Origin of the sequence: Mycobacterium sp. SM3041, from assembly GCF_039668335.1 — a bacterium.
Taxonomy (GTDB): domain Bacteria; phylum Actinomycetota; class Actinomycetes; order Mycobacteriales; family Mycobacteriaceae; genus Mycobacterium.
In genome coordinates this window covers 57,672-115,134 of record NZ_JAYXBQ010000074.1, presented here as the reverse complement: position 1 = coordinate 115,134, position 57,463 = coordinate 57,672, and the positions used below count along the sequence as shown (strand labels likewise).

Annotated in this window: 58 protein-coding genes (2 of these 58 only partly in view); 34 read left to right on the top strand and 24 right to left on the bottom strand. The window is 64.1% G+C overall.

What is annotated here, in order from left to right; translation table 11 throughout:
- Positions 1–1,576, top strand: partial view of a hypothetical protein gene (locus VXD91_RS25045; RefSeq protein WP_346416687.1) — the 3' portion only. The gene continues 158 nt to the left of window position 1, outside the view; only the last 1,576 of its 1,734 coding nucleotides appear in the window; its start codon lies beyond the left edge, outside the window; its stop codon occupies positions 1,574–1,576.
- Positions 1,577–1,665: 89 nt separating this feature from the next.
- Here the strand turns inward: VXD91_RS25045 and VXD91_RS25040 are convergent, their stop codons facing one another.
- From VXD91_RS25040 to VXD91_RS25020, 5 genes are all read right to left on the bottom strand, one after another.
- Entirely contained in the window at positions 1,666–1,953 is a 288-nt protein-coding gene (locus VXD91_RS25040) for a hypothetical protein (protein WP_141245035.1), read from the bottom strand.
- A 74-nt stretch (positions 1,954–2,027) separates the two neighbouring features.
- Positions 2,028–2,723 carry a hypothetical protein gene (locus VXD91_RS25035; RefSeq protein WP_095795307.1) on the bottom strand — a complete coding sequence of 232 codons (696 nt, stop codon included), beginning with the start codon at positions 2,721–2,723 and terminating at the stop codon, positions 2,028–2,030.
- 433 nt (positions 2,724–3,156) lie between these two features.
- Positions 3,157–3,714, bottom strand: a complete 558-nt coding sequence (locus VXD91_RS25030; protein ID WP_095795306.1) for a hypothetical protein — start codon at positions 3,712–3,714, stop codon at positions 3,157–3,159.
- A gap of 17 nt (positions 3,715–3,731) precedes the next feature.
- Positions 3,732–4,148, bottom strand: a complete 417-nt coding sequence (locus VXD91_RS25025; protein WP_095795305.1) for a hypothetical protein — start codon at positions 4,146–4,148, stop codon at positions 3,732–3,734.
- Entirely contained in the window at positions 4,149–4,616 is a 468-nt protein-coding gene (locus tag VXD91_RS25020) for a hypothetical protein (protein WP_095795304.1), read from the bottom strand.
- Positions 4,617–4,932: 316 nt separating this feature from the next.
- On the opposite strand from VXD91_RS25020, the gene VXD91_RS25015 reads away from it, so the two are divergent.
- From VXD91_RS25015 to VXD91_RS25005, 3 genes are all read left to right on the top strand, one after another.
- Positions 4,933–5,262, top strand: coding sequence for a hypothetical protein (locus VXD91_RS25015; protein WP_095795303.1), 330 nt, complete (start codon positions 4,933–4,935; stop codon positions 5,260–5,262).
- A 151-nt stretch (positions 5,263–5,413) separates the two neighbouring features.
- On the top strand, positions 5,414–5,830 hold the full coding sequence (gene umuD / locus VXD91_RS25010) for a translesion error-prone DNA polymerase V autoproteolytic subunit (protein ID WP_217989843.1): 417 nt from the start codon (positions 5,414–5,416) through the stop codon (positions 5,828–5,830).
- Positions 5,806–7,101, top strand: coding sequence for a Y-family DNA polymerase (locus tag VXD91_RS25005; RefSeq protein ID WP_176470795.1), 1,296 nt, complete (start codon positions 5,806–5,808; stop codon positions 7,099–7,101). The genes umuD and VXD91_RS25005 overlap by 25 nt, the downstream gene beginning before the upstream one ends.
- A 3-nt stretch (positions 7,102–7,104) precedes the next feature.
- On the opposite strand, the gene VXD91_RS25000 is transcribed toward VXD91_RS25005, so the two are convergent.
- On the bottom strand, positions 7,105–7,305 hold the full coding sequence (locus VXD91_RS25000; protein ID WP_095795300.1) for a hypothetical protein: 201 nt from the start codon (positions 7,303–7,305) through the stop codon (positions 7,105–7,107).
- Between the two features lie 272 nt (positions 7,306–7,577).
- On the opposite strand from VXD91_RS25000, the gene VXD91_RS24995 reads away from it, so the two are divergent.
- Entirely contained in the window at positions 7,578–8,135 is a 558-nt protein-coding gene (locus tag VXD91_RS24995; RefSeq protein ID WP_095795299.1) for a MerR family transcriptional regulator, read from the top strand.
- A gap of 487 nt (positions 8,136–8,622) precedes the next feature.
- Here the strand turns inward: VXD91_RS24995 and VXD91_RS24990 are convergent, their stop codons facing one another.
- From VXD91_RS24990 to VXD91_RS24980, 3 genes are all read right to left on the bottom strand, one after another.
- On the bottom strand, positions 8,623–8,952 hold the full coding sequence (locus VXD91_RS24990) for a DUF732 domain-containing protein (RefSeq protein WP_095795298.1): 330 nt from the start codon (positions 8,950–8,952) through the stop codon (positions 8,623–8,625).
- A 422-nt stretch (positions 8,953–9,374) separates the two neighbouring features.
- The gene (locus VXD91_RS24985) at positions 9,375–9,872 is read right to left on the bottom strand and encodes a hypothetical protein (protein ID WP_095795297.1); all 498 of its coding nucleotides are present in this window, start codon (positions 9,870–9,872) and stop codon (positions 9,375–9,377) included.
- A gap of 303 nt (positions 9,873–10,175) precedes the next feature.
- Positions 10,176–10,961, bottom strand: coding sequence for a DUF6602 domain-containing protein (locus VXD91_RS24980; RefSeq protein ID WP_079630835.1), 786 nt, complete (start codon positions 10,959–10,961; stop codon positions 10,176–10,178).
- Between the two features lie 406 nt (positions 10,962–11,367).
- On the opposite strand from VXD91_RS24980, the gene VXD91_RS24975 reads away from it, so the two are divergent.
- The 7 genes from VXD91_RS24975 (at position 11,368) to VXD91_RS24945 (ending at position 19,365) form a co-directional block, all read left to right on the top strand.
- Positions 11,368–12,447, top strand: a complete 1,080-nt coding sequence (locus VXD91_RS24975; protein ID WP_079630836.1) for a nucleotidyltransferase — start codon at positions 11,368–11,370, stop codon at positions 12,445–12,447.
- A 9-nt stretch (positions 12,448–12,456) separates the two neighbouring features.
- Positions 12,457–14,034, top strand: coding sequence for a ThiF family adenylyltransferase (locus VXD91_RS24970; RefSeq protein ID WP_095795388.1), 1,578 nt, complete (start codon positions 12,457–12,459; stop codon positions 14,032–14,034).
- Positions 14,031–14,576, top strand: coding sequence for a Mov34/MPN/PAD-1 family protein (locus tag VXD91_RS24965; RefSeq protein WP_095795389.1), 546 nt, complete (start codon positions 14,031–14,033; stop codon positions 14,574–14,576). Before VXD91_RS24970 ends, VXD91_RS24965 begins: the two co-directional genes overlap by 4 nt.
- Positions 14,573–15,124: a hypothetical protein gene (locus VXD91_RS24960; RefSeq protein ID WP_207554471.1), complete on the top strand. Its 552-nt coding sequence runs from the start codon at positions 14,573–14,575 to the stop codon at positions 15,122–15,124. Before VXD91_RS24965 ends, VXD91_RS24960 begins: the two co-directional genes overlap by 4 nt.
- Positions 15,084–16,028, top strand: a complete 945-nt coding sequence (locus VXD91_RS24955) for an SAVED domain-containing protein (RefSeq protein ID WP_293024075.1) — start codon at positions 15,084–15,086, stop codon at positions 16,026–16,028. Before VXD91_RS24960 ends, VXD91_RS24955 begins: the two co-directional genes overlap by 41 nt.
- A gap of 215 nt (positions 16,029–16,243) precedes the next feature.
- Positions 16,244–16,645 (top strand): hypothetical protein, encoded by a 402-nt coding sequence (locus tag VXD91_RS24950; RefSeq protein WP_079630839.1) that lies wholly within the window; start codon positions 16,244–16,246, stop codon positions 16,643–16,645.
- Between the two features lie 158 nt (positions 16,646–16,803).
- The gene (locus tag VXD91_RS24945) at positions 16,804–19,365 is read left to right on the top strand and encodes a hypothetical protein (RefSeq protein ID WP_346416686.1); all 2,562 of its coding nucleotides are present in this window, start codon (positions 16,804–16,806) and stop codon (positions 19,363–19,365) included.
- Positions 19,366–19,457: 92 nt separating this feature from the next.
- Here the strand turns inward: VXD91_RS24945 and VXD91_RS24940 are convergent, their stop codons facing one another.
- Positions 19,458–19,625, bottom strand: a complete 168-nt coding sequence (locus tag VXD91_RS24940; RefSeq protein WP_293021918.1) for a hypothetical protein — start codon at positions 19,623–19,625, stop codon at positions 19,458–19,460.
- Positions 19,626–19,654: 29 nt separating this feature from the next.
- Positions 19,655–20,368, bottom strand: coding sequence for a TetR/AcrR family transcriptional regulator (locus tag VXD91_RS24935; RefSeq protein ID WP_095795392.1), 714 nt, complete (start codon positions 20,366–20,368; stop codon positions 19,655–19,657).
- Positions 20,369–20,615: 247 nt separating this feature from the next.
- On the opposite strand from VXD91_RS24935, the gene VXD91_RS24930 reads away from it, so the two are divergent.
- A complete protein-coding gene (locus VXD91_RS24930; protein ID WP_079630308.1) occupies positions 20,616–21,038 on the top strand; it encodes a hypothetical protein in 423 nt (140 codons plus the stop codon).
- 444 nt (positions 21,039–21,482) lie between these two features.
- Positions 21,483–22,994, top strand: coding sequence for a carboxylesterase/lipase family protein (locus VXD91_RS24925; RefSeq protein WP_302277877.1), 1,512 nt, complete (start codon positions 21,483–21,485; stop codon positions 22,992–22,994).
- Between the two features lie 284 nt (positions 22,995–23,278).
- On the opposite strand, the gene VXD91_RS24920 is transcribed toward VXD91_RS24925, so the two are convergent.
- Positions 23,279–24,040, bottom strand: a complete 762-nt coding sequence (locus tag VXD91_RS24920; protein ID WP_302277876.1) for a hypothetical protein — start codon at positions 24,038–24,040, stop codon at positions 23,279–23,281.
- A gap of 244 nt (positions 24,041–24,284) precedes the next feature.
- Between VXD91_RS24920 and VXD91_RS24915 the strand changes: the two genes are divergently transcribed.
- The 7 genes from VXD91_RS24915 to VXD91_RS24885 all read left to right on the top strand — a co-directional run bounded on the left by VXD91_RS24915 (position 24,285) and on the right by VXD91_RS24885 (position 32,723).
- Complete coding sequence (locus VXD91_RS24915) at positions 24,285–25,487, top strand: MCE family protein (RefSeq protein WP_346416685.1); 1,203 nt, start codon at positions 24,285–24,287, stop codon at positions 25,485–25,487.
- Complete coding sequence (locus tag VXD91_RS24910) at positions 25,487–26,518, top strand: MCE family protein (protein ID WP_346416684.1); 1,032 nt, start codon at positions 25,487–25,489, stop codon at positions 26,516–26,518. Before VXD91_RS24915 ends, VXD91_RS24910 begins: the two co-directional genes overlap by 1 nt.
- Positions 26,519–26,576: 58 nt before the next feature.
- A complete protein-coding gene (locus tag VXD91_RS24905; RefSeq protein WP_346416683.1) occupies positions 26,577–27,575 on the top strand; it encodes an MCE family protein in 999 nt (332 codons plus the stop codon).
- Between the two features lie 86 nt (positions 27,576–27,661).
- Positions 27,662–28,975, top strand: coding sequence for an MCE family protein (locus VXD91_RS24900; protein ID WP_346416692.1), 1,314 nt, complete (start codon positions 27,662–27,664; stop codon positions 28,973–28,975).
- Complete coding sequence (locus VXD91_RS24895) at positions 28,972–30,156, top strand: MCE family protein (RefSeq protein WP_346416682.1); 1,185 nt, start codon at positions 28,972–28,974, stop codon at positions 30,154–30,156. Before VXD91_RS24900 ends, VXD91_RS24895 begins: the two co-directional genes overlap by 4 nt.
- Positions 30,156–31,871 (top strand): MCE family protein, encoded by a 1,716-nt coding sequence (locus VXD91_RS24890; protein ID WP_346416681.1) that lies wholly within the window; start codon positions 30,156–30,158, stop codon positions 31,869–31,871. Before VXD91_RS24895 ends, VXD91_RS24890 begins: the two co-directional genes overlap by 1 nt.
- Positions 31,872–32,051: 180 nt before the next feature.
- Positions 32,052–32,723 (top strand): TetR/AcrR family transcriptional regulator, encoded by a 672-nt coding sequence (locus VXD91_RS24885; protein WP_095795055.1) that lies wholly within the window; start codon positions 32,052–32,054, stop codon positions 32,721–32,723.
- A 23-nt stretch (positions 32,724–32,746) separates the two neighbouring features.
- Here VXD91_RS24885 and VXD91_RS24880 read toward each other — a convergent pair whose 3' ends face one another.
- Positions 32,747–33,937: a helix-turn-helix domain-containing protein gene (locus VXD91_RS24880; protein WP_346416680.1), complete on the bottom strand. Its 1,191-nt coding sequence runs from the start codon at positions 33,935–33,937 to the stop codon at positions 32,747–32,749.
- Between the two features lie 244 nt (positions 33,938–34,181).
- Here VXD91_RS24880 and VXD91_RS24875 point away from each other — a divergent pair, with 244 nt between their 5' ends.
- From VXD91_RS24875 to VXD91_RS24865, 3 genes are all read left to right on the top strand, one after another.
- Positions 34,182–35,075 (top strand): alpha/beta fold hydrolase, encoded by an 894-nt coding sequence (locus tag VXD91_RS24875; protein ID WP_346416679.1) that lies wholly within the window; start codon positions 34,182–34,184, stop codon positions 35,073–35,075.
- A 25-nt stretch (positions 35,076–35,100) separates the two neighbouring features.
- Positions 35,101–36,030, top strand: a complete 930-nt coding sequence (locus VXD91_RS24870; protein WP_346416678.1) for an SDR family NAD(P)-dependent oxidoreductase — start codon at positions 35,101–35,103, stop codon at positions 36,028–36,030.
- A 113-nt stretch (positions 36,031–36,143) separates the two neighbouring features.
- Entirely contained in the window at positions 36,144–37,001 is an 858-nt protein-coding gene (locus VXD91_RS24865; protein WP_346416677.1) for an SDR family NAD(P)-dependent oxidoreductase, read from the top strand.
- 96 nt (positions 37,002–37,097) lie between these two features.
- On the opposite strand, the gene VXD91_RS24860 is transcribed toward VXD91_RS24865, so the two are convergent.
- Both VXD91_RS24860 and VXD91_RS24855 read right to left on the bottom strand, forming a co-directional pair.
- On the bottom strand, positions 37,098–37,763 hold the full coding sequence (locus VXD91_RS24860) for a TetR/AcrR family transcriptional regulator (protein WP_165694934.1): 666 nt from the start codon (positions 37,761–37,763) through the stop codon (positions 37,098–37,100).
- Positions 37,764–37,837: 74 nt separating this feature from the next.
- Complete coding sequence (locus tag VXD91_RS24855) at positions 37,838–38,497, bottom strand: XRE family transcriptional regulator (RefSeq protein WP_346416676.1); 660 nt, start codon at positions 38,495–38,497, stop codon at positions 37,838–37,840.
- A gap of 67 nt (positions 38,498–38,564) precedes the next feature.
- Between VXD91_RS24855 and VXD91_RS24850 the strand changes: the two genes are divergently transcribed.
- Positions 38,565–39,341 (top strand): IclR family transcriptional regulator, encoded by a 777-nt coding sequence (locus VXD91_RS24850; RefSeq protein WP_095795050.1) that lies wholly within the window; start codon positions 38,565–38,567, stop codon positions 39,339–39,341.
- Here the strand turns inward: VXD91_RS24850 and VXD91_RS24845 are convergent, their stop codons facing one another.
- From VXD91_RS24845 to VXD91_RS24815, 7 genes are all read right to left on the bottom strand, one after another.
- Positions 39,342–39,788, bottom strand: a complete 447-nt coding sequence (locus tag VXD91_RS24845; RefSeq protein ID WP_095795049.1) for a hypothetical protein — start codon at positions 39,786–39,788, stop codon at positions 39,342–39,344.
- The gene (locus VXD91_RS24840; RefSeq protein WP_016894992.1) at positions 39,785–40,618 is read right to left on the bottom strand and encodes an SDR family NAD(P)-dependent oxidoreductase; all 834 of its coding nucleotides are present in this window, start codon (positions 40,616–40,618) and stop codon (positions 39,785–39,787) included. Before VXD91_RS24840 ends, VXD91_RS24845 begins: the two co-directional genes overlap by 4 nt.
- Positions 40,615–41,466, bottom strand: a complete 852-nt coding sequence (locus VXD91_RS24835; RefSeq protein WP_095795068.1) for an alpha/beta fold hydrolase — start codon at positions 41,464–41,466, stop codon at positions 40,615–40,617. Before VXD91_RS24835 ends, VXD91_RS24840 begins: the two co-directional genes overlap by 4 nt.
- 79 nt (positions 41,467–41,545) lie before the next feature.
- Positions 41,546–42,115, bottom strand: coding sequence for a 3-phenylpropionate/cinnamic acid dioxygenase subunit beta (locus VXD91_RS24830; protein ID WP_079630323.1), 570 nt, complete (start codon positions 42,113–42,115; stop codon positions 41,546–41,548).
- A 22-nt stretch (positions 42,116–42,137) separates the two neighbouring features.
- On the bottom strand, positions 42,138–43,349 hold the full coding sequence (locus tag VXD91_RS24825) for an FAD-dependent oxidoreductase (protein WP_293021413.1): 1,212 nt from the start codon (positions 43,347–43,349) through the stop codon (positions 42,138–42,140).
- A complete protein-coding gene (locus tag VXD91_RS24820) occupies positions 43,349–43,684 on the bottom strand; it encodes a non-heme iron oxygenase ferredoxin subunit (protein WP_016894996.1) in 336 nt (111 codons plus the stop codon). Before VXD91_RS24820 ends, VXD91_RS24825 begins: the two co-directional genes overlap by 1 nt.
- Complete coding sequence (locus VXD91_RS24815; protein ID WP_207554451.1) at positions 43,677–44,855, bottom strand: aromatic ring-hydroxylating dioxygenase subunit alpha; 1,179 nt, start codon at positions 44,853–44,855, stop codon at positions 43,677–43,679. The genes VXD91_RS24820 and VXD91_RS24815 overlap by 8 nt, the downstream gene beginning before the upstream one ends.
- 287 nt (positions 44,856–45,142) lie before the next feature.
- Between VXD91_RS24815 and VXD91_RS24810 the strand changes: the two genes are divergently transcribed.
- The 5 genes from VXD91_RS24810 to dmpG are packed head-to-tail and all read left to right on the top strand — an operon-like array spanning position 45,143 to position 49,876.
- Entirely contained in the window at positions 45,143–46,123 is a 981-nt protein-coding gene (locus VXD91_RS24810) for a zinc-binding dehydrogenase (RefSeq protein WP_095795048.1), read from the top strand.
- Positions 46,124–46,132: 9 nt separating this feature from the next.
- Entirely contained in the window at positions 46,133–47,083 is a 951-nt protein-coding gene (locus VXD91_RS24805) for a 3-carboxyethylcatechol 2,3-dioxygenase (protein ID WP_016894999.1), read from the top strand.
- A complete protein-coding gene (locus VXD91_RS24800; RefSeq protein WP_346416675.1) occupies positions 47,080–47,889 on the top strand; it encodes a fumarylacetoacetate hydrolase family protein in 810 nt (269 codons plus the stop codon). Before VXD91_RS24805 ends, VXD91_RS24800 begins: the two co-directional genes overlap by 4 nt.
- A complete protein-coding gene (locus tag VXD91_RS24795) occupies positions 47,886–48,851 on the top strand; it encodes an acetaldehyde dehydrogenase (acetylating) (RefSeq protein WP_095795047.1) in 966 nt (321 codons plus the stop codon). The genes VXD91_RS24800 and VXD91_RS24795 overlap by 4 nt, the downstream gene beginning before the upstream one ends.
- On the top strand, positions 48,848–49,876 hold the full coding sequence (dmpG, locus tag VXD91_RS24790) for a 4-hydroxy-2-oxovalerate aldolase (RefSeq protein ID WP_095795046.1): 1,029 nt from the start codon (positions 48,848–48,850) through the stop codon (positions 49,874–49,876). The genes VXD91_RS24795 and dmpG overlap by 4 nt, the downstream gene beginning before the upstream one ends.
- A 107-nt stretch (positions 49,877–49,983) precedes the next feature.
- On the opposite strand, the gene VXD91_RS24785 is transcribed toward dmpG, so the two are convergent.
- Positions 49,984–50,667: a GAP family protein gene (locus tag VXD91_RS24785; RefSeq protein ID WP_079630330.1), complete on the bottom strand. Its 684-nt coding sequence runs from the start codon at positions 50,665–50,667 to the stop codon at positions 49,984–49,986.
- Between the two features lie 373 nt (positions 50,668–51,040).
- Here VXD91_RS24785 and VXD91_RS24780 point away from each other — a divergent pair, with 373 nt between their 5' ends.
- Together VXD91_RS24780 and VXD91_RS24775 are read left to right on the top strand one after the other, a co-directional pair.
- A complete protein-coding gene (locus tag VXD91_RS24780) occupies positions 51,041–53,626 on the top strand; it encodes an alpha/beta hydrolase fold domain-containing protein (RefSeq protein WP_346416674.1) in 2,586 nt (861 codons plus the stop codon).
- 115 nt (positions 53,627–53,741) lie between these two features.
- On the top strand, positions 53,742–54,497 hold the full coding sequence (locus VXD91_RS24775; protein WP_016895005.1) for a glucose 1-dehydrogenase: 756 nt from the start codon (positions 53,742–53,744) through the stop codon (positions 54,495–54,497).
- Here VXD91_RS24775 and VXD91_RS24770 read toward each other — a convergent pair.
- Positions 54,494–56,704, bottom strand: a complete 2,211-nt coding sequence (locus VXD91_RS24770) for a LuxR C-terminal-related transcriptional regulator (RefSeq protein ID WP_255251180.1) — start codon at positions 56,702–56,704, stop codon at positions 54,494–54,496. The two genes, VXD91_RS24775 and VXD91_RS24770, sit on opposite strands and share 4 nt — an antisense overlap.
- Between VXD91_RS24770 and VXD91_RS24765 the strand changes: the two genes are divergently transcribed.
- The gene (locus VXD91_RS24765) at positions 56,624–56,797 is read left to right on the top strand and encodes a hypothetical protein (RefSeq protein ID WP_346416693.1); all 174 of its coding nucleotides are present in this window, start codon (positions 56,624–56,626) and stop codon (positions 56,795–56,797) included. The genes VXD91_RS24770 and VXD91_RS24765 overlap by 81 nt on opposite strands.
- Positions 56,798–56,980: 183 nt before the next feature.
- A protein-coding gene (locus VXD91_RS24760) for an AraC family transcriptional regulator (RefSeq protein WP_095795043.1) crosses the window boundary here: on the top strand, positions 56,981–57,463 show its 5' portion. It continues 441 nt past the right edge of the window; the window shows 483 of its 924 coding nt (coding positions 1–483); the start codon lies at positions 56,981–56,983; the stop codon falls past the right edge of the window.

The following is a 57,463-nucleotide window of genomic DNA, read 5'->3' as shown; positions in this document are numbered from 1 at the left end:
CAACCCGTCACAGCGAGTTCGCCGTCTCACCCCGAAACAGGAAGCGGCGATCTGTAAGAGCTTCCGTCAGGCCTACACGTCCGGCAATCACGACCGGGATGCTCTCGACAAGCTGTATCTGGAATACGAAGCGAAATACCGGGTTCCGCGGCGCATCGTGCGCAACGTCGTCGCCACCGACGGGCGTCTTCACCCCGCCGAGTATCGGACTCCGCAGCGCCCACCGACGGGCACCCGGGGGCCTGCCGCCGAGCCGGCGCCGCCCCGGCCCGCCGACCGGGCGCGGCCGGTACCGCCGACGCCGGCGCCGGCGGGCAAGCCGGTCGAGCGCGGCCGGCCGCGGCCGCGGGCCGGCGATCTCCCGCCCGTGCGCGGCGTTGCCAACCCGGACAGCGTCGCCGACCTGATCATGGCTCTGGACCCCAGCTTGACCGACCGCGACGAGATCATCGCCTGCGTCGACGACTTCACCCCCGATGCCGAGGGAAACTACGGCTACCTTGCCTGGCGGTACTCGGCGGCGCACCGGCGAACGTACCCGACCCTGGCCGGCCGAACTCCGCACCACGATCTCGCGATCGTGGCTCAGGTCGTCGAAGCCGAGACCGATCTGCTCAACCAATTCGTCCGCGCCCCCGGAAACGTTCTGGAGCAACCTGCCCTGGTGCAGCAGGTACTCGACACCAGGTACGCCAGCCTCACTGATGCCGGCGACTTCGGCAGCTCCGCCGCCGACGAGCTGCGGCGAGTGCGGGCCCGTGACAAGTACTTGCGCGAGGCGCTCATGCTCACCGTCGCCGACCCCGGCGGGGATCAGCGCCTGTGGAACCGGTTGCCCCGGCTGCGGCCCCCAGCGTCTGAGAAGCTGGTGGACACCAGCCATCAGCTCGATGCGGCGATCGCTCGCCTGGCTGACTTGTACGCGGACACCGAAAAGCTGCTTGCCGCAGCCGAAGTCCATCTCGACGGCTACTTCGCGGCATCGCAACATCACCTGCACGCGTTGGAGGCTGGCCGGTATGACTTTCTGCGCCAATTCCGCGACATCGAGCCGTCCGCCGCGCGCAAGTCGCGACGAGCGATCGAAGCGCTGCCGTTTGAGGTGCTGCCCCGCGGGGAGAAGCTGCAGGCGTTTCTCGACCGCATCCGCCGCTCGGGCCTGTACCGCGGTTACGTGGCTGACGACAAGCGCATCGCCGTGCTGGAGGATATCGAGAAGCATTTCGGCGCCGATCGCTGCGAGTGGCACGAAGGCACTGAGTCATCCGGCGGCGTCAACAATCAGTACCTGATCCTGACGATCAAGGCCGACAACGGCTTTGGCGAGCACGCCGTGGCTATCAGTCCGCTTGCGGGTTTGCATGCCACGTTCGTCGTACGTGCCGATTGTGTGGATACTCCGTGGAGGGCGGTGTTCGTCAAGTCGAAGTCCGAGGCGGTCGCGCTCGGTGCCCTCAGGTTCAAATTCACCGCCGAGGCGGCGCTTGATCCCTACCGGGCGATGGGCGACAAGGTGATCGCCATCTTGGAAGGCCCGCGCGGCGACTACCTCAAACGGCGCCGTTCCCGCTCCTAGGATGAGGTCGAGTCGGTTTGTCGCTGAAATCGATTCTGGCGGCGAGGAATTAGCTGGAGCCGGGTTTGGCGCACATCACGACGAGGGTGTTAGCCGTTGGTGCCGCACATCCGGCTGGCGGCGTTCTGATCGTCCTGGGTCATGCACTCGCCGGTCTGCGCCACCTGCGCGGTCACTGTGCGCGTGGCCTGGGCGATCCCTTGCATCTGTGCTTCGAGCCTGCCCAGCCACTCCGTACCAGATGGGCTGTCGGGGACCAGGCCTGTCATGCTTTCCAGTAGCTGTGCGCCGCAGTCGTTGATTGCGGCACAGTGGGTTTCGAGTTCAGATAACAGGTGCTGTCCTCCGTCGACATCCCAGGAATTCACATCACTCATACCGTATACGTTATCGGCCAAATTGCCTCCGTGCGGACGACTTTGAAGCCCTGCCGCGACGCCTGGAGTCTCCGTCATGTGATGACTGTGTGCCGGGATTCGACATACCCCCGGGGCTCCTCGATGAGCTGAGAAGTCGGCACGCCGATTTCTACCTTGTCGACCACGCTGAGTAGGGCGCGCGCTTCCTGGAGCGTTGTGTATGCAGTGGACTGGCCCAGGATGTCTGGCTGCGAGTTAATGGGCTCGAGCCCCACGCGCTGCCAATATCGTGACAACGCCGTCGTGCCAGCGAGTTCGGAGGCGCTGTCGGTGCATGGACCAGCCGGGTGAGGGTAGAGCAGCACGAGGGTGTCTGTGGGGCTGGCCATCCGTGCGATTGTCTCGGCTACCAGCCACGCGCCAAGGTCGTGGCCGCGCAGCGGGGCCGCGACGTCGACCATTGTGATGATCATGACGCGATTGAAGGGCATAGCGTCGAACTGGTCCTGGACCATAAAATCCACGGCATCGTCGTCAAACAGATCGGCGAAAAACTCGGCATCCGCTGACAGCGAGTCGAGCAGATCGAAGATCGGGTGCTCGCCGACATTCAAGATGAGGAAATCGGCGTATCCGGCCAGTACATCCGGAGTGTCCTCACCCCAGACGCCGTCGATTTCGAGGTAGGCCAACTCAAGCTCGGCGCGCCAGGTCGCCATCGCGTCGAACTGGCTCTCCCCTGTGCTGGTGTACCGAATCTTGGGGGCGAACAACGTTGCAGTGCTCATATTCGGGGACTCTTCCGGATCGTCGAGATGGTGCGATCACAGCTATGCGGTGGCCAGCGCCGACCCGGTCCCAATCTTCGCGCCAGCGATGCGGTAACCATAAACCAGCAGTACGTGCCAATGGGCCGAAAGTTCACTGGTGTCGGTGATGTGCCGCCGGGGTGCGGACGTGGCCAGGACCGCCCGTCGTGGGACCGAGTGGATTGGGCGAACGCTCGCCGTGTCTGCAACATGCTCAGCCCCAACGGCTGTGGTGGGGTCCTCTTGGCGGGCCGGCGGTGCTCTGCGCCCCGGGTGGTCGTCCGAGCGAAAAGGGTTATCGGGACTTCGTGATGCGTAGCCGGTGTGGTGCGGTGGGGTAAATATTTACCCCGGTACACCACACCGGTTTTCTTGCGAAAGGTGTGAGGTTCCGCCACTGCCTGCGCACCGGTCACCGGTCGAGGTCCTGCACAACGAACCGGGGCGCGCCACGATCCTGTCGGGCGCGCCGAGCGATCTCTCCGTGCAGTATCGCGATCGTCTGATCACGCTCGGCCACTTGAGCTTTCAGCGTTTTGATTTGACGATTCCGGGCGTCGACAAGAGCCCGCAGTGCGGCCTCTTCATCTTCGGTGGATGTACTCGAGACGTGCCGACCGTCTGCTGGAGGGTCTTCGCCGCCGATGATCGCCCCTGCCGGCGCATCGAGATCTACAGCGCCAGTCACTTCTACTGCTGCCGCCCACGCGGTGTCGGGGCGGCTGACCAGCTTCCAGAAGACGCGCACGCTGCCGTTCTGACGTCGTATCCGGATCACCTCGCCGGCGTTTTCCAGCTGACGCAGGTAGGGATAGACGTCCTCGGCGAAGTAGCCGCTGGCTCTGGGTTGGGTTTGACCGCGGCCCACGATTTGTTGGGCGATCTGGGTCGTCGACAGAGGGTGAGGTTGAGCAACCAGCACGGCGGTGATCTCTGCCCGCATCAACGCCGAGATCGACTGTCCACTCATATCGCTCCTCGCCGTATCTAGCTGGGTTGTTCCCAGGGGTAGATGATGTCGACGTATTCGTCGCGGGACAGGATGAGCAGGTCGGTCGGGGTGTGCATGTCGTCGACGTACTGGTGGCACGCGTGGTGGTCTTGCTCCCCCATGCTCGTGAGGTGGTCGATGATTGTCGCTGCGCGCGTTGGGTCGAGTTGCCAGGTGACGTGGGTTGGGTGGAGCTCGATGTCGGCTGCTGCGGGCTGGATGTGGAACTGGTGAACGATGCCGGCGTGCTCTAGTTGCGAGCTGCCGGTGTTTGTCGCGGTGTGTAGTGCGGCCTGGAGCTGGTGGAGGCCGGTGCGGTCCATGGTCAGCAGGACGGCGTCGTCTCCGTGGTGGAATTCGGTGAGGTAGTTGATGCGGATGACGCCGTTTGTGGTCGGGGCGGTGTCGGTCATTTACGTGTTGTCGCAGAGGGCTTGGATCACGCGGCTGGTCGTCTCGCTGACGGTGGCCATGGAGGCGACGTCTTCGCGCTTGGCGTTGTGATTGATGAGGGCGCCGACGTTGGCCAGTGCGTAGGCGTGCGCGTTGAGCGCGGCAGCAAGCGGTGCTGAAAGGCCCTGGCGGTCAAGGGTTTGCAGTGCGCTGGCGTAGCTCATGATGTTGGTGCCGTTGGGTTTGGGGGCGGGGTTTCCGGGGTCGGGTGCTGGGGCGATCGCGTCGTGGGCGAGTCGGTCGATGGCGATGAATGCTCCGCATGCGCGGTCCTGGGCGACGTGGGGTGGCTGCGGTGGGGCGGCGGGTTTGGCGGTGGCCACCGCAGAGGAGGCTGGGTCGGCGGGTGTGGCTTGGTCCGGGTTGGCGCAGCCGGCGGCCAGGGCGGCCGTGGCGGCGAGGACGAGTGCCCGCGCGGTCTTCATCATGTGTTTCCCCTTCGACTTCTCCCCTTGCTGTTGTGAGGCTACGGCCGAAGTCGGACACGATGGCCAATCGCTACTGGTGTTTCGAGGCGGGCCGGTGGGGGTTGGTCGCCGGGTGTTCGGGGGCGAGTTGCAGCGGCGCTGCAACTTTCGCGCCGAGTTGTAGCACCGATGCAGCTCTTGCGGTGCTTGTTGCAGCACCGCTGCAACTGTGAAAGCTGTTGTGCGCGAATCACCTTCGTGTCCGAAGGAGGCGATAGTCTGCGGCTGTCGGCGATGTTCCGCCGAGGTTCCGTAACTCGAAAATGGAGGAAATCACATGATCAAAGATGTTGGCGTATGCGCGGCCGTCGGAGCGGGTCTGCTCGTCATCTATGTCGTCGCCGGCGGTCCGGCGTTCTGGTTTGCGGCCATCGCGGCCGGCATGGTGGCGGTCACGTATCGGAAGACCCGTGAGTTGGTCGATCAGCCCGCCGTCACGCGCGCCCTCCCCTGGGTGTTCAGCGTGGCGCTGATCAGCATGGTCGGCATGGTGATCTCGATGGGGGTCCGGCAGGTGCAGCCGTTGTATCTGCTGATGATGGCCGTGATGGCTCTGGGGTGGTATTCGTCGATGTCCAGCCGCGGCCAGGCGTCTGCGCAGCGATAGCTACAGGGTGGCGGTGGTCCGGGCCCGACGTGCCGGCATAGTCCGATCGGTCGCACAGGGCCGGACCGCCGCCGCCAGCCGCGCTGCACCTGCTCGGTGCGCGGCTGTGCGCGAGGTTGGCTGAATCGAACGCATGTTCTACCCTCGGGGGGTGGTGGAACTGTCGCCGGTGCATGCCGTGCCGCTGTGGATCAGCGAGGCGGTATCGACGGTTGCCGCGGGGTGGCCGTCACCGGCCGACGACTACCTGGAAGGGCCTATCGACCTGTCGGAGCGGCTGATGCCGCGGCCGGCGGCCACGTTCCTGGTGCGGGCCTCGGGGTGGTCGATGAAAGGCGCCGGCATCAGCGACGGCGACATGTTGATCGTCGAGCGCGGCCGCACGGCGGTCGATGGGCAGATCGTGATCGCCGTCGTCGACGGCGAGTTCCTGGTGAAGACGCTGCGGTCGTCGGGGCGGCGGCCGCGGCTGGTGGCTGCGCACCCGGACTTCCCCGACATCCCGTTGCTCGGGCGGGAGGTCGTCATTTGGGGTGTGGTGTGTTGGGTACTGCACAAGACGATCTGATCCGCTCGTCGACGATGACAGTGCCCGCCGGGTACGTGGTGGCGCTGGTCGACGTGCGAAGTATGTATGCGTCGGTGGAGCGGGTGTTTGATCCGTCGCTGTGGTCGAAACCTGTTGTGGTCCTGTCGAATAACGATGGATGTGTGGTTGCGCGGTCGGCAGAGGCCAAGGCGTTGGGGATTCCGATGGGGCAGCCCTGGTTTCAAGTCCGCTACAACCCGCGGCTGCGTGATGTGGTGGCCAAGTCGTCGAATTACGAGTTGTACGGGGATTTTTCAGCGCGCATGGTGGCGCTGCTGCGGGAGTATTCCGAGCACGTCCATGAATACAGCATCGATGAGTCGTTCGTGTTGTGGCCGCGTGAGACGGCGCACGCCCAGGCGGTGGAGGTGCAGGCGGTGATGGCCTCGACACTGGGGCTGCCGGTCACCGTGGGGATCGGGCGCACCAAGACGCTGGCGAAAATCGGATCCCATCATGCGAAGCGCTCGCCGTCAGGGATCGCTGATTTCGGCGGGCACACCGATGCGCAGATGAGCGCGGTGCTCGCCGGCATGCCGGTGGGTGAGGTGTGGGGTGTGGGGGCGCGGCTGCCGGCCAAGCTGGCCCGGCTGGGGATCGAGACGGCGTGCCAGTTGAAAGATGCTGACCCACGCCAGATTCGGGGCTTGTTTTCGGTGGTGTTGGAGCGCACGGTCCGCGAGCTGCGCGGCACCCCGTGCATCGTGTTTCATGACGTGCCGGCCGAGCACCACCAACTCATCTACAGCCGGCTGTTTGGGACGGCGATCAGTGATCCGGAGACCATGCGGCACGCGCTCACCGGGTACGCGGCCGTGCTCGGCCGGCGGCTGCGACGCAAAGGGATGGAGGCCACCACGCTGACGGTGTCGGCGTCGACCGGGTGGCACTCGACTGCTCCGCCGCACCACGCCCACCTGTCGGTCGGGTTCGTCGAGCCGACCGATCACACCGAGCACCTGGTGGCCGCCGCGCACCGGCTGCTCCCGCGGCTGCGTGCGGGAACCCGGTATGCGCGCGCCGGGTTGATGCTGACCGGGCTCAGTCCTGCCGGCAGTACGCCGGGGCTGCATCAGATGGCGAGCTCGCCGGTCAGCGGAGTACTCGATGCGATTCATGACCGGTTTGGGGCGGGGGCGATCGGGCTTGGGCACAGTGGGCTGCGGACGGCGCCGTCGTGGGTGATGCACCGGGACATGCTGTCGCCGCGGTGGACGACCCGGTGGGAGGACCTGCTGACGGTCAGCTGACGGTCAGCTCCCCATGGGGAGGTCTTCGACGGTGGTGCCGGTGTCGGCGGCGTATTGGGCGGCTTTGTCGGCAGCGTCGGGCAGGAAGACCTGGTTGTCCCAGGGCTTGCCGGGGACGCGGACCAGGAACGCGTACTCGGCGACCTTGTTGTCTTGGCGGCGAGCCGGTGGCCGGCGTTCGGACAGCGATGGTGCGTCAGTCACGGTCCTGTTGTCCTACCGGGCGGTGACTCGTTCCTCGAGCGTGTGGCCTGCGGTTCTTGCGCAACGACGCAGGTCGTTGACAAGCATTCGCTCGACCCGATCTCGGTGCTTGACGCCCATCCGCCTGGACCTTGGCGGGCCAGGCGGTCGCGGGGCGGCGGCGTCCGTCGACACTCGGCCCTTTGTGGGTGAGCGCGTCATCGGCAGCGGGGCATGGTCGCGACCTACCATGGAGATGGCGATGGGGATGCGCCGCAGGAGGGCAACAGCCGATGTCTGAACAACTCACGCTCGACGCGTTCGACAGTGACGCCTTCGCCGGCGTGCACGAGGAGGCCGAGAGCACCCGGGGGTGGCGCGGCCCGGCGGCCTGCGACATCGTCGGCATCACCTATCGGCAGCTCGACTACTGGGCTCGCACCAACTTGGTGCAGCCGTCGATCGCCAGCGCCACGGGTTCGGGCAGCGTCCGCCTGTACAGCTTCGGTGATCTGCTGGTGTTGCGGGTGGTCAAGGGTCTTCTCGATGCCGGCATCTCGCTGGCGAACATCCGCACTGCCGTGGCGGCGCTGCGTGGTCGCGGCGTCACCGACCTGGCGGGGTTGACTCTGGTCTGCGACGGTGTGTCCATCTACGAGTGCACCTCGGCCGAGGACGTCGTTGATCTGCTTGCCGGCGGCCAGGGCGTATTCGGTATCGCGGTGGGCGCGGCCCTTCCTGACCTCCGCGAAAATGTGCTGCAGTTTCCCTCCGAGGCCGCAACCGGTGTCGTCATTCCTGGTGCGGTGCCTGACGAGCTCGCCCAGCGGCGTGCTCGTGCCGCCAGCTAAACCTGCTGTATCGCAGCGGATTTTGACCGCCCGGTGGCGGTTACGTGGTTGTGGCGGGCACGAACACCTGTGGTGACACCGTCGTCATCGCGGGCCGTAGTACTGCCACCACCACTGGGCGTATGCCTGCGCCTGTTTAGCCTGATCCTCAAGTTTGCTTCGTGCACTCCAATTGTGCGCTATAGCAACCCAATTCATGATCATCATGGAAAGGAAACTCCACCATCCGAGGGTGAGATTGTGGATCTGGGCTCTACGGAGAGCCGCCCTACACTGCTCGTGCGTTCCCGTGACGACTTGCCGCTGATTGACGAACATAACGAGCGCACCAGTGTGTGTCATCGTAGTGACCTGAAAGACGGGAGCGGTCGGCGGAGCCTGGGGAGGCTGCGTGTGCGGTTGAGCGTCTCCGATCTGTTCCGGACCGGCCTGCCACTGTTGCGGGTATGACATCGAATTCTCCTGCGGATAGGGCCAATACAGGCGGCTAGCCGCGCGCCGATGTGCAAAGGATGCCGTGCGCGATACGCACCAGGGCGCCGGCCTGTGCCGGATCGACGCCGTTCTGAGCCGCGATCGTGTCGGTCGCGCCCTGAGTGCCCCGTCCGGTCATGAGCAGTTGGCATCCGTAGAGCCCGGCCTGCAGAACCTGGTCATCTGAGCCGGGATATCCTGCGCCGCGAGCCTGATTGATAAAGTTCTGCTGCTCTGGGGTGATGGGGATGGGCCACGCCGACGCCGTGCCGGCTGTGGCTCCGAGTGTGGCCGCCGCGGCCAGTGCGGCAGTGGTGATTCGGATGGCATAACGACGTGACATGAAGTGTTCCTCTCCCCTGGACCACCGCCATCACCTGACTGGGATGCGTCGAAGTGGCCTCCATAGCCAGCGTAAGCGCCACGGGTACCCCCACCCGACACCAATTTCGGGCCGTGCCAACAGTTCCGGTCCAGTTAGTGCGATGACGTACAGGCGCCGTCGTTGCGAATCAAAATCACTACTGCTGGTCATTCCGATCACAAGCTCGTCCAGCCGTACACCTCGCAGCTATTCCTGCGACGCGGCCGCCGTGAACAACGGGTGCAGCACGGTAATCAGATCGGGTCTGGCGTGGGCCGCGAGGCGCGCGATGAAGTACTCGCTGCTCCCCAAATTCCATGGCTTTGGTGATCTCTGAGCCGGCTGCGTGCGTGGCTCGACGCCGCTGCGCGCGAGCCCCGTTCGCGCGCAGCGGCTTTCGGCTATTTCTGGGACAGGGTCAGAGGCGATTTGGTCAGGTCAACCGAGCCGTTGATGTACATCGATTGTTGGTCAAGGGTTTTGATGGCCCCAGCGTGCCATTGATCTTGCCCGGTAACGCCGTTCCAGAACGCTTGCCCTGAGACTCGGACAGTGAGTCCCGCCGAACTGTAGTTGTCGATGTTGTCGATTTTGATGCGGCTCAGGTCAGCTGGGCCCCAGTTGACCGTGCCGTCCACCACTCCGAAAGCCACGGTGTCGCAGGGCTTCGGCGGTGCCGCTGCGTGGGAATTCGTGCACGCGTCGGTGATGGTTTTGACTTGAGCCATGATCGCGGTCTTGGCCGCGTCGGTGACCGTGTAGGTGGGTTGCAGTGATGCGCTCGATCCGCCGGTCAAAAGCTGGTCCAGGAGAACCGGTTTCGTGGTCACGGTGATCCACTGGTTGCTGGAGGCGACGTCCAGGAATCCGGGGAAGACGTAGGCGGGGTTGCCGTTCAACGGTTTTCCGAAGATCGTCAGAGTGTTCGCCGCGGCCTGGTGTCGCTTCTCAAACTGCGTGGCAAACCGCGACTTCCCTACCTGGTGTTTTCTGGGCTTCTCATCGAGTTGGCAACCAGGTTTTTCTCATCCAGCTGGCAAAAGCCGTAACGGTACGGTTGTCCAGATGCCCACTGACGCTCCCCTAGCCATAGAGACGGCACTTCGATCCTCAAATACGTTGTTGTTGAGGAGTTTTGAACCTTGCAGTGATATTTCCACGCGCCACCGGCAGCCACTACCGCGCCGACACTGACCTCGGCATCAATGGCTTTTTGCTGATTGCTGGGCCGATTCGATGTAGGCGGTATAGTCCATCGCCGGCACGGTGGCCATCTCCCGAAGGCGACTCAAGAGCCGGAGGGTGAAAAAGATGAGGCTTGTGGTCGGATCCCTGCTGACCCAGAGCTCTCCTCCGTCGGTAGGATCGGGCGCTTCAAATGTTCCTGCACGCAGAGCACATCCAAAGTCGAGGGCCTCTTCCGGGCCGCGTGTGTTTAGTGCAGCACGCAAGGGGTCTCCCAGCGGCGGACTCCAGTCGCTGTCGAGCGCGAGCAAGCCGCCAATGATTCGTTTGGGTTCCTGAGCGGCGGCCGCGCCAGTGGCGGTGTCGAACCCAACAGACGTTCGACGCAGACGGCGAACCGAGGCGATCTTGTCTCCAGCGTATTCAACATGGGATTTGTTGAGAGTCTGTTTAATTTCAAAGACGGCGTACACGCTCTCGGCCGGTATGAAGTGGGCACCACCGACCTCGAACAGTAGCGGCGAGTAGTGCCGGTCGTGTACGACGATGTCGAGCTGGTGGCTCATGGCACCGTCGACGTCGATAACGAACGCCTTGGCAACACCGTATCGCCGCGGCAGAAAGTCGGCGAGCATGCCGCGCCAATCTAGTTCCGTTGCGTCGCCGAGGGTTCCGGGATGCGCGAGCACGGTGCGGCCAAACCCCAGATCGCTTTCTAGCTGCTGCTGGCGTGCGCGAAATGCTTCTGCGAGGTCGAACCGGTTCTGCGGAGTCGGTTCTGGTGGATCATTGTCATCAGTCACAGTGGACGGGCTCCTTTGCCGAAGTCGTCTGGTTCGTGCGGACTGTAGGTCGGGAAGACTGGCCGCGGCCGGGCAGGGTCAAACCACATCATATTGCCGGAGCGTCGGACGCCATTGGGGCTCAGTCGCCGGATTGAAGCGGACTCCGATCGACGTTGGGCCGGCACCACGCCGATCACCAAATATTGACGCACACATCAGAGATGTCGGACCCCGGCGCTAGAATCCGCATTCGAATGTCGTCGCGCATGGGGCAGGCCGCTCAGCCTGAACCCCATTCCCCGTACAGCCATCACGGTGTCGGCTCGCACAGCATTGGGAGTTTCCACGTGGCACACCGCAATGCCTGTTCGCGACACCAAAAGCCCTGCTATTGGACCCGATTCGACAAACTTGAAGGAGCCCGATGGAGACACTCGACGGCGAGTTCGCCAAAGCGGTACGCAACGTCAGCATCCACGGCGACAAGCGCGACCGCGCTATCGCCGCACATACCGAGGTGCGCAACCTCCTTGAAGCCGACGCCGAGCTGAAAAACTGGGGCATCGACACCCGGCTCATCGGCTCCTACGCGCGCCTGACCGCCCGGTATCCCGGCAAAGACGTCGACGTCTTCTTGCGCTTCACCGAGCTATCGGTGCGCCACAGCCCCGAGAAAATCTACAACGCCGTTGAGCGCGTTCTCGTCGACGAATACGGCGTGAAGGGCGAAGATCCGGGTGGGCGCATCACCCGCCAGGCACGGTCGCTGAAAATTGACTTCCCCGAACCTGAAGGCCATTTCAGCGACGACGCGTTCGCCATCGACGCTGTGCCTGCTGTGCCCTGGGGGGACCACTGGGCCATCCCCAACCGTGACCGCGACCAGTGGAACAACGATGAGGGTCGCTGGATCAAGACCAATCCGGTGCAGTTCGCCGATGACACGAATGCCCTGGCCACTGCATCATGGAGTCCGACGGTCGACGGGGACAACGCCTACCGGCACGTCGTGCGGCTGCTCCGGCAAGTCCGCCACTTTCACCTCGCGGGGCAGCGCCCCGGCGGCCTGTTCGTCGAAATCGCCGCGTACTACGTGTGGAATGAACAGCTTGTCACCGGAACGACGCACGCGCAGCTGCTTGCCACGACCATGGAACACGTAGGTGCCAGGTTGATCGACAGCGCTGAGGACGGCCTGCTCGATCCGGTGCTCGGCACTCCTCTGAAGCCCGCGCTGGATCCGTGGCAGTGGACGTCGGCGGGACAGACCTTCGAGCAGCTGGCCGTCCAGGCCCGAGAGGCTCTGGATTCAGAACGATGCCGTGCTGCCAAGCTGTGGCGCGACATCCTGGGCACGAACGACCGTGGGCATGTCCTCCCCCTGCCCGACGGCTGTGATGCGGCTGGGTTTCCGGTCGGGGCCGTCACCGCCGTCGACGCTCTGGGGAGTAATCGGCCGCGCGGCTTCGCCATGCCCACCTCGTCTCTGCAAACTTGCCGCTGAGCTGGGCTGTTGGACACCTACGACGACGCCGCATTCGACCGGTTCTGCTCGGGACTGGTCAACGCCGGATTCTCGACCGACGGCGACCACGACCAGCCGTGCTGGGCGGGGCCTATTCGTCCGAGCCTGCAGCCCCTCACCGACGCCACCAGAATGCGGATCCAGTTCTATCCGGGCTGGCCGTTTCGCTATGCCCATGTGGTTGTTCCAGGCCTGCGTACCGGCCACGCCTCACAAGGCACCATCTGCTTGTGGGCCGAAGACGATCCGGCCCAGATCGATGGCCGTGAACTACAAGGACTTTGGGACCGCCTCGATCAGTGGGCCACCGCAGCTCAAAACGGTTTCGCCCCTCAAGACCGAGCACTCGACGCGTACTTCCTATACGACCAGCTGAGCGCCTACCGAGCCGAGCTGCCCCTGCACGAACTGATCACGGGTGGCACCACCGGATACACCGCCGCGGTGTTTGGCACCGTCCAGGGTCAAGCGCTGTTGATTGGAACGGGCAATCCTCCAGACCCCCGGACTGTCGGGAAACCTGTGCTCCATGGTGAGTTCTATCTGCGCGAGCACCTTGCTGAGCCACCGCGCACGTTCGACGACGTGCGGGCGGCACTGACGCGCCGCCAGCGCAGGAACCTCGAAGTTGGATTGTCAGCTAGATCCGATACCACGTTCCCGCGGCCCAGCAGCGGCCACGATTTCATCGTGCTGGCCTGGCCTCGCCACGACACTGACCACGATGCCGTCGTGGTCAGCATTGCCGGTGCCGGTGACACCCTGAGCACCGCGGCGCTGGCCGCCTCCCCCAGTGACGCGCCGGCTTTACGCAGGCGAGCAGGCCCCGATGCGGGCCTGCTCGCAACCAAAACGGTGCTGATCGCTGGTGCCGGATCTGTCGGAGGGCACGTAGCCCTGGCTGTGGCATCCAGCGGCGTAGGCACCATACATCTGTACGACGGTGACTTCCTCACCCGCACCAACGTTGTTCGGCACGTCAGCACACCCCAGTGCGTGGGATATCCCAAGACCTTCGGCGTGACGGCCACGATCGAGCAGCACGCCCCTTGGACCACGGTGACTCGCCATATTGAGTTGCCGTACGACCCGGTCGGGCTGCGGGCAGCTGTCACCGGGGTCGATCTCGTCATCGATTGCACGGGCGTCCTGCCGATGACCGCCGCGCTTGCTGAGACATGTTTGCGCCGCGGCGTACCGCTCGTCTCAGGGGCCCTGTTCCATCACGGCGCGTTGGCTCGGGTGCAGCGACAAGCCGATGGCGATACTCCGATCGCGGCGCGCCCCGCCGACTCACGTTACTTCTCGTTACCGCCCGATGCCGATGACGCAGACCCGGCACACGCGGGCTTTCTCGAACTCGGATGCACCGCTCCTGTGAATAATGCCCCGCCGATCGCGGTGCTCACTGCGGCTGCCGATACCGCTGCTGCCGCCGTCGATCAGCTGACCGGTCGGCGGCAACGGCCAGACGAACGCATCACGGTACTCAGTCCGATGACCCCACCTTTTCATCGCACTGGCACGTTGGATCCTTGTGACGCGATGCCCGTGGAGTCGGAGTGAACACGAGCACTCGACTGTGGATCACTGAGTCCGCCAACACCACCATGACAACCGCTGCGGCACAAGCACACCCGGACGAAACGGGCGGCATCCTGATCGGTGTCTACGTTGACGGGCACCCATGGGTGATTAACGCCATCGAAATCCCCACCACAGACCGGGGACGATCCCACTACCGGATCCCCGCCGGCACCGACCACCCCGCCGTGCTCAAGGCACGCACCTCCGATCACCGACTCGGATACCTCGGCGACTGGCACAGCCACCCACACGATGTCAGCCCCAGCCGCACCGATCTAACGTCGCTGGCTCGGATCTCGATGAGGAGGCCCCTGCACCCCAACCCCACGCAGATCGTGGTCCGCAGAACCGATCACGGATACGTCCTCGATGCCCGACGCATCGTCACCCTGGTCCCCCGCGTCTGCACCGTCACGCTGACGGGCGGACTTCCCGGGCCGACACCGCGCACCGATCACGGCGATCCAGCAGCAAACGACCCCCAGCCACCCACGACCGACCCTCCAGGAGCTTCTGAATGACCGGCAACGAATTGCCCAGCGCCACTGGCGTCCGCATCGCCGGGGATGAATACCAGTGGCTGCACGTCTGGCGGGCGTGCATGGAAGCGCTGCACCACGATCTGACAAAGAACACGAACAACCCCACAATCGCCATTGGCGTGGAAGAACCGGGGGTAGGCAACGGCGACGACGTTGTGCGCTACCGGCAGCGTCCTCCGCACGTGTACACGCAGGTCAAATATGCAGTCGACAATCGCACTTCAGTCGGGTTGCCCTATCTCCGCGACAAAGGCATTCTCAGAAAGTTCGCGGCCACGCACAAAGCCCTCACAGGAAACGGCGATCCTGTCGAAATGCGCCTCGCCACCAACCGCCCCCACGATCCCACAGATGTGCTCCTCCAGGATCGGGACGGGCGCGACAACAGACTGGTACCCCGTGCAGCGCAAGATGGGCCTAACTCAGTGCGCGGGAAAGGCGCGGAAAGAGTGGACAACTGCGGCAGACACCGGCGAGCCGAGCTTGATGGCCCTGCTCAACGACCTCCACTTCGATATCGCTCATGAACTCAAGAGCCTGTGCACCGATGTCGCCCTCTTGATGACCGCCAACGGCCTGCGATCCGACGACAATGCCATCGACCAGTGCACGAAATGGGTAGCCCAGCAAGTCATCGCCGGACACCGCCGATTCACGCTGACAGACATCAACGAAGCCGTCACAACTCTGGGTCTGCAGGCCGGCTCGCCATGGACCACCGTGTCGATCGCGACCATCATGCATGACGACTTCGCCGACCAAGCTGCCGTCAGCATCGACTGGGTAGACCGTATCGCCGGCGAAAAGCCCTCGCACCGCGTGGCCCCCGCACCGCCGCACACATGGGCTGATCTCGCCGCTGAGATCGCCACCGTGCCAGCACAACTCGGGAGTTCACATCGCATACTGACGACCGGGCACATGCGACAAGCAACGGGCTTCTTGCTCGGCGCTAAATTACTGCGGGTCCTCCGCTACGAGGTCGGCATCCGTCAAGGCGGCCAACTGTGGACCAGTGAAGTTGCCACAGAGTCGTTCGAACTCAACGTAACCGAACAACACGTCGGCCACGGTCCCGACATCGCGCTCATCGTCAACGTGGCCGCCAACGCGGCCAGCCAAGCGACCGAATGGATACTCCAGAACGCGATCCCCGTCGACACGATCCTGACCGCCACCCCAGCAATAGGATGGGGCCCCAGCGCCGTGACAACACCGGTGGCAGCCAACAGCCTCGCCGTCTCCATCCGCGATCTCGCACGCAACCACGCCAGCTCCGGGACTCTGCATCTGTTCCTCATCGGCCCGCTCGGCCTGGCGGTACTCATGGGACACCACTGGAACCGCGTCCCCACGACACTCGTTTACGAACATCTCGGCCCGCAAGGTTACGAGCATGCCTTCACCATCGACACATCGCGGTCCCTGTGACGGTTCACCGAACCATAGGCACGCGGTACTCGAACTGCGGACCGTCCGTGGGAGGACTCGAAGACATCGGTGCCAGGGCCGCTCGCTGATCGATACGACAGATTCCCCGGAACCAGCACGGCGCTGCATCGACGTTCCGGCGCCCAGCGAGGCTAAGGTACTTAAGGCCCGCTCAGAGTGCCTCCCGACCCGCCGAACGATCGAAAGGCGTACCAATGTCAGCTGCGCCGCAACCCACTCTGCGGTCGAAACTGATTGCCGCAGGCATCCTGCTTGGTGCTGCCGAAGCGTTCTTCATCAATAAGGTCAGTGCGGACAACCCCCATTGGTGGTGGTGGCTGCTTCTCGTTCTCGCTCTCATCGGGGCAATCGGTTGTGGCATCGCAGCGGTGATCAATCCCGGTGGATCAGACGCGGTACGTGGGGGCAACAACATCGCCGGCGACGGCGCGGACGGCAGCAAGGCTACACAGCAATCGGCCGGCGACAATGGGCAAAACATCTCAGTGCAGGCCGACAACGGATCGTTCGCAGCCAACGAGGTGGGCAACATCGGCCAGCTGAATTTCGGCGCACCTGTACAGCGGAGCGATCCGCAGGAGCGACAGGAGCCTTGACCGAATCCTCTCAGCCAGACTCCACCGCCGAGCCCCCACTCGTCCGCTCCGTTTCGGCTTCCGACCAGTCATTCGCCATCGGCTCCGTTGGAAACATCGAACAACTTAACCTCAGCGTCCACCAAAAGTTTGAGGTGAGCGGTCCCCACCCAGCGAGTGTGGCAGCCCTGGCCACGCACAACGCGGGCGCCATCACTGAAGCCGTGTTGCTTGGACCACTCGTGAGCACTGAAGCTCAGGGACTGCTCGACAGAGCCAAAGCCATTGCTGCTCAGGACCCTGCGGCCGCCCTAATTCTCTACCGCGACATACAGAGTCGGCTTGTAGCCGCCGGGCTGCCCGGGCATGCAGCAGAATTCGACCATACGATAGCGGCGCTATGTGTCGGAGCCGGAGAAGAGCACACGGCCATCCGCTTGCTGATGGACGCTCTATGGGCAGCCGAGAATGCCGACCGCTCACTGCACGCTCGCCGGGTGGTCGGCACGTTACGAGACCTTGCAGGCTTCGACCTGTTCACGCGCCCTGGGTCGCAATCGCCGCGCACTCCAGCTCTTGGCGCTGCATTCGAGATCGCCGACTTCGTGTCCGATCACCTCGAGGAAGTAGGCCCAACCAAGATCAAATTGCCTGATGCCGCAATGGCACTGGCAGATACTGTGGATCGCGCCCGCGTCATGCTCTTTGCCGCCGAACGCGCTCTCGGGAACGACGATCTCGCGTGGATAACGACGCACCGGGAACAGATCGAAGCGATTGCAAGCGAGATTGCACATACCCACGTCGACGTAGCTGTGCGCCTGCGACTAGCTGTCGCGGACGCAACAGGCAATTGGCAGAACCTGGTCAGTTCGGCCAGATCGACTATGCCACAACACCTCAGAGCCTTAACCCTCGCGCGCCATGCCCGCCACCTGCTGCTTCAAGCCCGGCCCCTTGAGGCCGATGAGGCGTGGAGAGACGCCATCGTTGAGGCATGCCAGTCCGGACGCAATGCCGATGCCGCAGACTGGCTCTATAGTCAACGTTTCGTTTCGAACCGCTACCTTGGACCGGTCGAAGATAGATGGCATCCGTTGGCGCAGACCCTATCAGACAAGCCCACGCAGCCCCGAATTGTCAGCAACGCAACGGACGTGCGCGAAAGAGCTTTGGCGGCATTGCACTACGACAAGCAACGAAGCGCTGCAATCAGTTTGCGACGACAGCTTCTCGATGGAATCCGATCAGCATCCTTCTATGACGAACGTGAAGCACGTTGCTTGCTTGGGGAGATGTATCGGATTACAGACGAATTGCCGCTGGCGGCCTACTACTCCATCGGTGGAGGTGACTACGAGGAAGCGCGTAAGGTCGCTGTCGCCTTCGGGGACGTGTATCACGACGTCACGGAGTCGATGAAGAGCCCGTTATCCTGGGTTGCTGCTTGCGCTTTCGAGTTTGCCACCGAACAGGCCGATCTCATTCCGGACGGTCAACTCGATGTGGTGGTCGACTTGGCCCTCAGCGCAGTTGATGACGCCTTCTCAGGTGCACGGCTCGACTCCCCGGTTTTAAGTCCACAAATGTACCTATCGGCATACGAACTGATCGCGGCACTGGCGAAGCGCCTCACGGCCACCCATGCCCGAACGCTGCTTGACATGCTCGCTGACAAAGTTGAGGTCGAGCAGCATCGCTACAGGCGTACAGACGAAAGCCATGTTCAGATCGCGGCAGGTATCGCAACAGCTCAGGTCGGCGAACTCCAGGCCGTCGCACTCGATCAGCTCCTCGGCCTATTTGCGCGCGCGTCCCACGATTTCGGACCGTCAGCACGAAATGCGCTGATACGCAACCTCGACCAGACCCGAGAGCGACTGCAAGCGTTGGCCGCGGACGGCCACCGCGAAGCGGCAGCCCTACTCGGGTACTGCGATCCGGAATGCGTGTCACGGGAAGCAGCCGATGCCGCTTCGCAGCGCCTATGTGAACCAACACGGAACGGGCCCAACGGGTTTGGAATCGGGGGGACAGGTATAGTCAATGACTCGCTGCTTGCGGCCGTACTGCCCGTAGAGACACGCATCGCCTGCATCAAGATGCTTCTATCGAACGCCGCCTCCCCTTGGGAACCGGCCACGAACCGTGATAGTTACCTCATCGCCGCCAGCAACCTAGTCGCCAACCTGGACGATGAGCATCGCACTGGCTTCTTCGAAACAGCGATGGATTTCGCAACACGTCCACCTTTCTCGTCCGCCGACGCCGACAACGCATCGATGAGCAGTCCGTTGAGCGCAATGCGCATCAACGACAAAAGCGACTGCCGGCCAGCGGCAACATATTTGGCCGCAAAGTTAGCCGTTTCGTCCGATGAGAAGCGGCGGGTGCGCGACGCTGCGCTGCGTCTCATCGGTGTCGGCTCGGACGAGGACTACAGAATTGCAACAGCACTTGAACGTGTAGGCACTGACCTGCGTGACAGCATCGGCTTCCTTGCACAGGGCAGCTGGCCGTTACGCCGTCTCGCCGCCATACTGTGGGCCGACTCAGCAGACATTCCCGATGAGCTCGGGACAGCGTTAGCCCGTGACGCAGATGTCCGTGTGCGAATTGCATCGGCACACGCCCTCGTTAAGGCGATACACCGTCAGGACTCCGCAGCGCGAGACATACTTCTCAATGACCCCAGGTGGTCCGTCCGTTCACTTTTCACAGATGCGCGGGTGAACAGCTAGCAACCGACTATCCATCGGATAGTCACTGCTTCGAAGAGGCCAGCGCCGCATCCGCCGACATCAGGTCCATCGGACGCGCCGGTAATGCCCACTTACGTCGGCTCCGAACCGTACTGGTCTCGTCGCGCGAGGCGCTCGAGCAGCTCCCTGCTGTTCTCGGCTATGCGTAGGGCGATCTCGTTGATACGTGCGCGGCGTTCGTCCTCCGAAAACTGGGCGGCGTCGTCCGGCAAGCCGTCCCGAGCCTGGTCTACACCCATTTCCCGATGCTACGCGCGAGTCCGCGGTCCTAGTCGGTTCCGCCGGCGAATAGCTCGCCGACGATGTCGATCTCCTCGTCAAACGCGGACTCGTCCGTGGCAAGGACTGGGAGTATCTGCGACACGGTGCGCCGCGCGACCCGCAATCGATAGTCCGGGCGATCGACGTGGTCGCCGAGGGTGGTTCGCAGGATCCCGACCACGGTGGTGGTGTGATACTTCGCGATGATCTCGGCTCGGTGCTTGATTTCTTCTGACGGCTGTCGGGTCCCGATGATCGCATCCTCTATGACTGCAGCCAGGTCATAGATGGCCTGCTTAGGGATGATGCGCTCGAAATTGAAAAGGTTGGGGTAAGTGGTCAGTTGCTCAACCAGGCGGGCGACTGCGACAGCGACCCGTTCCCCTTGCTCGACCGCACCACCCCTTCGATCGATGTCTGCCGCGATGAGCTCAGATGCGTTGTCGCGTAGCCGAACTGCGGCCAGTTGGATCAGATCGGCGGTGCCATCGGGGAAGCGGCCATAGAAGGTCGCGGGGCTGATGTCGGCGTGTTTACAAATTTCAGTGGCGGTGATCTTGCGGTCAGCGTCCGTCGAACGGCCCAGCTCCAAGAACGAGTTCAACAGCCTGTCCTCAGTCTTGACTCGGCGAGTCTCGGCGCCGCGCAGCTGCGCTTCTTTGATCTTCGCCTTGCGTCGAGCGGCTACGCCGGACTGATTTCGTTTGTCTTCCGTGGCCATGAGGACCTCACTCTGTTGACCGGCGGTCGCCGGTGAACCCATCTATGTCAAGGGCGCGACGGTCCGTCAGCGCGTGACGTTTACGTCCGAGTCAGAATACCATTCGATTCATAACTTACCCTGATTCATATTAAAGACAGTCTGAATCATATAAATATATCTCTCAGTCATAGATTTCTATGTTTCAGGTCGGTACCGTTGATTCATCGGCTCCGACCAGCGCCGATACGTCGAAAAGGGAGATGACATGAGGTTCGGAACAAACGCCCGGCGCTGGGCGGCGGTGGTCGCAGCGACCGCGTCGCTGAGCGCGGGATCGGTGGCCGCACAGCCGGCTCTGGCTCAGGCAGCGACAAAGAAGTACCTGGAGACCAACTGCGTCATCAAGGCGGTCACCGGTAATGGCCTGAAAGGCCACGGTTGCGACCTATGGGGTACCCCGCATTGGGTCGAGGTCGGGCAAAAGAGTCACCCCCTGCCCGAACAGGTGGCTGAGGCGGTCACCGACTGCCTTACCCACGGAATGTTCGGACTTGTGGAGTACACGGCGGACGGAGGTTTCGAAGAAATGCCCCCGCCCTACGACCTGGCGGGCGCCGGCGCTTTCATCGCCGACGGCTGCGTCAAGGGAATCACCGAGGCAACGGTCAAACTGGATGGGAAGCACTAGACGAGCAACTCGCGCTGCCGAAATGGCAAACCCCGACGACCGACAGGTCACAGATTGTGCCGTGCAAGCCACAGCGTGCGGACCACCCGCGCAATCCAAATGGGGGTCAGACCCATTTGCCGATAACCGCCTGCCATGAGAACCGTCGCGCCATTCGACATTCATGGCGCCGCGCGATAGCTGTGGTGAACGCGACCCCACCGCCGCGATGCGCGGTAGCTCCCACTTCCGACTCCCGGAGTGTTGGGATCACATGAGCACACCGGATCGCCTCATCGACCGCATGACCTGGCGGTTTGCAGGTGCGAAGGGGCCGATCTCCATAATTCCGGCTGACGTCGATGGAGTGGCCGATGCCGTACCCCGTCACCCACTGCGCGGGCATGAGTCATCTCCTCCCGGGCGCACTCAGCCCAAGAGGCCATTTTTGACTAGCGTCAAGTTATGGCGAAAAGCACCGTCACAACCACGATCACCTCCGGAACCGTCGAAGGCTTCACCGAAGCTGGGGTGCACCGCTGGCGGTCGATCCCGTACGGCCGCCCACCGATCGGCCCACTGCGGTGGCGTGCTCCACAGCCGGCGGAATCGTGGCTCGGAATTCGCGAGTGCCACGAATTTCGACACTGTGCATATCAAGAGCGCAAGTACACGATGGTGGGACTCGGCAAATACCAGCCGATGAGCGAGGACTGTCTGACGCTCAACGTGACGGCCCCGGAGAGGTCGGACGACCAGCCGCTACCGGTCATGGTCTTCATCCACGGTGGCGCTTACATGCTCGGCAGTTCCGCCACACCGCTCTACGACGGCGCCGCCCTCGCGCGCCAAGGATGCGTCTTCGTGTCGGTCAATTACCGCCTCGGCGCGCTGGGCTGCCTCGACCTGTCCTCCTTGTCGACTGCCGATATCACCATCGAGGACAACCTGTACCTGCGCGACGTGGTGTTGGCATTGACCTGGGTGCGCGACAACATTGCGAAGTTCGGGGGCGACCCGGGCAACGTGACCATCTTCGGTGAAAGTGCCGGCGCACATACCGTCGCCACGCTGCTCGCGGTCCCTGCTGCACGCGGGCTATTTGCGCGGGCCATTTCTGAGAGTCCGGCAAGTGTGTTGAGCCGAACGCCGGCCGTCGCCGCTGAGTTCGCCTCGCGCTATGCGGAAACGTTGGGCCTACGGGTTACCGGCGCGGCTCCTGCGCTCATGGACGCCGGACCTGATCAGCTGGTGGCCGCACAACTGTCGTTGACCGACCAGACCACCGAATTGGGTGCGTTCCCGTTTGGTCCCACTTACGGCACCGACTTCCTGCCCGTCGAACCGGTCGAGGCCATGCGATCTGGCATTGCGTCGCGCGTACCACTGATTGTCGGCACCAATGCCGAGGAGGGGAAGTTGTTCGACCGGCTCGTCAAACTCGTTCCGCTGACCCCAAATTCGATCGAACAGTTACTTTCCGACATCGAACCCGGTCACAAAGAAAGGATCACTGCGGCCTATCCCGGCTATCCCAATCCGGCGGCGTGCGTCCAGCTTGGAGGCGACCTGGTCTTCGGCTCAGCCGCCTGGCAGATCGCTGAGGCACACAGCAACCACGCTCCCACCTTTCTCTATCAGTTCGACTATGCACCCCGGGTGCTCCGCTGGACGGGTCTAGGTGCCACACATGCCACCGAGCTGTTCGCGGTTTTCGACGCGTACCGCAGCCCCGTCGGCAAACTACTGACCGCTGGGGCCGACCGATCCGCAGCGCTTCGTGTCAGCGACGAGATGCAACGACGGTGGCTCGCCTTCAGCCAGTCAGGAGTTCCGGGCCACGACTGGCCTCACTATCGCGCAGATGAGCGTGCCGTCATGGTCTTCGACCGCGAATCACGCATCGACCACAACCCGCATGCCGTGCGCCGCCAAGCATGGGACGGCTTCTCCCTAGGGCTGCCGACAGCCGGTTAGTGCGACGTGCAGCCGCAATCCGGCGCAGGCGGGCAAGGCGGCTTCTCATTGAGCTGGTAATTTCGCCAAGCCGTGCCTGAGAAATGACAACACCGCCGCCGGCCACTCACCACGCCCAGGGAGCAATCCTCTTCCTGATCCGCTGATCAGTTGCCCACTGCCACAGCTGGTCTCGTTGCGGAGTGCGCCCGGTGAATTCGATCCAGATGACCCAGCGGCATCTCAAAACGTTGTCATTTGCAAAATAGCGGGAAATCTAGATTGAGAACGTGAAACGCATTGCGTCAGAAGCGCACTGCGAGGTCTTGGGCGACTAGTCTGCGGACGCCCCAGAAGTAGGTCACTAGTGGCATGGTGCACCACAGGACGTTGATCAGGAAGAATTTCACCCACATCTGCAATGGCGACGACATACTTTGGAAGTTGTGCGCGATCTCGACGCCGAAGTAGACCGCTGGGAGCGTGACCTCCACGATCATGCCGGCCATGATCAACGACAATTGGATGCTGCTGAACCGCTTGCCATTTCGGAAAAACTGGAAGAGCGCGTAGGCTTCGAACAGCCCGACAAATAGGGCGATCCACTCCAGGCAGACGATCAGTGGATCTGCGTTGAGGTAGCGTGCGTCACCCCCGAGCAGGATGGGCGACCACATGTAGGTCCAGATTGATCCGTTCTCTACTCCTGCCCGGATCTGGTCGAAGAGCAGTAGCCACGGCAGTTCCCAAATGAAGCGTGGGATCAGGGCGATGAACACCCACACGATCACCATGGCGCCGAATCGTTCAGCTCGTGTCCGCGCCCGCTGGTCGGCGAAGGCGATCCACGGCAGGACCAGCGCAGTCACGAAGCAGCCGATGACGACGAGCACCATCGCCGTCGAAGCGACCTCATGCGGCAATCCGGCGTGAAATTCCAAGTACCAGAACACCGGGTGCACGGCGAAGAAGAATGCCAGTACTCCGAACAACGCCTTCTGCAGCGACGAGAAGCCGCGGTGGCTGGATGCGCGTCGGATGCCACGGTGTCGGATCGTGTCTGTCATGAACGGGCCTCCACGTTGAGGGGACGGTAGACGATGTGAACCCGGCGCCGTGGGCTGCCGTCGCCGGCGTGTGAAAAACCTTGCGTGACTTACAGAGGCACCCGACTCTAGTTTTATATTGTCTGTGATGTTATAACACGTGTTAGGGTTTTCCTGCCGGTTCGGACGTCCGGGTGACAACGCTGATTGCCGGCGACCGCGCGGCCTGCTACGTGGACCGACCTACCTCGAAAGGGGGCTCGAAGTGCAGATTTCGTTCGGTCGACGAGCGAAGGTGCGATTGGCCGCAGCGGCCTTGGCGGCCTCTTTCGTGGCAACCGTAGGCACCACCTACCTGTCGTACCGGGGAACATTCACACCCACCGTCAACGTGACCTTGACATCACCGCGAGCCGGCCTGGTGATGGACCGTGACGCCAAGGTGAAGTTCCTCGGCGTACAGATCGGCAAGGTCTCCCTGATCTCGTACGACGGCGCGTCGGCTCAACTGACCCTTGCCATCCGGACCGACGAATTGTCCAAAATTCCGGCCAACGTCACCGCCCGGATCGCCAGCAGCACGATCTTCGGCTCCAAGTCAGTCGAACTGCTTCCACCTGCGCAACCGGCAAGAAGCCGACTCGCGCCGCAAGCGCATTTGCAGGCCGCCGACGTCAGCGTTGAGGTCAACACCCTGTTTCAAACACTGGTCAACACCCTCGACAAGATCGATCCGATTCAACTCAACACAACACTGACCGCGCTCGGAAATGGCCTGCGCGGCAACGGCAAGCGCATCGGTGACGCCGTAGCGACTCTCGATCAATACCTAGGGACAATCAATCCACACCTGCCGGCACTCGAAGACGACGTGCCGAAGGCGAGCACCGTGGGCGACGTCTACAACGCGGCCGCTAACGATCTGGTATCCACCCTGGGCAACATTGCGCCGATCAGCCACACCATCGCCGACGAGCGCGACCAACTCGGCGCCACGTTGCTTGCGGCCACCGGCCTGGCGGATGCCGGCGCGGACACCCTCACCCCTGCCGCGGCCGACCTGATCGCTGCTATTCAGCGGCTGCGCGCTCCGTTGGGGGTCATGAGCCAGTACTCACCCGAATATGGATGCCTCATAACCTCTTTGGCCAAGGCATACAAGAAATTCGGTCCCTACATCGGCGGCACTCAACCAGCCCTGTTCGTCAACGCCGGTTTCATCCCGGGGTCACCGGCCTACGCGTATCCGGAGAGTCTGCCGCTCGTCAATGCCTCGGGAGGCCCCAACTGCCGTGGCCTGCCTGATCTTCCGACCAAACAGGGAGCTGGATCCTGGTATCGACCACCATTCCTGGTGACGGACAACGCCTACGTTCCCTATCAGCCCAACACCGAGCTGCAGTTTGACGCTCCCTCCACGCTGCAGTTTCTGTTCAATGGTGCCTACGCCGAACGAGACCGGTACTGATGACCACGCAACGAACCGCTCTGAAAGTCGGCATCTTCACCGCCGTCATGCTGCTGGTGATGGCCGGTCTGATTGTCACCTTCGGCCAGTTTCGATTCGGCTCCACCAACACCTTTCACGCAGAGTTTGCGTCGGTGTCGCGCCTCAAGACCGGTCAAGACGTGCGTATCGCCGGCATCGCCGTGGGCACGGTCAAGAACATCGCGATCGACGGCGACCACGCCACCGTCACATTTACCGTGGACAGGCGGCAACAGCTGTACAGCTCCACCCGCGCAGCGATCCGCTACCAAAACTTGACCGGTGACCGATATCTCGAGGTCCACGCCGGCCCAGGAGAACTGCGGAAGCTGCCTTCGGGAGGAACGATTCCGCGCAGCAATACCGAGCCGGCACTGGACCTCGACGCATTGCTCGGTGGTCTGCGCCCCGTGCTCAAAGGCCTAAACGGAGCCAAGCTCAACCAAGTCAGCAACGCACTGATCGAACTGCTCCAGGGCAAGGGCGCGACGCTGTCGACCGTGCTGGCCAACACCGCCGAATTCACCCAGACCATCACGAGCCACGATCAGCTCATCGAGCAGACCATCGACAATCTAACCTCTGTGCTGTCGGCCGCTGATCAGAAAAGTACCGAACTGAGCACCAGCGTCGACCAGCTTCAGCAGCTGATCACCGCACTCAACCGCGGGCGCGACCCAATCGCAAACGCATTGCCGCCGTTGGCCGATGCACAACGCGACCTCACCGATGTGCTCAGCACGGCAAGGCGCCCTTTCCGGGCCATCATCGACGCCTCCGGTCCACTGGCAACGGCACTCGATGACCGTAAGAAGGACGTCAATGCCACCATTGAACCGCTGGCTGAAGACTATCTGCGACTCAGCGCATTAGGCGCCTACGGCTCGTTCTTCAACATCTACTTCTGTTCGGTCAAGATCAAGATCAACGGCCCGGCCGGCAGCGACATTCTGCTGCCCGCCGTCAAACCACCAGCATCGGATCACGGAAGGTGTGACTTTGCCAAATGAACCTGGTGGCCGAGATCCGTTGCGTACCGGCATTTTCGGCATCACTATCGTCACGTGCTTGGTGCTGGTGTCCTTCGGTTACACCGGGCTGCCGTTCTGGCCCCAAGGCCGTCACTACACCGCCTACTTCGCCCATGCCGCCGGCATCGCGGACGGCAATCCGGTACAGGTCTACGGATACACCGTGGGACACGTGGATGCCATTGACCTCGACGTTGCCGGCCAGGCCGCCAAGGTCGGTTTCACCGTGGACCGCAAAATCCGCGTCGGTGATCAATCCTTGGTCGCCATCAAGACCGACACGGTGCTCGGGCAACGCTCGATCGAGCTGACGCCCCGCGGCTCGGGACTCATGACCCTTATCCCGCTGGCGCGCACCAACACGCCCTACACACTCAACAACGCCTTACAAGACCTCGGGCACAACGTCGGCGAGCTCGACCACCCCAAATTCGTTGAAGCACTGCACACCTTGACCGCCGCCATGCGCGACGCCACCCCCCAGGTCCATGCCGTTCTGGAAGGCATCACAGCCCTCGCCGGCAGCGTCAACGCGCGCGACGACAAGGTGCAACAGCTGCTGCGCCATGCCGTGTCCGTGTCTGACGTGCTGGCCCAACGCGCGGGCCAGATCAACCAGCTGATCACCGACGGCAACGCCCTATTCGCGGAACTGGCCAGCCGGCGCAACGCCATCGACCAGCTCATCTCGGGCATCAAAAGTCTTGCTGACCAACTGTCCGGATTCGTCAAAGACAACGAACAGTCCCTGGGGCCCGCTCTGGTCAAGCTGAACCTCGTTCTGGACAATCTCAACGAGCGGCGCGAACACATCTCCCAGGCGTTGACGCGGCTACCCGCCTATGCCACCGCGCTGGGGGAAGTGGTCGGATCCGGTCCCGGCTTTCAAGCCAATGTCTTCGGCGTTCCGCCCCCCACACTCGGTGGCGTCTTGTTGGACGCCTACTTCCAACCCGGGAAGCTCCCCGCCAGCTTGGCCGACTTCTTGCGTGGATTCATCACCGACCGCACTATCGTGAGGCCGAAATCGCCGTGAGCAGACTCAACGCCGCCCTGCGCCGACGCTCTGCGCTGATCGCTCTGGTCGTCGTGCTGCTCGGCTCAGCCACGGGCGCGCTGGCGATGCAGTGGTGCAGGACCGCACCGCTGACCATCACCGGCTACTTCGCATCGACGGTGGGCCTGTATCCCGGCGACGAGGTCGAAATCCTCGGCGTGCCAGTAGGTTCGGTCACCAGCATCGAACCCGGGCCCGACCACGCGGTGGTGACATTCACCGTCCGTGCCGGCGTTCCCGTGCCCGCCGACGTCACCGCGGTGATCATGGCGCCAAATCTGCTGTCAGCACGCACACTCGAGTTGGCGCCCGTCTACACCACCGGCCCGAAACTGGCCGACCGGACCACCATTCCTATCGCGCGTACCGCGGTCCCAGTCGAATGGGACGATGTCAAAGATCAACTGACCCAACTGACGTCGCAGCTGGGCCCACAAAACGGCACCCTGCAAGGGCCGCTGCGTGAAGCGATCGACCAGGCTGCGGACACCTTCGACAACAACGGTCTGTCGTTTCGCAACGCGGTGCGCGAACTGTCCGAAACTGCAGGGCGCCTGGGCGATTCGCGTTTCGATCTCGTCGGCACGATCAAGAACCTACGCACGTTGGTCGACGCCCTGTCTGGCAGCAATGAGCAGATCGTGCAGTTCACCGACCACGTCGCCTCTCTGTCACAGGTTTTCGCCGACAGCTCTACCGATGTCGCCCGGTCGCTGGACGCACTCAGCGGCGCCCTCACCCAGGTCAAATCCTTTCTGGCCAAGAACAATCCGGCCATCAGCGGCCAGGTGGCCAAGTTGACCGACTTCACCTCACTGCTGACCCAACACGACCAAGACATCGAACAGGTGCTGCATGTCGCACCCAACGCGCTGGCGAACTTCTACAACATCTACAACCCCGCACAAGGATCGATCGGCGCCATTTTGTCCCTGCCGAACTTCGCCAATCCCGTCCAGTTCCTGTGCGCCGGGGTTTTCGACGCGGGCGGGACACCCGACTACTACAAGCGCACCGAGATCTGCCGGCAACGCATGGCCCCGGTTCTGAAACGGATCATGATGAACTTCCCGCCCGTGCTGTTCCATCCGATCAACACCATCACCGCGTACAAGGACCAAATCACCTACGACACCCCAGCCACCGAAGCCAAGGCCCAAACGCCAGTTTCGCAATTGCAATGGCAGCCGCTACCCGGACCGACCACGCCGACCACGCCCGCGGCGACCGACCTCTCCACCCTGCTCCTGCCCAACCCAACGCTGCCTCCAGCGCCACGTGGCGACATGACCACCGCCGCCCCCGGCGGCCCGGCCATGCCGGCGGTACCCGATCAGCCGTTCTCCGCCACCCCGCCGGTACCGGGACCGCACCAATGAGCACCGCCGCGGCCCGACTCCGCCCGGTGCGGCTGCTCGCGACGCTCGGATCCATCGTCCTTGCGGTCAGCGGATGCGAATTCGGAGGACTCAACTCGCTCGACATGCCGGGAACACTCGGCCACGACACCGGATCATTCACCGTCACAGTCGAGCTGCCCGACGTGTCCGCCCTCCCGCAGAACTCGCCCGTCCTCGTCGATGACGTCACCATCGGCAGCGTCTCCGGACAACGCGTCGCGCAACGGCCCGACGGCACGTTCTACGCCGCTCTGCAGCTATCGCTGAGCTCGGCGGTGCGCCTGCCGGCCAACGCGACCGTCACCCTCGGTCAAACCTCACTGCTGGGTTCTCAACACGTCGAACTTGCCGCGCCCTCAACCGAGCCACCGGTGGGCGAGCTCAACAACGGCGCCACCATCCCGGCGCAACGGGCCGGTCGTTACCCCAGCACCGAAGAAGTACTTTCCACCCTGGGCGTGGTCGTCAACAAGGGCAATCTCGGTGCACTACAAGACATCACCGACGAGGCCTACGCCGCCGTCGCCGGGCATGCCGGCCGATTCGCCAACCTGCTCCCACAACTGGCGACACTCACCGCCGCCGTCGACCGACAACGCCACAACATCGTCGACGCGATCGAATCGACCAACAGGGTGGCCGCCAAATTCGCTGCCAACGCGCCGACGGTGACCGCCGCATTGGCGGCCCTGCCCGACGCAACCCAGACCCTCAACGCCAACGCTGGGCGGATCATCGACACCTTCGCCGCGCTGCGGCGTTTCAGCGAGGCCGCCTCGCATATCCTGACCCAAACCAAAGCCGACATCACCGCCGACCTCACCCACTCCTACGCCGTGATCAAGCCGCTAGCTGACCATGCGCAGGAACTCATCGACGCCCTACCCATCACCGCGACCTACCCGTTCCCGCAGACCGGCATCAAGCAAGCGGTGCGCGGGGACTACCTCAACGCGATCGCCACGTTGGACCTGACCCAACGACGCCTGGGCGAGAACATCTTCACCACCTCGCCGCTGGACCCGAACATGAAGCACCTGGACGAAATCCTCAATGCCCCTGACTATTTGATGGGCGAACAAGCCAACCTGTCCGGACAGGCCGCTGACCCTTTCGCCATACCCGCCGCACCCGACCCCGTCACGGCCGGCACGCGCTGATGCTCACCCGGCTCATTCGATGGCAATTGACCATCTTTGTCGTCGTTTCGATCTTCGCGGTCGGCGCGGTGGCCATCTTTTACCTGCGCGTGCCCGAGGCGCTGGGCATCGGACGCTACGACGTCACGGCAGACTTCGCCGCCAGCGGCGGACTGTATCCCAACGCCAACGTCACCTACCGCGGAACCACCGTCGGCCGCGTCACCTCGGTAGACCTGACCGACAAACTCAGCATCGACGTGCACATGCGTCTCAACTCCGGTATCGCCATACCTGCCAATGTCACCGCTTCAGCCAAGAGCGTCTCGGCGATCGGCGAACAATACGTCGATCTCATGCCGGCATCCGGCGGCCCGCTCGGCTCGGTACTGCACGACGGATCGATCATCGACCGTTCTCACACCACGCTCAGCGGGGACATTGCGGGACTGCTCCGCCAAGCAGAGGGTCTGGTCGACTCCCTGGACCAAAGCAAACTCAAGGACCTGCTGCACGAAACCGCCGCCGCGTTCAACGGCGCCGGCCCCGACCTCGCACGCCTCGTCAATACCGCCAGCACTCTGCTCGATCAGCTCAGCGCCCACGGCGAGGACACCACCGTCCTGATCGACCGCATAGGCCCGTTCCTTGACTCTCAGATCCGCAGCGGCGCGAACATCACCGCGCTAGCCGACCGGTTGGCCCGCTTCACCACCAACGTGCGCACGGCCGACCCGCAACTGCGATCATTGCTCGACATCGCGCCGGCAGCCGCAACTGCGGCCACACGCACATTTGACGGCATCCGGCCGTCGTTCCCCATGCTGGCAGCGAACCTCGCCAACTTCGGCCGCATCGGGGTCATCTACCACAAATCGATCGAGCAGACACTGGTCGTCCTTCCCGCCGTTACCGCCGTACTCATCAGCGCCGCAGAACAGCTACCCGCCGATGAAGGCGTCAAAGTCGACTTCAAACTGGGACTGGGTGACCCGCCACCGTGCAACGTCGGCTTCATCCCACCGACGCTCATCCGATCCCCCGGGGATCAGACCTTGCGCGACCTACCAAAAGATCTCTACTGCAAAGTGCCCCAGAGCTCATCGGTGGTGGTACGCGGCGCCCGCAACTACCCTTGCCAAGAATTCCCCGGCAAACGCGCGCCCACAATAGCTCTCTGCCGCGATCCCCAAGGCTACGTACCGATCGGCAATCAAGCCTGGCGTGGACCGGCCGTACCCGAAGACACACCGATCACCGACCCGCGGAACATATTGCCCCCCAACAAATATCCGAATATTCCGCCCGGCGCCGACTACGACCCGGGTCCTCCCGTCACACAGCTGCCACCCGGGGTGACGCCGGGGCCTGGGCCTGCCGAGTACGCCCCCTACCCCCTACCGGTTCCCCCGGCCACACCCGGTCCTCCGCCCGTGCCACTGCCCTACGACCCTCCAGCAGACCAACACGTTCCGCCGTACGGTCAGCAACCGCCGCAGCCTCAACAAGAACCGAACGCCGACGCCCCGGCAGGCTGGCGGTCCGCCGGGGTGCCGAATTCGGGGGAAGGTCGATCACTCGATCCCTTGCGGCCTCAACTCGCCACGTACGACTCGGCCAACGGACTCTTCCAAGACCACACTGGGGGCATCGGCGTATTTGTTGTCGACGACAGCAAGCGCCTGCCCACTGAGAGTTGGATCGACCTTATGCGGGCACCGCGGCAACAAACATGAATGCACTGCCACGACGTTCAGTCATCGCATTGCGGCACCCGCATAGGATCGACGCGTGCAGCCACCGATCACCGCAGGTGTCGCGCCGTCTCGACGATCACGGCGCAACGTGACAGAACCCCACGTCGCCACGCACCGACACTGCTCCCCGAGCAGTCGGATACACGGGGTTGCGCACCGATGACCGCGGGACCCCAAAACCGCATCACACCACGGCAATCCCGACATCGCAGTCAAGAACGTGCCGAGCGCACGCGGGAACTCGTCATTGAAGAGACGATCCGGTGCATCCGCGAAGAAGGATTTGCCGCTGCCAGCACCAGGCACATCATCGAACGCGCCGGGGTGAGCACCGGGGTCGTCCAATATCATTTTGGCGATCGGGACGGGCTGCTTACCGCCGTCGTCGACCACGCCATCACCTCCCTTGTGAGCTCGGTGAACGATCTCGCTGACGAAGTCGAAGGCATTGCCGAAACCGACGAACGCATGAAAGCGCTCGCCGACGCTGCCTGGAAGACCTTCCTCAACCCGGCCAGCATGACGGCCATGGAAATCCTCATCGCCACCAGATCACTGCGGTCGACCCTGGGAATAGAACAACTCGCCAAGCTTCAACCGGGGCTGCAACGCATCGCACAACTTATCGGCGCACGCTCGCCCCACGCCAGCGCAATTGCAGACCTCCTGTGGGCGGCGCCGGTCGGCCTCATGGTCGGCCAAATGGTGACCGAGGTGCCCCTACCAACAGAACCGCAACGACAGGCCATGGCACAACTGATGTCCGATCATCTGCGCGCCGCGCAGCATGACAGCGCACCACAACGTCGTCGCGCCAGCCGCCGGCGCTAAGAGGTGCGAAAATACACAACCCATCACCCGCCCCTCGAGTCGATCCACGGCGCAAGTTCGAGCGCGACTGCGACTTCAAGACTTTGACTGCTGAGGGGTTTTGGGAGCAGACGTTCGGCGCGAGCGACGCGCGCCAACACCGTATTACGATGTGTGAAAAGAACTTTCGCGGCCCGGGGTGCGTTCGACTGTTCGCGTAAGTACACCGCCAGAGTTCGGCGCAGCTCCGCGTCAGCGTGCGCCAGGTCGCCCAGCGTACGCATCACAAACTCGCGAGCAAGCCCGTCATCGTGACCGACCAACGCGACCAGCTGTAGGGAATCCCAGCAGGCGCAACGCAGATGGCCTGCGCGCACGAGGAGCCGTTGAGTGGCCAGGGCCTCGAGGTGACTGCGACGAAATCCATCAATGCCCGAGGCGGGTGACCCCATCGCCACGAAGGCGTCAGTCTGGCCGAGTACCGATTCGAGCACTTGCGCGTCGGGAAGATGATCGGCTGGAACCCACACCCACAGCGCGCCGACGCTGGCGGTGACAGTGAGTGGCCGGCGCGCCCCGGCGACCGTCACCAGCGCTTCGGCGGCCTGGCCCAAAGTGGCTGCATCAGGCTCCACCTGGTTACTCCACACGATCGCAGCCAGATGCGATTGATCGAGACCGTAACCCAACCGGGATTCGGCGACGGCGCGCCGAAGAGGTGCGCCCTCGATCAGGAGTGTGACGGTTTCGAGTCGTTCTGCTTGCGTGCCCTTGGTGAGTTGCTCACGTTCGTCACGCATCTGCGCCGAGACCAAAGCTATTGTCGCATCGACGAATCCGAAGATAGAGCGAGCACTGAAGTCCAGCAGCTCGGCGAGCTCATCAGGATCGCCGGTCAATCCGAGGGCGATGCTCATCCAGCGACGCCACGCCACGTTCTGCCCTGCACGCCACGCTTGCAGCACACTGTCGTCGAGGCCACGGCGGATGAGGTCACGGGCGATGATCGCGGGCTCAGGTCCGGAGTTGGGGGCCACTGGCGCAGCGGGATCGCGGCGCACGGCTTCGACCCAAAACAGCAGGTTGGCCTTGTTACTGCGGCGCAACGCCGCAACCAGCGCAGGGTCCAGCGTCAAACCCGGCGCCTGGTCAGCGAGCGTGGCTTCATCGATCTCGGCGAGAAGAGACTCAAGAACCTCACCATGCGCAGTAAGGCTCTCCACTCCGGTCTGCATCAACTCGCATATGCGGGGCGAAGGTCTCTGCCACCTCATGCCACTCAGACTAGAGCTGCGTCGGGCCAGCGCCCAAGTAAATGGTGATTTCGTGTGCAACCGCCTCTTTGCGATTCGCGCTTGAGCGACGAACATCACTGGTAGCAGTTTTCGAGGCCAAGCCCACATCGGTTCTCGATCCATAAGGAGTTGCCCAATGTCTGCCGACCCACTAAAGCGCGACCCGCGCCAAGAGGAGCTACCGATGACCAGCCGCCTCGACGTCGAATTCCCGTCCGGTGATGCGACCTGCCGTGCGTGGCTGTACCTCCCCGACACCGCGCAGCCCGCGCCGGTGATCGTGATGGCCCACGGACTGGGCGGCATCCGAGAGATGCGGCTGGATGCGTACGCGGAGCGATTCACTGCCGCCGGCTACGCCTGCCTGGTGTTCGACTACCGCCATTTCGGCGCCAGCGACGGCCAGCCCCGCCAACTGCTCGACATTGATCGACAGCTTGCCGACTGGTCCGCCGCCGTCGCATTTGCCCGCCGCCGCCAAGATGTTGACTCGAGCCGAATTGTGCTGTGGGGCACCTCCTTCGGCGGCGGGCATGTGATCGTCACGGCCGCTCGCGAACCCGGTGTTGCCGCCGTCATCGCGCAGTGTCCGTTCACCGACGGCATCGCCTCCCTGTCCGCAATGGACCCGTGGACGTCGCTCAAGGTCACCACCCGCGCAATCGCCGATACGATCGCCGGCCTCGCCGGAAAGCCGCCGATCATGTTGCCCTTGGCCGGGCCGCCGAAATCCGCAGCGCTGATGACCGCCGCTGACGCGGTCCCCGGATACCTCGGCCTCGTTCCCGACGGGGCACCTCACCGCAACGAGGTTGCGGCGCGGGTGGGGTTGCGAATCCCCTTGCGTCGTCCAGGCCGGTTCGCCGCGCAGGTGCACTGCCCGATCCTGTTCTGTGTGTGCGAGACCGACACCGTTGCCCCTGCCGAGGCGACTCTGCGCCACGCCCGCACCGCACCGCAGGGAGTCGTGCGGGTATATCCCGAAGGCCATTTCGACATTTACACCGGCGAGGCATTCGAACGCGTCGTTGCAGACCAGATCGCTTTCTTGCACGACCGCGTACCGGTCGCCCCGTAATCACGGCAGATCAGGAGAACACCCCGTGTCCCGCTACAACCTCACCGGACGCACCGTCGTGATCACCGGCTCCACCGGTGGCCTCGGCTCCGCCCTTGCCGACGCGCTGCGCGCACGCGGCGCCAACCTGGCATTGCTCGACCTCAACCTCGAAGCCGTCACGGCCCAAGCCGAACAACTCGGCGGCGGCACCGTCGCGCGAGGATTCTGGGCCGACGTGCGTGACCTCGGCAGCCTCGAAATAGCAATGATGGGCGCCGCCGAGCATTTCGGACGTCTCGACATCGTGATCGCCAACGCAGGCATCGACACGATGGCGCCGATGGCCACCCTCGACCCCGCGGCATTTGAACAAGTCATCGACATCAACCTTGCCGGCGTCTGGCGCACTTTCCGGGCTGCCCTGCCTCACGTGCAGCCCCATCGCGGATATCTCCTCGCGATTTCCTCGATGGCTGCGTTCGTACACTCGCCCTTGCAAGCGTCTTACACCGCCAGCAAGGCCGGCGTCTGGGCCATGTGCGACAGCATTCGACTCGAACTCCGTTCTCTGGGTGTCGGTGTCGGCAGTGCGCACCCGACCTTCGTCCGTACCCCCATGATGGACGACGTCGTCGCCGATCCCGCCGGCCGAGAACTGTGGGGCGGCAACGATAAAGGCCTGTGGAAGATGGTGCCGATGCAGACGGTGACCGCAGGCATCGTCAACGGCATCGAGCGCCGCGCCGACCAGATCATCATCCCCAAAACGCTCACACTGACGGCGAAGGCACCCGGCCTCTTCCGCACCCTCGTCGAGCGCATCGGCTTCCGTGACCGAGCCGTCCAACGTGCGATCGATATCGCGTCCCCCAGCGGATGGCATGACAGCCAAGCCAGCAGCCGACACGAGCCCACCTTGGCATTGACCGGCTCCGCGGGAAGACAGCCAATTCCGGAACCAAACCGGAACTGAATGCTCGAAGTGCTCTGGGGACAAATGCCCCTTCCGATCTCTGCAGTCAGCGCCGGCACCGACCTCCCATGTGCCGACTAACTCGCCAAATCCGTTACTGATCAAGGAATTCGATGTCCACCTACGACCTCAAAGACAAAGTCATCCTCATCACCGGCGCCACCGGCGGCATCGGTACCGCGGGCGCACGGGCACTGACAGCCCAGGGCGCCAAAGTGGTCCTGGTCGACCTGTCCGACGATGCCGTCACCGCACTCGCCGCACAGCTACCCGCCGGAAGTTCACTGCCCCTCCCCGCCGACGTCACCGCCGTCGACCAGATGAGCGCCGCCGTCGACAAAACCGTCGCACAATTCGGCCATCTCGATGTCGTGTGGGCCAACGCCGGCATCGCGAACAATCCCCCCGTCACGCTCGCCACCGCCGACCTGACCACCTACGAGAAGGTCATCGAGGTGGATCTGCTCGGCGTCATCCGCACCATCAAGCCGGCACTCCCGCAGATCACCGAAAACCAGGGCCAAGTCGTCGTCACGGGGTCGGGCTATTCATTCACCAACGCGGTCCTGAACTCGGCCTACGGCGCCTCCAAAGCCGGGGTCGAGATGCTCGCTCGCAGCCTCCGCGCCGAACTCGCCCCCTACGGCGCGTCCGCCAGCGTGCTCTACCCATCGTGGACCAAAACCCCGATCACCGATTCCACGAAAAGCGACGAGCTGGTCGACCAACTGTTCAGGCACGCCTTCCGCGGACCCCTCGGCCACTTCTCGGTACCCGAAGTCGTCGCAGCCGGCCTCGTCACCGGTCTGCGGAAACGCTCACCGCGCATCTTCGCCCCACGTCCATGGGCCGCTTACTCGGCCTTGCGCGGCGTCCTGAACCCACTCACCGATGCCGTCCTGAACCGCGACAACACCATCCACAGCCTGGTTCGGCAAATCGAGACACGGCGCCGCGCCATCCCGACCTGACCTCGACGTGCCTCTCGAACTGGTGGCGGCAACACCGACGTCGGCCTCGGGACGATCTCGTCCGATGTTGGTGAATCGCAGATGCACTCGGCTCACTCAGACCAGCCCGTCCGGGCGCCAGGTTTGTATTGCTGTATCAAGCTGGTCGTCGCTGAGTGCATTTAGCTCGAGGCGCATAGCAGGGTTGCGATTGCGCAGTCCTTCGAGGAAGAACTCAACGTAGCGCCGCCATAGATGGGGCTCGACGGCGCCAGCGAATTGACTGACCGCAACTAACATCAGCCCCATCATGGGTATGTCGGTCGGGGAAACCTCCGGGCGAAGGTGGCCGTCATTTTGTGCGCGCTCAACGAGCTTCGACAGGTGGCTCAGAAGCCGGTGACGCGCCGCCTCCAGTCGTTCACCAACTTGGATCTTGCTGAACGCAATCTCGCCCATACCTCGGTCTGTCACGGTGATCTCCCACACCTGCTGAACGAACGACGCGAACCCTTGCCACGAATCCTGTTCGCGCAATGCCGTTTCGGCAAGATCTGCGAGCTGATTGAGCCGGTCCTCGAAAATCGCCTTGAACAAGTCTTCCTTGGTGGCGAACCGCCGGTAGACGGTGCCTACGCCAACGCCTGCATGGTGGGCAACGTCGTTGAGCGTCGCGTCCAGACCTTTTGTTGCGCACAGATGGCGAGCCGCCTCGATCACCCGCTGCCGATTTCGCTCAGCGTCCTTCCGTAGCGGTCGGCGGCAGTTCTCGCGATCGTTCATTTCGACAAGTCCACTGGCAGAGGCACTTCCACTTACGCGCCGCCCGTTCTGAGATATGGGTACGTACGAGGTCATCAATCGTCACTGCCGCCGTGGCTGGGCGGTATGACAGGGCCGATCTGGCGAATCTGAGGCAACGTGGTCACCATGTGCGCAGTCACCCGATCGCTGAGACACACATAGCGGTGTGCCACGTCGCCTGGGAATCGAACGAAGTCGCCCGCGGCCAGGTCGACCGGTTCACTGAGCGGACCGGTGCGCAGCCTCCCGGTGATCACGAAGAGGTGATTAAGGGTGCCGGGTGGGTGCGGCTCGACCACTGCAGGCTCAGCGCTTCCGCGCTCCAGTCGTAGCAGAAGCGTGCGTACATAACCCGAGCCGTAGATTTCGTCGAGTAGGCGCTCCGCCCGCTCGGGTCCGTCGATCCACACCCCGTCATCGCGACGTTGGACATACACGGGGGTGCCCCATTCGGTCAGTAGCCGCCGGGCAGGGAGGTCCAGCGCAGCGCCGAGCAGCGCCAGCGTTTCCACCGTCGGGTTGCCGGTGCCCTGTTCGATCTTGGACAACGTCTGCTTGGCGAGACCGGAACGGCGGGCCAACTCCCCCAGTGACATGGCACGCTCTCGGCGGAACCGGCGCACGTTCCGGGCGACGAGCTGGTTCTCCTCCGACGCACTGTCACTTTTAATAGTCATATCGTCATTATTGACGAACAGCAGCCGGTTTTGCATCATGGTTACTAAGAGTGACGAACAGTGAAATCAAACAGACCCCGTCACACGCCCCCTGGAGGAAGTCATGACAGCCGTACTCGACTCCGTGCGCGACGACCGAGCCGCCGTCGACAAGGCGTTCAGCCTGCTGGTTGCATTCGGAGCCGAGGCCAGCACCGGTGTCGGTGTCAGCGAACTCGCGCGGCGCGCAAGCCTGAGCAAGTCGACCGCGTACCGCGTGTTGGGGATGCTGGAGCGCAATGCCATGGTGGAACGCATCGGCACCGATTATCGGCTGGGTTCCCGGTTACACGAACTGGGCCTGGCGGTGTACGCGCCGAGCCACGAGCGGGTGCGTGACCAGCTGATGCCCTTCCTCACCGAACTGTTCGACGCGACGCGCCAGACCGTGCATCTCGCGATGCTGCACGGTACCGACGTCGTCTACCTGGCCAAACTGTATGGACATCGCAACGCGGTCGCCCCGTCACGGGTCGGCGGGCGCTTACCCGCGCATTGCACCGCCGTCGGGAAGGTTTTGTTGGCCTATGACGCGACTGCGGAGGACAAGATCCTCAGCGGCCGGCTCACCGCACTCACCTCCCACTCGATCACAGATGGCAACGAGTTGGCGCGTGCGCTCGATCGCGTGCGGCGTGAAGGCGTCGCCATCGAGCGCGAGGAGAGCCGCCCTGGATTGGGCTGCGTCGCCGCACCGGTGTTCGGCCGCAACGGATTACCGATCGCCGCGATGTCGGTGTCGGTGCCCGTCTCCGCCGATCTTCGTCCGCTCACGCACAGCTTGCGGCGCGTCTGCGCTTCGGCCTCCCGGACAATGGGTCAGTCACACCGCAATGGGTGATCAGGCGCCGGGCACTCGATCGAGGTCGGCGTCTACCTGAGTTACCCACTCCGGTTCTCGGACAAGCAGACTCAATTCCTCACCGGGAACGTCGACGTCCACGACGTGGCGAAAGCCCACCGACTCCGCCGCCGTCACCGCGGCCAGATCATCGGGTGCAACAGCTACGACAACGCGTCGGCACCCGCGGTCTGCTGCCAGTATCGACGCGCCGAGTTCGTCGAGAAAGCCTGTCAGCCGCGACGAAGTAGGGTCTCGGCGAGAGATGCGAATTTCGACATCGTGGGCACCCACCGGGTAGGCGTCGCGCAGCGGACCTCCGGTTGCATACCGGGCCACCGCCTCCACGCGCTCGCCGTCTTCGTCACGCCGCATGATGTCGAGGGCGTCGGTCGCACCCGGCGTGACCGTCCACCCCGACCCCAGGTCCAGCGACAGCCGCTTCACAGGTGGTCCCCTCCAGCGGCCGCCGCGAACCCGCGCACGCCGATACCTCCATCGACCGAAATCGCTTGTCCGGTAATGGGTCCACTCTGCTCGCGGCTGGCCAGTAGAACGTAGGACCCGGTGAAATCTCTGGGATCGGTGCTCGAGTCGTACAGCGGGATCGGTGGCGGCGGATCGTCCGGCTTCTTCTTCGCAAAGGACGCCGCAAGCGTGCGGCCCTGCATGTCCAGGGCCGCCGGCCCGCGCAACGCCGTGTTCATCGCCCCGCAGGCCACGCCGTTGACGCGGACCTTCGGCGCCAACTCGTAGGCGAGCTCACGCATCAGCCCGAGGCACGCGTGCTTGCTGGCCGTGTAGATCGGCCCGCCGCCATTGACGTAAAAGGACGCGTTGGACAGTGTCATCACGATGCTGCCACGAGTCTTGACCAGCTCCCGCCACGCCGCCTCGGCGGCCAGCAGATAACCCTTGACGTTGATGGCGAACAGCTCATCGAATGTCTCACTGAGCTGTTCGCCGGTCATCCGTGTCAGTTGACGGTGGTAGTCCCAGATCCCGGCATTGGCCACCAGTGTGTCGAGCTTGCCGAAACGGTCAACCGTCTCTTCGACCGCGCGATGCAGGTCCTCCGAATCGCGCACGTCCGCGCTGATCGCGTGCAGCCTGGCCGGGTCGGCGCTGGCCTCAAGGGCGGCGTTCAGCGCGTCGGTGTCACGACCGAGGATGGTGACCGACGCACCCTCGGCGATGAAGCGTTCGGCGACGGCCCGCCCGATCCCGGTACTTCCGCCGGTGATCAGCGCGACGTATCCCTGCAGCCAGCCGGTCACCGCAACTCCGCCAGGAACTGCGCCACCAGCAGTTCGAAATCGCGCTGACGCTCCAACTGCACCCAGTGGCCGCAGTTGCCGAACACGTGAAGCTGCACGTTACGGATCTGCTTGAGCATGATCTGGGATCCGTCGAGGGTGATGGTGCGGTCATCACGGCCCCACAGCAGCAGGGTCGGGGCGGTGATCTTGTGCAGATCCCGCCACAGCGGATCCATCCCGTGTCGCTTGCCGAAGGCAGCGTTGTACCGGTGATAGAACTCGATGTGGCTGGGGTCCAGCGATGCCTCGTACCGGGCCCTTACGACGTCGGCGCCAAACTGCTTGTGGTCGAAGACCATTGCGCGGATGAAGTTGGACATCTTCTTCTCGCTGGGTCCATCGCCGTTGTAGTACCGGAACATCTCCTTTTGTCCCTCGGTTGGGGTGGGACCGAACGGCAGCCAACCACCCCCGGGGGCCATCAGCACCAGTCCGGTGATTCGGTCCGGCTGCGCCTGTGCCATTGCGATGGCCGCCGCGCCGCCAAGGCTGTTGCCCAGCAAATGAAACCGGTCGACACCGAGGGCATCGAGCGCCTCGAAGAGTGCGCCAACCGAGATCTGGGTGATCGACTGCGCATCGAGGTCTGCCTCGGTGGGGCGGTAACTGCCGCCGAAACCGGGCTGATCGGGCAGCACCACTCGGAACCTCTTGGCCAGCGCGGGCAGGTTCTGGTGATAGTTGCTCAGCCCGGAGGCCCCCGGCCCGCCGCCATGCAACATGACCAGCACGGGGCCCTCTCCGGTCTCCGCGACGGCGATGTCCCCGTAGGAGGTCGTCACCGTCCGCCGGTGCACCGTGGGCATCTCGTCGATCTCGGTGTCCAATTCCGTGCTGGTCACGGGCACGTCCTTTCATGCGGTCGGGTCGAAGAACCGCGTCGATTCAGAAGAAGGTGGAGATGTTCTTGGCCTGCAGCACGCTCTGGTCCAGCAGGATGACTCTGCGAGCGACCTTCAATCCGCCGTCTGGGCTACGACGCAGGATGTCGGTGCGACGCCCCGCGAAAACGTTCTCCTCGCGTTCGAGGCGGTTGCGATATACCAGGAACGCCGAGCGCGCGGCAAGCTCGGAGCCGGTCCCTTCACTCGAATCCAGATGGTGCACAACGACGTTGGTTACCAAGTGCCGTGTCCGCGAGGGCGGGTCCTCGGCCCAGGCCATGCCGGAGTCGAAGCGGCGGATCCGCCAGGCCAGACTCTCTTTGGTCTCGTCGTAGAACGCCGCCTCGCCCCGCGCCGAGATCGACAGCGCCTGTTGGCGACGCAGTCGGTTGGTTCTGGTGGGCATCCAGTAGTCGAGATCGTCATCCAATAGATCGAGCCAGTCGGTGAACCGCCCTTCGTCGAGCAACTCGGCCTCGGTGTAGTAGAACTGCTCGACCTCGAAATGAACATTGTGATCGGCTCGCCGCGCACCGTCGATGCCGGCCAATATCTCTGTCGCACTGCTCATTACGCGCTCTTTCGTGTCGTCGTCATCGTCTGATCAGCCTGCGTAGGTCCACAGATCGGTCGCCCAGTTCGGCAGCAGACACCGTGATGCCGCGGTCGATCAGCCGGCGCGCGGCCCGAACAGACGCGGAGTCACCGACCGCCACCGCTCCGGTGACCCGCCCGTCACGCAATCCGAAGCACGCGTACGGCTGCTCACCTGGACACCCTCGAGACGCGAACTCGTCAGCGCCAGTGAGGTTTCCGACGACCTCGACATGTGTCCCGTACCGGTCGGTCCAGAACCAGGACGCGCCGGCAGCAGGTTGGGGCCCGCCGAGGATCGTCGCGGCCGCGCGCTGTGCGTCGTGCTGGGCCGCTTCCCAGTGCTCGCTGCGGCGCAGCAGGAGACCGCCGGCACAGGTGCGTGCGACGTCGCCGACCGCGAGGATCGCCGGATTCGACGTCACCTGCATCGAGTCGACGACGATGCCGCCGTCTACCGTCAGACCGGCATCGCGCGCCAGCGGAGTAGCCGGGGCCATTCCGACAGCCAGTACGACTGCGTCGAACACCCGCGGCTCGGAGCCGGCCAGTACAGCGGTGATTCCGTCTGGCGAATCCTGGAACGACTCGACGACACCGCGCAGCACCATGGCACCGTGTGCGGTGTGCATGCCGTGCAACCAGGAAGCGACCTCGTCGCCGACGATCGCGGCCAGCGGCGCCGCGACCGGGTCGACGATTGTGACGTGGCAGCCCAGATGCATTGCTGTGGACGCCACTTCGGCGCCGATCAAGCCTGCACCGACGATCAGCAGGCGCCCACCGGGCACCAGTGCGGCGCGCAATCGGTCCGCGTCCTGCGCGCTGCGCAGCGTGTGCACGCGGGTGCTGTCAGCCCCCGGGATAGGTGGCCGAATCGCGTGACCGCCGGTTGCAAGGACGACCTTGTCCGCCCGGATTGCGCTGCCGTCGGAGAGCTCGACCACACCCAGACCGGGACGCAACGCCCCCACCAAGCTGTGTGACATCAACCGCACACGCTGGTCGTCGAACCACTCCGGAGGCTGCAGGGCAATGCTTTTCAGGTCGGCATCGCCGGCCAGGTAGGCCTTCGACAGCGGGGGTCGGTCATAGGGGAACTCCCCTTCATCGATCAGTACGACGTCGCCGTCGAAGCCGCCGGCCCGCAGGCCCGCGATGACACTCACGCCGCCGACACCGCCGCCGACCACCGCGACCCGCCTGGTCATCAGGGCCGCTCTCCCGGATAGAGAAACACTTGACCGTCACGCACCTCTACCCGATGTGGGCGGGCGTCCCTGGTGGCCGGCAGGCCGTCGACGGCGCCGGTCTTGAGACAAAACTTGCTCGAGTGCAGTGGGCACTCCACGTGACCGCCCTCGACCCAACCCTCGGCCAGCGAAGCGTCGGCGTGGGTGCAGGTGTTGTCCAGTGCCCACACGCTGCCATCGTCGTCGCGCAGCAGAGCCACGTCGTCGTCGGTACCGGTTATCGACCGTTCGATGACGATGCCCTCGCCCTCGGGGATGTCGTCGACGGCCGCGACGCGGATGCCCTCACTCATCGGCGGCCTTTCGCTCGTGCCACGCCGGGGTGTTCATCACGTCGCACCAGCGCGCATAGAACGAGCGCGCGGCGGCGTCGCTGTACAACTCACTCGTCATCCCCGGATGGCGCCCGTCCTCGCGTTCGGAACCCAGGCCCATCTGATAGTTCAGCGGGACGGAGTTGGTGATGAATCCGTGCGAGATGGCCTGCACCTCACTCCAATTCTCACCGTCGTCCTGTTCGAAGATTCCGCTGGGACCGAACGTGCGCAGGTTGTAGAGGCGCTGAGCCTCGCGCACATGCTCGGGCATCGACTTATCCACGATGGTCCACGCCCAAACCTCCATCCGGTCAGGGCCTTTCGGGTGCCACACCCGAATCGATCCGTTGACCGGCAGGTAGGAGAAGTTCGGGAACACGTTGGCATGCCCGGTCGTCAAGGGGCCCTCGACGCGTGAATCGCCCAACCGCAGGCGCAGGGCGGCGTAGTCCATCCACTCGTGCACGGTCTGGGCGTCGAACCGATTGCGCGGATGCACCGGGAAGCCGTGCCCGTGCCCCATCGGATCGACGTACTGCCGTCCGGTGCGGTGCACCACTTCGTCTTTGGGCTTTCCGCTTGGCGACAGCACCGTCAGAGCGGAGCCGTGACTCATGTTCACGTGGTACCAGTCACTGGCGAACTGCTCGGCGGCGAGTTTCCAGTTGCCCTCCAACACCCATTTGTGCACGCCGCCGACGACGACGGTGCCTTCTGGATCGTGGTCGAGCATCGCGTCCATGTACCAGGTCATGCCGCCCAGTGCGTCGCGCAGAGTAATCGCATCGGGATCCCAGTTCCCGAAGATCAACCCCCGGTAGGAATCCACGTTCGGCACCTCGACCAAACCCCACTGACCGGACTGAAAGCCGTCCGGGTAACCCTCTTTGTTCGGGATGCCGATCAACTTGCCCTCGAGGTCGTACGCCCACCCGTGATAGGTGCAGGTGAAGCTGCGGGTCGCGCCGAAATCCGCACGGCACACCCGCGCCCCCCGGTGCCGGCACGAGTTCAGAAACGCCCGGACCCTGCGGTTCTTGTCCATCGTGACGATCACCGGGTCCTCACCCATGTAGGTGGTGAAGAAGTCGCCGGGCTTGTGGAACTGATCGCTATGGGCGAGGAACAGCCAGTTGGTGGCGAAGATCCGCCGCTGCTCCTGCCGGTAGATCACTTCATCGGTCCACACCGCGCGGTCCAGCAGCCCACCATCGCTGTCGACGAGCCCCGACACGTCGACGGTGCGCTCGAGTTGAGCGGGACGTCGCAGCATGGTGCTCGGCGGCGACGTGCGTGCCTGACACTCGTCGCCCGCCTGCATGGTCGAAGTCATGCGGACCACACAACCCCGGTCGCCGAACGAGTTCCAGCGAGCGTTTCGCACAACGGCACACCGGCTGTGAATCGACGATCACCACCGCCAACGTTGGCGATGTGCTTGCCGCAGTAGCTGTTTCACAGAATCCAAATGACCCCCTCGAGGGGCTCGAACTTCGCGATGTGCCGAAACCTGAACCCCGCCCGGGGTGGGCCGTCGTTCGGGTAGCGGCCTCCGCGCTGAACATGCACGACCTGTGGACCCTGCGCGGTGTCGGGCACCCCGCAGAGCACCTGCCGATGGTGCTGGGCTGTGATGTGTCGGGGTACGACGAGGACGGCAATCCGGTCATCGTTCATCCGGTCATCGCCAACCCGGACGCCGGCGGCGGAGACGAAACACTGGACCCTAATCGTGCGCTGCTGAGCGAACGGCATAACGGCGGATTCGCCGAGTACATCTCGGTACCGCGGCGAAACCTCGTCGCCATGCCCCCTTGGCTCACCTTCGATGAGGCGGCGTGTCTGCCGGTGGCGTGGACGACTGCCTACCGAATGTTGTTCACCCAGGCCAACATCAAGGCCGGCGACCGTGTCCTGGTGCAAGGGGTCGGCGGCGGGGTGTCCTCCGCCGCCATCAGACTCGCGGTGGCCGCGGGCGCCGTCGTCTACACCACCAGTCGAAGCGCGGCGAAACGCGCCCAGGCGCTGAGTTGGGGCGTGCGGGAAGCCGTGCCCACCGGGGAACGACTGCCCGAGCGGGTCGACGTGGTCATCGAGACAGTCGGTGACGCCACCTGGTCGCACTCACTGAAGTCGGTGCGCCCCGGCGGCACAGTCGTGGTCGCCGGCGCGACCACCGGGATGAATCCGCCGGCAGACCTGGGACGAATCTTCTACCTGCAGTTGCGAATCCTGGGGTCCACAGGAGCGACGCGTGCCGAATTCGAGGCGCTGCTGCGTTTGCTCGAGGCCACCGGAACCCGGCCCGTCATCGACCGGACCTTGCCACTCGCCGACATCCACAAGGGTTTTCAGCAGATGCTCGACGGCGACGTCATGGGCAAGGTCATCATCCATCCGTCATCCGACAACTGAGGTATCGACATGACCGCCGCCGTCGTTGGCCTGTCACACTCGCCGCTCATCGGTAAGAACGATCCCGCCCCCGAGACCCTCGGCCGGGTCGCCGCTGCAGTCGACGCCGCGCGGGCCTTTATCGCCGACTTCGCTCCCGATCTGGTGGTGCTCTACGCACCCGATCACTACAACGGCTTCTTCTACAAGGAGATGCCACCCTTCTGTCTGGGCACCGAAGCCCACGCGGTGGGCGATTTCGGTTCGTCAGCCGGGCCGTTGTCCGTCGACACCGACGCCGCGCGCCGTATCGCCGAGGGCGTGCTCCAGCGTGGCGTCGATCTGACCGTCTCGGCGCGGATGACCGTCGATCATGGCTTCGCCCAACCCCTCGAGACGCTCTTCGGAGGTATCGACCGCATCCCGGTGGTGCCGATCTTCGTCAACGGTGTCGCCACACCACTGTGCCCCGTCGCCCGAATTCGCGCCCTGGGCAACGCAGTTGGTGAAGCCGTCACCCACCTCGACCGGCGCGTGCTCTTCCTCGCCTCCGGAGGCCTTTCCCACGATCCGCCGGTCCCGGTGCTCGACGGCGCCCCGCCGAAGGTCGCCGATGCCCTGATCGAAGGGCATCCACCGACACCCGAGCAGCGCACTCGCGGCGAGGGGCGAGTGATCGAAGCCGGCCGGCAGTACGCGGCCGGCGGCACGACGATGATCCCTATCAACCCCGGCTGGGACAACAGGTTCCTGGACCTGCTCGAGCACGGTCCCCTCGCCGAGTTCGACGCCTGGACCACCGAGGCGATGGGCGCCGAGGGCGGCGGTTCCGCGCACGAGGTCCGCACCTGGATCGCCGCCTTTGCATCGCTGGCCGCGGTCGGCAGATACACGATGAACATGCGTTTCTACGAGCCGATTCCGGCTTGGATCGCCGGATTCGCGGTGGCGACGGCGCGACTGGCGGAGGGCTCTCGATGAGCCTGCACAGCGATGCCGCCGTCGTCACCGAGGCGGCCGACCTCCTGACCAACGCAGCCGACACCGGCAGGCCCATCTCCCCCGTGCGACATCTCATCGGCAGTGCCGACATCGGCCTCGCCTACGCCGTCCAGCAGGAGCTCGTGCGGCGACGACGTGCCGCGGGCGGCGAGGTGGTGGGACGCAAGATCGGATTGACCTCCCCGGCGGTGCAACAGCAACTCGGAGTCGACCAACCCGACTTCGGCGTGCTGTTCGCCGACATGTTCGTCACCGATGTCGATGCGGTGCCCTCGGCACGGCTCCTACAGCCCAAGGTCGAGGCAGAGATCGCCTTCGTCCTCGGCCACGACCTCATCGGCGGCGACTTCACCGCGACCAGTGTCCGCAGTGCGGTCGACTACGCCGTGGCCGCGCTCGAGATCGTCGACAGTCGCATCGCGAACTGGGACTTGACGATTGCCGACACAGTGGCCGACAACGCTTCCAGTGGACTGTTCGTGCTCGGCGACAAACGGGTCCGACTGTCCGACTTCGAACCGCGGGAGGTCACCATGCAGATGTACGCCGACGATCACCTGGTTTCCGAGGGCACCGGCAGCGCCTGCCTCGGCGACCCTCTCAACGCCCTGGCCTGGCTGGCCCGAACCGCCGAACAGTACGGGGAGCCGTTGCGGGCCGGACAGGTCATTCTCTCCGGCGCACTGGGTCCGATGGCCCCGGCGCCACCGGGAACCCATATCCGCGCTGCAATCACCTCGCTGGGCGAGGTGTCAACAACCTTCTCCCCCAAGGACACGCCATGACCAAGACCAAGGTCGCCATCGTCGGTTCCGGCAACATCGGCACCGACCTGATGTTCAAGATCCTGCGCACCTCCAACCACCTGGAAGTGGCGGCGATGGTCGGGATCGACGCCGACTCCGACGGTTTGGCGCGCGCCCGCCGCCTGAACATCCCGGCCACCCACGAGGGCGTCGACGGGTTGATGTCGATGGCGCATTTCGGCGAGATCGACATCGTCCTGGACGCCACGTCTGCCCGCGCACACATCGCGAACGCCGCCGCCCTTGCGCCACATGGTAAGACGCTCATCGACCTGACACCGGCAGCCCTCGGCCCCTACGTGGTCCCAACGGTCAACATGGACAAATGCCTCGACGAGGGCGCGCGCAACGTCAACATGGTCACCTGCGGCGGCCAGGCCACCGTGCCGATCGTCGCCGCGGTGTCGGCGGTCACGCCGGTGCCCTATGCCGAAATCGTGGCCTCCATCGCATCGAAGTCAGCCGGACCCGGGACCCGCGCCAACATCGACGAGTTCACCGAAACCACCTCGCACGCAATCGAATCGGTCGGTGGGGCCGCCAAGGGGAAGGCCATCATCGTCCTCAACCCCGCCGAACCGCCGCTGATGATGCGTGACACCGTGTTCTGCCTGATCGGGGACGCGGACCACGCCGCGATCCGCGACTCGATCCACGAGATGGCCGAACGGGTCGCCCACTACGTGCCGGGGTACCGACTCAAGCAGGACGTCCAATTCACCCCCATCGAACCCGACGAACCCGTGCAGACCCTGCTGCGCCCCGGCTCCGCGCCGGTGCGCACCCGGGTGTCGGTGTTCCTCGAGGTCGAAGGAGCCGCCCACTATCTGCCCGCCTACGCAGGCAACCTGGACATCATGACCTCGGCCGCCATCCAGGTCGCAGAGGCCATCGCCCGCCGCACCAGTACCAACGCCCTGCTGTCGGAGGCACGCCCATGACCCCCACGCTATACATCCAGGACGTCACGCTGCGTGACGGCATGCACGCCATCCGCCATCGCATCAGCACGCGCGACGTGGCCCGGATCGCCGGCGCGCTGGACGCCGCCGGTGTCGACGCCATCGAAGTCGCCCACGGCGACGGGCTCGCCGGCGGATCGCTCAACTACGGCCCTGGCAGCCACACCGACTGGGAGTGGATCGAAGCCGCCGCCGACAGCATCAGCACTGCGGTGTTGACCACCCTACTGTTACCCGGCATCGGCACCATCGCCGAATTGCGACACGCCTACGCCCTGGGAGTCCGCTCGGTGCGGATCGCCACCCATTGCACCGAGGCCGACATCTCCGCCCAACACATCCAGACGGCGCGCGAGCTCGGCATGGACGTCTCGGGCTTCTTGATGATGAGCCACATGACCGACCCCGCGCAGCTTGCCACTCAAGCAAAGCTCATGGAAAGCTATGGCGCGCATTGTGTTTACGTCACCGACTCCGGAGGACGGTTGACGATGAACGGCGTTCGCGAGCGGATCCGCGCTTACCGCGGCATCCTCGACCCCGGCACCCAAATCGGTGTACACGCCCACGAGAACCTCTCACTGTCGGTGGCCAACAGCGTCACCGCGGTCGAAGAAGGCGTCACCCGCGTCGACGCATCGCTGGCCGGCCAGGGAGCTGGAGCGGGAAACACCCCGATCGAAGCGTTCATCGCGGTCGCCGATCTCCTGCAGTGGACGCACGGCTGCGATCTGATGGCGCTCGAGGACGCCGCGGACGATCTCGTCCGCCCGCTACGGGACCGGCCGGTCCAAGTCGATCGCGAAACTCTCACCCTCGGGTACGCCGGGGTCTACTCGTCCTTTCTGCGCCACGCCGAGAACGCCTCGCGCAGCTACGGCGTCGACGCCCGTGCTCTGCTGCTCGAAGTCGGCCGGCGCGGCCTCGTCGGTGGTCAGGAGGACATGATCGTCGACATCGCGTTGGACCTCGCCGGACAGCCGGCCGCCGCCACCGCCTCCTAACGGGTCCAAACCACACCGCGCGACGCGACGCCGAGTTCGCCTCTGCGGGTTGACATACCGAACCCGGCTGTACCTTTTGGATACCCCCATCAGATGCGAGTCTGGTGTCACCACCATCGATTGTGGTGAACAACCGCGTCCGCGAACAGCGCCACCCCAGCGACCAGAAATAAGAGACGCACCCCAATCGGCCCGTATCGAGTGAGGATTCGCACCAGCCAGCGCTGCGCCTGGTCGGCCTGTTTACTTCGACTGGTGGACAGGCCTAGAAGCACCATGCACGGCAACATGGTCAACGCCGAGTACACGATCACCATCACTGGCCAGGTGGGTGGCCGAGGATGCAGCGCCGCGATCATTGCCAGGCCTGCCAAGAACGGAACAGCGGTAGGAGCCTGGCCGAGACCGATTGCGGCGCCGAGGAATCCAAGCAGCCAGGGGCGCTGGCGCATCGCAGCCAGGGCCCAGCCTGGAGCGGTGCTTTGGGCGACCAGCGGAAAGAATGCCAGCACGATCAGCACCAGTCCCAGCGCGATTTCACCCCAGTACCTCACCGACGGTGTCAGGTGGAAGTTGGTCAGATTGCTCAGCAATCCCAGGCCGAGTACGGCACACAGACCGAAAGTGGTTGTTACCGCGAGCACTCCGGCGATGAAGCTCATCCCGCCCGGTAGCGCAGATTGGCGATTCAACCGACTGCCGTAGATCACCGCCGACACGACACCGATGTTCAGGACGTTGAGGGAGTCGAGAAATGCCAAACCCGTCAACGTCAGCAGAAGTGCCGTCATCGTCGCGCTCCCCCGACACCCGTTAGAACGCCGGCAAGGCTGCACCGAAACGCTCGCAAAACATCCCTCACTCACCATACGGCGCCAGACCGAAAATCAAACAAACGAGCCCCGGACGCGGCGCCGGCGCCGATGGTTCCACCGAATATCAACCCTGCCAAGCGAATCCGCCGGCAACCAATCGGCTCGCCGTGGCTCCTACTGACCCGAATGCCATCTTTTCGAGGATCGGCGCAGCTCAAGATCGGCACAACCGGCTGCGCACTTGCACCTTGATCTGGCACGTGCGGCAGAAGGATCAGGTATGGACACAGGTATGGGTACGGGTAGTACGCCGGATGTGTGACGGATCACTTTTCTTCACGATGAACACATGGACACCAATGACGTTGACGCCGTAATCGTTGGAGCAGGATTCTCGGGTCTTTATGCGACCCACAAACTCCGTAACGGGTTGAAGCTCTCTGTGCAAGCTTTTGAAGCCGCGCCCGGCGCCGGCGGAGTGTGGCACTGGAACACCTACCCCGGTGCGCGCTGCGATTTCGAGAGCATCTTCTACTCGTACTCGTTCGACGAGGACCTGCAGCGCGAGTGGCGCTGGACGGAGCGTTTCGCCGCGCAGCCCGAGATCAAGCGATACCTCGAACACGTCGCTGACCGGTTCGACCTCCGACGCAGTTACCGCTTCAACACCCGGGTTACCTCGGTGGTGTGGGACGAGGACACCGCGCGGTGGCGCGTCGGTACTGACGACGGGGCCATCACGACCGCACGGTTCTTCCTCAACGCGGCGGGTGGATTCGGGGTGACGAAGCCCAATGACTTCCCCGGACAGGACGACTTCGGCGGCACGGTGGTGCACACCAGCAGCTGGCCGCAAGACGGCATCGACTTGGCCGGCAAACGCGTCGCCGTGATCGGCACGGGGTCCACGGGCATCCAGGTCATCCAGACCATCGCCAGTGAGGTCGACCAATTGACGGTCTTCCAGCGGACCCCGAACTTCGCTTGCCCCCTGGGCAACAGGCCGTTGTCCGACGACGAATTCAACGCCACGGTGGCCGATTACCCGAAGATTCGTGAGGAGGCACGCAACAGCATCGCGGGCGCGGCGTATCCCCGCGCGGTACTTCCCGCAGCGGCCCACACCCCAGAGCAACAACGCGCCGTCTACGACGAGTTCTACAACGGCGGCGGTTTCCGCATGCTTGCCTCCACCTACTACGACCTGATCACCAATCCCGAAGCGAACCGGACGGTGGCCGACTACATCCGAAGCCGCATCCGCGAGCGTGTCACCGACCCCGAGGTCGCCGAACTGTTGTGCCCGACCGACTACCCGTACGGGGTCAAGCGGGCGACGTTCGAAACCAACTACTTCGACACATTCAACGAGCCCCACGTACGCCTCGTCGATGCGCGCACGACACCGATCGCGCGCATCACAGAAAAAGGTATCGCCACCACTGAGCAGGAATACGAATTCGACGTCATCATCTTGGCCACCGGATTCGATGTGGGCGCGGGAGCCCTGATGCGGATGGGCGTCATCGGCCGTGAAGGCAAGCAACTGACCGATCACTGGGCGCACGGCCAACGGTGCTATCTGGGCGCGGCCACCCACGGGTTTCCGAACCTCTTCCACATCAACGGCCCGCAAGGTCCCGCTGCGTTGTTCAACAATCCCACTGCCATCGAAGACAGCGTCGACTTCATCGCAGACCTGATCACGACGATGGACGAGCGCGGGTACCGAACAGCGGAAGTGACCGATGAGGCCGAGACCCGCTACAACGAGCTGGTCTGTGAAGTCGCCGACGTGACACTGTTTCCCACCGCGACCACGTGGTATATGGGCGACAACATCAAGGGCAAGGCGCGGACCCCGATCTCGCTTTTCACCGGCGCCCCGATGTTTCGCGCGATCGTCGCCGAGGTGGCGGCGCACGACTTCAGCGGATTTGCCTTCGACGGTCACGAAAGGCCGGTTTCGCCACTGGTCAGTCTTGACGGGAGCGAAGTCTTCCTGCTCGGAGGCATGATGAACATGGGCATGAAACCCCTCGAGCAGTGTTCGCTGGAGGAAGTTCGCTTCAGCCTGGAAGCCTTCACGGCCTTGCAGCTTCCGCTGCCGACCGGGGTCTCCGTTACCGAAGTCTCCTATCCAACGGAGCAGGGACAGCGCCCGGTGCGGCTGTATCGCCCCGAAGGCAGCACCGCTCCGCTACCCGTCATCGTGTTCGTTCACGGTGGTGGCTGGATCGGCGGAAGCCTCGACGCATTCGACGAGCCGTGCGCGGTCCTGGCTCAACGAGTCGGCGCGGTCGTGGTGTCACCGGACTATCGGCTGGCACCCGAACATCCCTTCCCCGCAGGCCCCGATGACGTCCTCGCCGCGCTGCGGTGGGCGGGTGAGCATGCAAGCGAGTTCGGCGGAGACCCCGACCGTATTGCGATCGGCGGCGAAAGCGCCGGAGCGAACCTTGCGGCGGTGACCGCACTACGCGCCAGAGACGAGGGCGGCCCCACGCTGCGGGCCCAGATTCTGGTGACGCCACCCGTAGACCCATTGGCCGACAACGGCTCTCGCAAGCAGTTCGCGAACGGACCGATCATCTCGGCCGAGATCGGGGGACGGATGTGGGCCATGTACCTGGGTGACCCCGCGAACGCCACGTCGCCGTGGGCGGCACCGATCCGGGCCGACGACCTGTCGGGATTGCCGCCGACACTGATCGTCACCATGGAGATCGACCCGACTCGGGACGAAGCCGAGGACTACGCGGCTGCGTTGCAAGCCGCCGGGGTGCCGACGCAATGCCGACGCCTCCCACGCCTGATGCACACCACGTTGTCAGTGTCGGGGGCGGTCCCGCGCACCGCGGAGATCCACGACGCGATGGCGGAATTCCTTGGCCCGCTGCTGGTCAGGCAAGCCGTGGCCAGCGTCGTCGGCTGAGGCGTCGGTGGTGGCCGGGGCCTGCAGTGACCGGCCACCACCGACGAAATACCCACCATTACAACCTGATTCACCCTGTCCACACTTGACACGAACAGAAAGAAGACGCACTGAGATGAGCGGATCTCTCCACGGCAAGCGAGCGCTGATAACCGGCGGCCACCGCGGGATCGGTCGCGCGATCGCCGAAGCCTTTACCGAAGCCGGTGCAGTCGTCGCGATCGCTGACATCGAGGGCGCCGACGTCGCAGCGAAAGAGATCGGCCGCGGCGCAATCGGTGTCACATGCGACGTGAGTTCAGCCGACAGCGTGGCCGCGGCAGTGCAGACGACGACCGCGTCCCTCGGCGGGATCGATGTGCTGGTCAATAACGCCGGTGTGGAAGCGATCGGCCCGCTGCACGAGACCAGCGAGGCGGACTTCGACCGGTTGATGGCGATCAACGTGCGCGGACCTTGGCTTGTGTACAAGCATGCCGTGCCGGCGCTCATCGATGGCGGCGGTGCCATCGTGAACATCGCCTCGGTCAGCGGCGTGGCGGCCTTCCCCCTCCTCGGTGTCTACTCGGCGACCAAGGCGGCGTTGATCAGGCTCACCGAAGCTATGACGCTCGAGCTGCGTGACCATGGGGTGCGTGCCACCGCCATCTGTCCGGGCTTCGTCAACACCGAGATGGTGGCCCGCACCAGTGACGTCTTCGCCGACATCACCGGCGCGTCGTTCGCGGAGGTGGTGACCCAGGGTCAGGGCGAAATGGCCGCACCGGCCGACATCGCGGGCCTGGCGACCTATCTGGCCTCCGACGCCGCATCCTTCGTCAATGGCACGGCCATCGTGGTCGACGGAGGCATGAACCTGCGGCGCGTCTAGCGCGGCGACGGGTGCCGGGCCATCCAGGCAGCCACTTGAGCGCGGGACGCGAAGCCCAGCTTGGAAAGAATGCGCTCAACGTGGCCGTCTGCTGTGCGCTTGGAGATGACGAGGCGCTCGGCGATCTCGCGGTTGGACAGGCCCACCTCGACCAACGCTGCGACTTCGAATTCCCGTTTCGTCAGCGGTTCGCTGGGCAGGCGCGCCGATCTGTGTGCACCATCGAGGACGCCGAGCACGAAGTCGATCGCCTCATCGACGTCCATCGGCCTGACGGAAGGTGACGTGTCCGCCGGCGCAGGCTCGGGGGTGTGGGCGACAGCGAAACCGGACAACCGGGGTCCGAACGCACCGATGGAGGTTCCGATTGCCTGCCACAGCCCCATCGCCGTACGGGAGAGCACCCGCGCACGGCCGAATTGACGGCGGTCACCGGCGATCCACCCGAGCAGATCGGTAGTCAGCGCGACCGCGATGCCGTCGCCGAAACCACGTCGTAGTGCCAAAGCTCGGCGCGCGGTGCGCTCCGCCTCGTCATAATGGCCCAGCAACCAATGTGCCAGTGCCGCTGCCCATTCGGCATATCCGCGGGCCGAGCGTTCTCCGTGCTGCTCGCAGAGCGTCGCGGCCTCACGAGCTTCGGCGAGGGCTCGGTCGGCCGCGCCGTCCGTGGCCAAAGCGCTCGAAAGCATGTATCGGGCCGTCATTTCCATTTCGCGATCGCCGCGGGCAGCGTGATCCTCCACCGCTCTGCTGAATCCACCTACGGCAGCGGCCGTGTCGCCGGTGAACAAATCCCGCAGCGCCGTCCAGTGGCGCGCGTGCGCGGCGAACACTTCGTCGTCGGACTCCACGGCGTACGACTGGAGCTCCTTCAACCAGCTGACGGGCGATTCGTGGTCGCCCTGCAGCAGGGCGATCCAGGTGACGACCCACAGACAGTGCGCCCGCGCGGCCGATGGTGACGTTTCGGCCGCGAGCATGGACTCGATGCGCATCCTGCCTTCTGCGAGGCGTCCGTTCAACAACCACTGATAACGCAGTCGGCCCAGCAGTTCGAGCGCGATCTGCCCTTCTGATGGAGTTGTCGCGCTCCAATGCACAGCGGCCACGTAGCTGGGGTGATCGAGGCTCATCTGTCGAATCAAGCTGTCCTGGTCGGGTCCCCACCACTGCGTCAACATTCCGGCGGCGCGACGTAGCATCACGTCGCGGTGGCGGCGGTGCAACTGCTCCGTCTCGCCGGCCTGGTCCGCCAACTCGGCAGCGACCTCTCGCACGGCGGCCGGCAGGTGGTAACGCATGGTTCCCGTACCGCGGTCGGTGAGCACGATCGACTGGGCGACGAGCCGGTCGATCGAGTCGAACACGTCATCGGCACGCAGCTCGCCAAAAGCACATACCTGTTCGGTGAGTTCGAGGTCGAAGGTCGCTGGAAACACCGCCAGGCGACGCCACAGCACTTGCGCGTTGCCGTGACACAGGTCGTAGCTCCACTCCACCATCGCCCGCAGCGATCGGTGGCGTGACATCGAGTTGACATCGGAAGCAGTGAGGGAGGTCAACCGTTTGCGGAACCGCTCGACAACCTGCTCGACCGTGAGGGACCTCAGTTTCGCTGCCGCCAATTCGATGGCCAGCGGCGATCCCTCTAGCAACCGGCATAGCTCGATAACGGCGTCGGCGTTGACCGTAGTCACGTCGAAGTCCGGGTCCACGGCGACGGCGCGTTCGACGAGCAAGCTCACGGATCCGTCGGCGGCCAGCTGCTCGGCCGGCGTTCCAAGCTCGGGCACACTCAACGGGAGGACCGGACGCAGCACCTCACCCACCACGCCCAGGTGTTCCCGGCTGGTGGTGACGACGCGCAGGTTCGGCGCTGCCCGCAGGAGCACGGGCACGGTGACGCGCACCGCATCGATGACGTGCTCACAGTTGTCGAGGACCAACATCAGTCGGCGTTCGGGGAGAACCGACAGCAGCTTGTCGCGCGGCGACGTCGCTGACTGATCGCTGATCCCCAGGGCGCTGACGATCGCGGCCTCGACGTCGTTGGCGCCGGCTCCGACGCTCAGATCGGTCAGCCGGACCAGCCAGGCGCCGTCGGGGAACTTCCCCTGCACACGATGCGCTACTTCCAGAGCAAGCCGGGTCTTGCCGACACCGCCCGGTCCGGTGAAGGTGATCAACCGCGACTGTGTCAGCATCCGTTGGGCTGCTTCCAGATCATGGCGGCGAGCCACAAGTCGATTCAACGGCGCACCTACCCGCTCGCCGCCTCGTCGCTGGCTCCGCGCTGAGCTCATACCGAGATCGTAGGTTGCGTCGGCCTATCTGGACACCACCGTTCCGTAGCACGGCACGCAGACTCGACAGCCTCGGCTTCAGTGGGTGCAATCAACCCATGAAGTGGCATCGGCAAGGGCAGTTGACTCCGGTCGATCTCACCAGGCGCTGAGGACGATTCGCTGGAAGGAGCCGTCATGGTTGCTCCTGTCACCCTGGGGAGCACGGACTGGGATGAGGTCTCATATGCCGTGGCAAACGCGTATTTTCCGCACGACTTGCAACCCCTCGGCCACGCGAGAGCAGGAAAGGCACGCGCCGACGGGGTCGATTTAGGGCCGATCAGGATCGCCCATATCAGCTGGGGCGCAGCCGTTTCAGTCGTCACCACCCATCCCGGCGCGTACGCCGTCAACATCCCGGTGTCCGGCCAACTGGAGTCGGTCATCGGTCAGGACGAGTTCATTGCTACGCCCGAGCGCGCAACGATCTTCCCTCCTGATACCCCCGCGCGCATTCGGCGGTGGAGCGAATCATGCGGCATCATCGGCGTCCGCTTCGATCGCGACTATCTGCATCGGGAAATTCACCGCGTGCTCGCCGAGCCCGTCGACTGGCCGCCCGATCACCTCGACCTCACCGGCGGCGCCGGCGCGGCCTGGGTACGACTGGTGCAGTGC

Coding starts and splice junctions, on each gene's coding strand:
- VXD91_RS25040 (WP_141245035.1), bottom strand. CDS start 1,953: ATGAGTGATGTGAATTCCTGGGATGTCGACGGAGGACAGCACCTGTTA.
- VXD91_RS25035 (WP_095795307.1), bottom strand. CDS start 2,723: ATGAGCACTGCAACGTTGTTCGCCCCCAAGATTCGGTACACCAGCACA.
- VXD91_RS25030 (WP_095795306.1), bottom strand. CDS start 3,714: ATGAGTGGACAGTCGATCTCGGCGTTGATGCGGGCAGAGATCACCGCC.
- VXD91_RS25025 (WP_095795305.1), bottom strand. CDS start 4,148: ATGACCGACACCGCCCCGACCACAAACGGCGTCATCCGCATCAACTAC.
- VXD91_RS25020 (WP_095795304.1), bottom strand. CDS start 4,616: ATGATGAAGACCGCGCGGGCACTCGTCCTCGCCGCCACGGCCGCCCTG.
- VXD91_RS25015 (WP_095795303.1), top strand. CDS start 4,933: ATGATCAAAGATGTTGGCGTATGCGCGGCCGTCGGAGCGGGTCTGCTC.
- VXD91_RS24995 (WP_095795299.1), top strand. CDS start 7,578: ATGTCTGAACAACTCACGCTCGACGCGTTCGACAGTGACGCCTTCGCC.
- VXD91_RS24990 (WP_095795298.1), bottom strand. CDS start 8,952: ATGTCACGTCGTTATGCCATCCGAATCACCACTGCCGCACTGGCCGCG.
- VXD91_RS24975 (WP_079630836.1), top strand. CDS start 11,368: ATGGAGACACTCGACGGCGAGTTCGCCAAAGCGGTACGCAACGTCAGC.
- VXD91_RS24960 (WP_207554471.1), top strand. CDS start 14,573: ATGACCGGCAACGAATTGCCCAGCGCCACTGGCGTCCGCATCGCCGGG.
- VXD91_RS24955 (WP_293024075.1), top strand. CDS start 15,084: ATGGCCCTGCTCAACGACCTCCACTTCGATATCGCTCATGAACTCAAG.
- VXD91_RS24950 (WP_079630839.1), top strand. CDS start 16,244: ATGTCAGCTGCGCCGCAACCCACTCTGCGGTCGAAACTGATTGCCGCA.
- VXD91_RS24940 (WP_293021918.1), bottom strand. CDS start 19,625: ATGGGTGTAGACCAGGCTCGGGACGGCTTGCCGGACGACGCCGCCCAG.
- VXD91_RS24935 (WP_095795392.1), bottom strand. CDS start 20,368: ATGGCCACGGAAGACAAACGAAATCAGTCCGGCGTAGCCGCTCGACGC.
- VXD91_RS24930 (WP_079630308.1), top strand. CDS start 20,616: ATGAGGTTCGGAACAAACGCCCGGCGCTGGGCGGCGGTGGTCGCAGCG.
- VXD91_RS24925 (WP_302277877.1), top strand. CDS start 21,483: ATGGCGAAAAGCACCGTCACAACCACGATCACCTCCGGAACCGTCGAA.
- VXD91_RS24920 (WP_302277876.1), bottom strand. CDS start 24,040: ATGACAGACACGATCCGACACCGTGGCATCCGACGCGCATCCAGCCAC.
- VXD91_RS24910 (WP_346416684.1), top strand. CDS start 25,487: ATGACCACGCAACGAACCGCTCTGAAAGTCGGCATCTTCACCGCCGTC.
- VXD91_RS24900 (WP_346416692.1), top strand. CDS start 27,662: ATGCAGTGGTGCAGGACCGCACCGCTGACCATCACCGGCTACTTCGCA.
- VXD91_RS24895 (WP_346416682.1), top strand. CDS start 28,972: ATGAGCACCGCCGCGGCCCGACTCCGCCCGGTGCGGCTGCTCGCGACG.
- VXD91_RS24890 (WP_346416681.1), top strand. CDS start 30,156: ATGCTCACCCGGCTCATTCGATGGCAATTGACCATCTTTGTCGTCGTT.
- VXD91_RS24885 (WP_095795055.1), top strand. CDS start 32,052: ATGACCGCGGGACCCCAAAACCGCATCACACCACGGCAATCCCGACAT.
- VXD91_RS24880 (WP_346416680.1), bottom strand. CDS start 33,937: ATGCAGACCGGAGTGGAGAGCCTTACTGCGCATGGTGAGGTTCTTGAG.
- VXD91_RS24875 (WP_346416679.1), top strand. CDS start 34,182: ATGACCAGCCGCCTCGACGTCGAATTCCCGTCCGGTGATGCGACCTGC.
- VXD91_RS24865 (WP_346416677.1), top strand. CDS start 36,144: ATGTCCACCTACGACCTCAAAGACAAAGTCATCCTCATCACCGGCGCC.
- VXD91_RS24860 (WP_165694934.1), bottom strand. CDS start 37,763: ATGAACGATCGCGAGAACTGCCGCCGACCGCTACGGAAGGACGCTGAG.
- VXD91_RS24855 (WP_346416676.1), bottom strand. CDS start 38,497: ATGCAAAACCGGCTGCTGTTCGTCAATAATGACGATATGACTATTAAA.
- VXD91_RS24850 (WP_095795050.1), top strand. CDS start 38,565: ATGACAGCCGTACTCGACTCCGTGCGCGACGACCGAGCCGCCGTCGAC.
- VXD91_RS24835 (WP_095795068.1), bottom strand. CDS start 41,466: ATGCCCACGGTGCACCGGCGGACGGTGACGACCTCCTACGGGGACATC.
- VXD91_RS24830 (WP_079630323.1), bottom strand. CDS start 42,115: ATGAGCAGTGCGACAGAGATATTGGCCGGCATCGACGGTGCGCGGCGA.
- VXD91_RS24825 (WP_293021413.1), bottom strand. CDS start 43,349: ATGACCAGGCGGGTCGCGGTGGTCGGCGGCGGTGTCGGCGGCGTGAGT.
- VXD91_RS24820 (WP_016894996.1), bottom strand. CDS start 43,684: ATGAGTGAGGGCATCCGCGTCGCGGCCGTCGACGACATCCCCGAGGGC.
- VXD91_RS24805 (WP_016894999.1), top strand. CDS start 46,133: ATGACCGCCGCCGTCGTTGGCCTGTCACACTCGCCGCTCATCGGTAAG.
- VXD91_RS24800 (WP_346416675.1), top strand. CDS start 47,080: ATGAGCCTGCACAGCGATGCCGCCGTCGTCACCGAGGCGGCCGACCTC.
- VXD91_RS24795 (WP_095795047.1), top strand. CDS start 47,886: ATGACCAAGACCAAGGTCGCCATCGTCGGTTCCGGCAACATCGGCACC.
- dmpG (WP_095795046.1), top strand. CDS start 48,848: ATGACCCCCACGCTATACATCCAGGACGTCACGCTGCGTGACGGCATG.
- VXD91_RS24785 (WP_079630330.1), bottom strand. CDS start 50,667: ATGACGGCACTTCTGCTGACGTTGACGGGTTTGGCATTTCTCGACTCC.
- VXD91_RS24780 (WP_346416674.1), top strand. CDS start 51,041: ATGGACACCAATGACGTTGACGCCGTAATCGTTGGAGCAGGATTCTCG.
- VXD91_RS24775 (WP_016895005.1), top strand. CDS start 53,742: ATGAGCGGATCTCTCCACGGCAAGCGAGCGCTGATAACCGGCGGCCAC.
- VXD91_RS24765 (WP_346416693.1), top strand. CDS start 56,624: ATGCGCTACTTCCAGAGCAAGCCGGGTCTTGCCGACACCGCCCGGTCC.
- VXD91_RS24770 (WP_255251180.1), bottom strand. CDS start 56,704: ATGCTGACACAGTCGCGGTTGATCACCTTCACCGGACCGGGCGGTGTC.